Origin of the sequence: Neorhizobium sp. T6_25 (assembly GCF_002968555.1) — a bacterium.
GTDB lineage: Bacteria > Pseudomonadota > Alphaproteobacteria > Rhizobiales > Rhizobiaceae > Neorhizobium.
In genome coordinates this window covers 1-42,090 of record NZ_PVBL01000040.1, presented here as the reverse complement: position 1 = coordinate 42,090, position 42,090 = coordinate 1, and the positions used below count along the sequence as shown (strand labels likewise).

Below are 42,090 nucleotides of genomic sequence, written 5' to 3'. Positions count from 1 at the left end.
TACGCGTTGTCGAAGATCATCGCTCAATGCTTGCGCCATCACCCACCTCATCGCTGTAGATGTTGAATCAGCTTCGGCTCGCCGCGTCACCTCACAATCGATTCATCGATCACAGGATCTGCTCTAGACGAAGTCCTGGATGGCGGCGACGACCTCGCGAGGAGCCGAGAGATTTGGGCAGTGACCAGTCGCGTCAAGGACGACCAGCGTGCTTCCCGGGATATGGTCGCGTACATACTCGCCGATCGCTTCCGATGCGATGATGTCATCCTTGCACTGGAGTATGAGCGTTCTCGCCGTCACCCGCGGCAGGTCGGCGCGATTGTCGGAAGTGAAGGTCACCCGTGCGAATGCCTTCGCGATCGCGGGATCGGTCCTGCAGAAGCTGTCGGCAAGCTCCTGCCCGAGTTCCGGGCGGTCCGAGTTTCCCATGATCGCTGGAGCCATTGCCATCGACCAACCCATGTGATTGTCCGCGAGCGAAGCGAGCAATTCCTCAATATCTGCCGGGCTGAAGCCTCCTTTATAGCCAATGTCGTCGATATAGCGGGGCGACGGGCCGACCATCACAAGCGCCTCGAACATGTCAGGAGCTTTGAGGGATGCCAAAGCGCCGATCATCGCGCTCACCGAGTGCCCCACGAATATAGCATCTTTCAGGCCAAGCGCCTCGCCGATTTCCACGAGGTCTTCGGCATAGCCGTGAAGGTCGCCGTACTTTTCAGGATCGTATGCACCGAGATCTGATTTGCCAGCACCGACGTGGTCAAACAGTACGGTCTGGAAACGGGTTTCGAATTCTGGAGCAACGAACCGCCACATGTTCTGGTCGCACCCGAAACCGTGCGAGAAGACGATTGCCTTTTCTCCATGTCCGGAGACCACAACGTTGTTACGCCGAATGACCGACATTCCACCCCCTGAGCATCGCGGCACAGTAGCATGTCCGCGCAAGAATGCACCTGCGATGTGGGGCATTGCAGGCATCAGCGGTCTGCTGCTACGGCTTTGTTGAGACGCATCGTTCTCGCAGTACGTCGTGTACCAGGTGGAACGTAAAGGGCTTCCGGATGAACGTCGCGTTGATTTAGAGACCTCGGACCTCCAAAGTACGGTTCACATGACCGCAGGACTGGTTCTCGACCATCCCCCTGCCCATGACTACTCCGATGCCCGACTTAATTCTCGGCAAGTCGCGCCGAATTGGTTTCTGTCTACGTCATCGGAAGCCCATCTGAGTCAGACTTCTTCTCCCAGACGACACTGAGGCTGTCATCAAACATGGGCGAAGCTCATGTATCGCCGCGTCGACGGCGAGTTCGTGGGTGGCGCTGATGTCGGAAGTAAAGCCATAGCGTGAAACCTTGCCCGATGTCCGGTTTGGGGCCGTTTGCAGAATGTCGGGTTGCGGGCGACGAAAGACATATAGCTGCCATTCAATCTAATAGTCAGCGATAGCAGCTTGCGACCAAAGCCCGCCTTTGTTCAGGTGGGAATTGAGGGATGAGCTATGGGGTTAAAGCATCAAGACGCGTACTTGTTAATCTCATCGAAATAAAGTCGTTCGCTGTCGTCTTTGAAGGAAGATTTACTCTCGGCGAGCGAGGATAGTTTCTGGTAAATGTGAGTGTAAACGATTCGATGGACTTCATTACGCAGATTTCCTTCGTCAGGGGCATCCATTTGGACATCACCCTCAAGAAATAAATCCAGCAGAGAAAGTAACCCATCTTTGTCAATCTCGTCAATTTTGCGCCACTCTTCGGAGCTTTGCACCCAAAAATGTCCGCACCCCTCTTCAATCTTTAAGATTTTCATAGGTAGAACTCCGTTCTTCATAGGTTTTCACCCCTGCTTCCAGGTTTCCAAGAAGTATGTCTCTTGTATTCACCTCAAATCCATCTGTAGAGACAAGCCCCTTGCTTGTTGGTGACCCGGAAAAAACTCGCCATTTGATTGTTGCATCCTCTATTTTTTTCTGAGTGTAGAGGAGGTAATCCGGGCGGATCGAGACACCGACAGTGTTATTGTGCGTGACTACGACAACGGGCATCTTCCTAGACATTTCTTTTATAATTTCATTAACTTCAGACTTCAGGAAATGGTTGTCAAATGACGATTCTGGTTCATCTATGAGGAGAATATCTGCGGAATTCGCTCCCTCAATCTGGTCTAGCAAGAAAAACTCCGACCGCTCACCTCCAGATGCAACGAGCCCATCTCTATTCAGAATCTTATATTCAACCTTGACTAGGTATCTGCTGAAATCAGCAGCTTCAACTGGAGACCCAATATTTCGGAGTTCTTGTAGGAATTCATAGGGCCTATCATACTTTTTGAAGGCGGAACTGAAGGCTTTTTGCGATCTGGAAAGCTCTTTTAGTTCGCCGCTGCCGGAAAATGGGCCGACCTGCGCAACAATGTCAAAACTACCTTTCTTCTTACGAAGCGGTATCTTTGGTTTTCGAGCGGCTTTCACCAGTTCTTCGAATTTGGCTACAGCTCTTTTGTTAGTTGCGACTCGCAGAAGATCAACGTTCGTCACACTTGTCGTAGATGACTTTCTCTGAAGCTTCGTTTTGATGTCATTAACGACACTGTTTACCCAATCCCTTTTTAGATTACCCTCAGTCTGAGTTCCGTATGAAATCATCAGCTCAATATACAACGCTCGGAGTGCGTCCAGCGGAATGTGCTTATCAATTAATGATCTATACTCAACATTGCTGACGAGGCGTTTTGTGGACTGTATCAGCGTTTCCAAGCCAGTTAGGTTTTTTTGTTGAAATGGCTCCTCGTTGTAAATGGTAGCTTTCGAGAACGCGTCGTGGCGACTTGTGTCTCGCGCATAAGTCAGCAAAGAGGAGACGTACTTCTCCACGGAGTCCAGGTCCGATTTTAGGTCGATTTCGAGCATATGGCCAACCGCATCTTGCAGGTCTGCCAAATATTCTCTGGAGAAAAGGCTTGTTTTCGAACTAAGAAAATCTTTGAATTTTCTTTCATCTTCCACCTCATCGCGAGCAACAAGATCGAATTGCCGTATATATCTAGTGTTCTCCGCGCCGAACCACTCGCATATTCTTTGAAGCGTATAAGATTTTCCAGAAGACCGATCGCCCAGTACCACATTCAATCCAGTTGAAAGCTTCTGTCCGTCGGGAAATATTTGGAAGTGGCTGTACCCGCCAGCACTCGACAAAGACACCTTATCTCTGTCCTTTAAAACCTGCCTCAGGGTACCGAACGTTAGCTCCTCACAGTCAACATATGTCTGTTTGGTAGGGAGATCGGTAAGTCTGTCACTGATTCGGCAGTCGCTAAAAAACACTGGGACGAGCATTTCGGGGTCTTTGTGGCAAGCCATGAATTTTTTAGGGCTACTGACTTCGCCGCAGTGAATAAGACCTTCGAATTTCTCCAAGGTTTCAGGACTTATACCTGGTTCCTTCAGATAATGTGGAATGATGATGTAATGACGGAGGTCGCCCAAAATAGACTTGAAGTCTTCATACCGCAGCGGCGACCCGCTCTCTCGCCATCTTTGCTCGACCAAATTGCATACACCAGCGAATCCATCTAGGTCTCGTCCGTCGGCCAAGACCAAGATGTGACATTTTTCAACATCGATCTCTATTCCCGGAAGAACAAGAATATCCAGAATTGACGTGATTTTCTCGAATTGCGCCCTATCAAATAGATTATGGTTTGTAATCGCAATGCAATCTAGTTCAGCATCCCGCACATAGCGCTTGAGATTGTCTTCGCTGAACAGAAAATCTTTATCCTGAGAGCTAGTCTTTGTGTGGATGTGTAAATCTATTTTTTTCAAGCAAACACCCCTCCATCCCGCAACAATCTAATATCGGATTTGGAAGGAGGAAACCATACGATGAATGTTAGTTGTACTTTTTTCTGCGAGGCAACCTAGTGCTCCGCTATCACGAATATCCGTTTCTGTCCGACGGTAACCTACAACCTGTCGGTGACGAGAGGGTCCTAATTGGGCAGGACCTGTCGTAGAGCGAATGTCCGTTCTTTGCGCACACGCGCCATGACGACGCTTCAGAGGTATGGCCGCTTTTGGGCATCTCACCAGCTTGCCTTTACGTCCTACTTGAAGGCGCACTCCTGTCGCAAGATTCGTCGCTTCGTGGCCGAAACAACAGCTTTCAAGCTAAGCTGAAAGCCTTCACGCCATCTCAGCGCCGATACCGAAACGAGTTCGCTGGAAACGCCCGTCCTACTAGTGAAAGTTCCGGCTCTTCACCTTCAGCGTATCGATGTGGAGGTCCTGGATATAGATGTCCCTCGCCTGCACTGCGGGCTTCGGGTGGTCCCGTGGATCGGGACCGCCGCCATGCTTGACCTGATCTCCGCGGCCATGTGGTAGCGGGAAGTCCCCGTCGCGCTCACTCAGGCTCGACAGGTCGGCCGAAAAATCGAAAAGCTTTTGGGCTACCAGATGAACCACCTCGCCTTCACGCTGGATACGGCCATGGATACCCATCATGGACGCCGTCATAAGTACCCGCCGCTGGCGTTCGAAGAGGCTCGGCCACACGACGGCGTTGACAATCCCGGTCTCGTCTTCCAGCGTCAGGAACATCACGCCCTTGGCCGATCCGGGCCGCTGCCTCACGAGAACCAGCCCCGCCGTCCAGAGCCACCTTCCGTCACGCTCTCCCATCGCCTCGGCGCAGGTGACTATCTTTTTCGCCTCGAGGTCCTTGCGAAGGAACGACATCGGGTGGGCGCGCAGGGTCAGTCCGGTATTCGTATAGTCCTCGACGACCTCCCTGCCTTCGGTCATCGATCTTAGGACGACTTCGGGCTCCTGCATCTCGGCGACGGTCGCGGCCTCGCGCTCGGCCGCGGCTGCCCATAACTCCAGCGGCTCGTCGCGCATCGCCTTGATGTCCCACAGTGCCTGACGGCGTTCGAGACCTAGAGACGGAAGGAAGGCATCCGCGTGGGCGAGCTTAACCAGGGACGCCGTCGGAATCCCCGACCGCCGCCACATGTCGTCGGCGCTTTCGAACGGCTGGTCGGCGCGGGCCAAGATGATGCGCGCGGCGTCGATCTCGGAAAGCCCTTTGACAACCCGCATTCCCAACCGGACGGCGAACCGATCAGATTTGCCGATCCGTTCCATGGTGCAGTCCCAGCGTGATGCGTTCACGCAAACGGGCCTGACTTCGACGCCATGCTGACGGGCGTCGGTGACGATCTGCGCGACGCTATAGAAACCCATCGGCTGGCTGTTGATCAGGGCGGCGCAGAAAACGTCAGGGTGATGGCACTTTACCCACGAGCTCGCATAGGCGATGAGGGCGAAGGAAGCGGCATGGCTCTCCGGGAAGCCGTAGCTTCCGAAGCCTTCCAGCTGCGTGAATGTCTTCTCGGCGAACTCGCGGGTGTAACCGTTCTTCACCATGCCATCGACGAGCTTGTCCTTGAACTTGCTGACCCCGCCCGTGAACTTGAACGTGGCCATGGCCCGTCTCAGCTGGTCGGCCTCTCCCGCCGAAAAGCCCGCGCAGACCATCGCGACCTTCATGGCGCTCTCCTGGAACAGCGGAACGCCGAGGGTTTTGCCAAGGACGGCTTCGAGTTCCGGCGTCGGGTATTCGACCTTTTCCTTGCCTTCCCGGCGGCGAAGATAGGGATGAACCATGTCGCCCTGGATCGGTCCCGGCCGGACGATCGCCACCTGGACGACCAGGTCGTAGAACGTCCTTGGCTTCAGGCGCGGCAGCATTGCCATCTGGGCACGGCTCTCGATCTGGAATGTCCCGAGCGTGTCGGCCTTACGGATCATGGCGTAGGTCTTCGAATCCTCCTGCGGGACGTCGGCAAGGCTCATCGGCTCGTTCTTGTGTTCGGCCAGGAGTTCGAACGAGCGAGCCATGCACGACAGCATTCCCAGGGCCAGAACGTCCACCTTCATGAATTTCAGGGCTTCGATGTCGTCCTTGTCCCACTCGACGACCTGGCGGTCCTTCATGCTGGCCGGCTCGATCGGCACGAGGTCGTCCAACCTGTCCTGTGTCAGGACAAACCCGCCCGGATGCTGGCCGAGATGCCGGGGCGCGCCCATCAGCTGGGACGCGAGGTCCAGCGCCAGCTTCAGGCGGTAGTCCGCCGTGTTCATGTTGTTCTCTTTGAGCTGTTTCTCCCCGACGCCTTCCGACCAGCCCCAGACCCCGGACGACAATTGCGTTATAAGGTCCTCAGGCAGTCCGAGCGCTTTCCCGACGTCGCGCAGCGCGCCCTTTGCCCGATAGCGGGTGACCGTGGAGCAGAGAGCCGAGCGCGAACGCCCGTAGGTCTCGTAAATCCACTGGATGACCTCCTCGCGGCGGGAGTGCTCGAAATCGACGTCGATATCCGGCGGCTCGTTGCGCTCCATCGACACGAAGCGCTCGAACAACAGGTCGGATGTCTCGGGATTGATGCTGGTGATCCCAAGACAGTAGCAGACGGCCGAATTGGCGGCGGACCCGCGTCCCTGGCAGAGGATGTCCTTCGAGCGGGCGAAGCGAACGATCGAGTAGACGGTCAGAAAATAGGGCGCATACGACATCTTCCTGATGAGATCGAGTTCGTGAAGGATCGCCTTTCGGACTTTCTCCGGGATGCCTTCGGGATAACGCTCTGCTGCACCTTCCCAGGCGAACTTCGTCAGCGACTGCTGGGCATCGAGACCGGGAACTAGCGCCTCCTCCGGATACTGGTACTGGAGTTCGGATAGGTCGAACTTGCAGCGATCGACGATCTCGCGGGTGCGGGCAAGCGCCTCCGGGTACTCGGAAAACAGACGATGCATCTCCTCGGGAGCCTTCAGAAACCTGTCGGCATGCCTTTCCCTGTCGAAGCCCACGCTGTCGATCGTGGTGCGGCTGCGGATGCAGGTCACGATATCCTGGAGCTGGCGGCGAGAGGGATCATGAAACAGCACGTCGTTAGTGACGACCGTTTTGACCTTGTGGCGAAACGCGATGTTAGACAGGTTGTGCAGGCGCAGCCTGTCGTTCGGACGACGGCGAAGGCATAGGCTGACATAGGCGCGGTCACCAAAGATGGCAGAGACCTTGCGGAGCTGTCCCGCATAGACATCATCGGCTTCGTCCGGGATCAGGACGGCGATCAGGTGGTCGCTGTAGGCTTCCACGTCGTTGAGATTAAGGATGCACTTTCCCTTGCCGCCCCTGCTCTTCCCCAACGACAGCAGGCGGGTGAGCCTGGAGTAGGCAGGACGGTCGGTCGGGTAGACAAGGAGCGACATGCCGTCGGCGAGATCGAGACGGCAGCCGACAACCAAGCGAACGCCCCTCGTCTTCGCCGCCTCCCAAGAGCGGACTATGCCAGCAAGGCTATTGCGATCCACGACAGCAAGCGCGTCGATTCCCATCGCAGCCGCGGTGGCGAAGAGTTCGTCGGCGGAACTCGCTCCCCGCAAGAAGCTGAAATGCGTCGTGACCTGGAGCTCGGCGTATTTCATGCGAAGACCCCGTGGAGGAACCACTTGTGAGAGCCTGTCGCCGTATCGACGCCGTCACCCGCCCGGTAGACCCAGAGGCGTTCGCCGTTCTCGTCCTCGACGACGAAGTAGTCGCGGACAGCTTCCATTTCGCGCGGACGCAACCACCACTCGCCGAATATGCGCTCGGGGCCGTCGGCCCGGACGATGCGCCGTCGTTTGCCACGCCAGTTGATGACGACAGGCGGCTGGTCCGGCAGGACGGCGATGGTCTCGATCTGCTCCGGACGGGCCAGCAGTCGCGACGGACGAGGCCACTTCACGGCCCAGTCTGCCCCCGTTTCGTCCGCGGTCGAAGCTATCCTCATGACCGACCGCTCGGGGACATCGGAAGCTACCGGCGTCACTCGATACAGGCGCTGACCTCGATTTCCGAGGATATCGATGAGCGGGGTCACATCGACGACCTGTTCCTCGATCAGCGATGACGCGATCTGCCGCTCTTCCAGCGGCTCGGTCATCACCGCGACGAGGACCATCTTGTCGATACCGAAGCCGGGATCGATCTTTTCGATCTGGTCACAGATAAGCTTCGACAGCCGAGCGGGATCGCGGACAGGCTTCTGGAGACCAGCCCGGACAGATTGCCTCGTGTTGTCGACGCGATGGACGACAAGGTCGGAACGACGAACGCCGAGGCCGCGCTTCTCGAGCCTGGCTGTAAGCTCGGCTACCAATTTTCGGATGTATTTCGCGATCGTCTCTGCCGCGCCGATGGGTTCCTGAAAATTCCGGGAAACTTCGACAAGTTCAGGTGTTCGCAAAGGCTCGATGGGTTCGGCCACCCGACCAAAAAGCTGATCGAGCCGCCGTGCGACTTCCGCCCCGAAACGCAGGGTCAACGGAGCGCGGGGCATCGCCGACAGTTCGCCGACCGTCTCTACGCCGAGGGTCCGAAGGCCCTGGATGGTGTCGGACGGCAGTCGTAGGCAGTGGATGGACAGCTCGACCACGGCCTTGCTGACGCCTCCGACGGGAACAACCGTGGTCTCTGCAGTCGTCATGCGGGTGATCGCATGGGCAGCACCCCATGTGTCCGCAACGGCGGCTCTCGCCGTCAGGCCGCGGCTGCGGAGCAGATTGACGAGGCCCGAGATCAACATCTCTTCCCCGCCGCGCAGGTGGTCGGCACCCTCGATGTCGAGTACGAGACCATCCACGCCATCGACGGCGACGACGGGGCTGTATTGCCGGAGTGCCCACAGCGCCAACCGCTCGAGCGCGGCAGCGTCCGCAGCCGGGTCGGCGTCGATCATCGTCAGGTTCGCGATGACGGCCTGAGCTTTACTGGCGGCCATGCCGACGCGAAGGCCGACCTTGCGGGCAGCAGTGTCGGCGGCCGACACCCAGCGCTTCGAGCCACTCCGCGAGATCACGACAAGTGGCTGGTCAGCTGGCACGGCTCCCTTGCCATGACGACGTATCCGATCTGTCGCGAGATACGGGAAGTAAACTGAGACGACCCTTGGCATCGCATGCTCCTAACTCAAACTCGGCACACTCGCCCGCCTTGACACGCATTAGTTCCGCCAGCCATCTGGCCCGCCCAACGCCCGCAGTTGGCAACGGCTCGGAAGGAAGTACGCTGACACGCCACCTCGTCGTCGAAGCCGTGGGGTTTCCGAAGTCCGCGGCCTCGGTCTGCCGCCTCCACCTCCTGACGACCAGCCCCATCGTTCCCGTCTTCTCGGCGGCCAACTGAAGGCGGCGGGAGGCCGTCATCGGCAACCGCACCAGTTCACCTACGACGGCCGCAAGACCGCCAAAGGCCAGACCCTCCTCCATTGACGCCAGAACGTCCTCCTCCTTGTCGGATTCGCAGAATATGACCCGGTCGGGATGGAGGCCCGCCTGCGAAAGCGCCGGGGCGAAGAGATCGGGGCGGGTCAGACACCATAGGACCTTGCCCTTTGATCGCGCAGCAATCCCAGCCGTGAACAGGGCCGCTGCTGCGCCGTCCACCGTTCCGGAACCGCCGCCTGCGACCTCATGAAGCGCGCCGTATGCCAGGCCGCCTCCCGGGAGTCGCTCATCGACCTCGGGGACACCGAATGGCAGCACCACCGCCTTCCGGGATGCGCAACCTTCCAGGTGCGCGATGCGCTCTCGGAGCTCTTCGACGACCCGAGAGTTGCGGGCATGCGACATCGTTCACGACCCTCCTCAGGTTCGCGTTGCACAGGACTTCATGTCCCTCAAAACGGCTGATGTTCTTCTTCTGTTCCGCCCAAAAGGAAGAGTCAAGCTGGTCCGAATTGGTTTTTTAGCCGACGCTAACAATCAATTTTTGGAATCGTGAAATGAATCAGCACTCTAAGCCCATTCCGCTAAATGACCGGCTCGATTGATTTTTCGGGACGGCGGCGGTTGAGCCTTGCCCGATGGGTGGGCTGGGTACATGGTGCGGGCTTACTGGAGATGGAGGAGCGAGATGGCAAAGCCCGTAAAGCGAAGCATCAGGGTCAAGACCTTGAAGAACGTCTCCCTCGGTTCCTGTCTTGACGAGGCCGGATTCAAGCCGCTTGAACGGCGCATCAAGATCAAAGCAGGCATCGATCAGCCTCCATTGAACAAGCCAAAATCAACGCCTGCGACGGAAAAACCGGCCGACTAGCCAGGCTTCACCGTCTGGGACCGTACGGAGTCCTGAGATACCTTGGCAGCGCCCGCTCTTGCGATATCTTGGGGGCCCTGATGGCGCGGAGCCATCGAGTGTGACAGTGGCCTTGTACAGGAGTGGAAGATGACGAATTCCGTCAAAGTCATCCCCGAAGACGAGCAGTTCACCGTCCGCGTTGTTGAAGACGGTGAAGTCTCCGAGAAACATTTCTCATTCGAGAAGTTCGCCCGTTCGTGGGCTGATGGGCAGAAGGTAAGACTTGATCAAGCCAACGGAACCGACGACGCTCGTCGAGCGCATGGCTGACTTGCTTAGCCGACTAAACGTCCTTGGCTTCCCAATTGCCTGCCGCAACTTTCCGCCGCCAGAAAAACTTGTAATCAAGGTCTCTGATGCGGATCGAGATCATATAGCGCCCCTTCGCTTCGGCTTCAGCATCGACTACGCCGAAACGTCGCTGACCTGACAAAGGCTACCAGTCACCCGCGATCAGGTCGGCCAGTTCCTCATCCATTGGCGGCTCGTTATCGTTGGCCGCGCCCTCCCGCAACTTCAGAAAGTTTGGCTCTGGGAGCACAGCCACGCAATCGGTGGCGACTCAACGCACATTGAATTGGTCGAAGCTGGAAATAAGTTGACGTCCCTCTCCGACTTCGGGCAGGTCGCCACCCGCCGTGTCGTGGGTAACAAGCATCGAGAAATCCAGACCGCTCCGCTTTCCGATATCCTTGACTGACGAGCGGAATTCTTGAACGTTGACCCTTGCGTCCTCGTCAGGTCGAGGCGTGCTCTTTGGGCGCTTGATCGGCAGCAAGCGCGTCTGATCCGCGACAAGGCCAACTACCTTGAGGCCACCCTATCCATTCCAGACTACGATCTTCCAGAATGCGTTCGGGATGAGCACGTCTTCCGCGTATTGAGGCTGGGGCGCGTCGAACAAAGGTCCTTGAAGAACCGTCAATTGTTTGTCCAGGCCTGTCGCCCAGAGTCCTTGCTCGAGGACGTACCGCTCTATGCCTTGCCAGAACTGTATTGTCTGATTGAACTTCCAGTGTTGGGGAGAGCAGTTGGTAAAATGGAAGGTATCGTAGTTCGCGCGACGTGCGTTCGGCCCCCACGTCGGATCGTTTCGCCTTGTCAGGTGTCCCCGATCGAAATAGTGGCTCCACTCCCCATAAAAATCATTCGTGAGCGTGTATTCCTCGGCGATCCGGGTGTCCTTGTACCAGCTGTCGCCCTCCCGCTCCGGCTGATTTTCGGCAGGCAGTCCCGTCTTCCGGTCGATGGCGACGTAGGTCTCACCGTCGATATTCGTGGCGGTGATCATCGCAATTTTGCGCTCGCGGTGCATCACCACGCTGAAGTTTTCGTACGGCAGCTCTCCGGTCGCGCGGCCCTCGCGCTGTTCGATTAACGGGGCGATGCTGGCCTTGACCGGCTCAACTACCACGCGGAGGTCTATCTCGAGGCCGGGCACGAATTCGGGATTAAAGCCGCGGCGGCTGGAATAGTCGCGATCGATCCTGGCCGCTTCCGCCTTCGAGATGGGAGCAGTGGTAAGGTCGCGCAGAGCGGGCGACGAATCCTGCCCAGGCGTTCCGAGACGGACGATGATTTCAAGCGGAACGACTATTTTGGCTTCCGTGCCAGAACTGCTCATGACGCTGTCTTCCCGCTTGTTGCTGGTTTCATAGTGAACCGACAAGGTCTCGGCCTTTTGTGGATGTTCTTCGTCATCGGTATCGGGATGCGTCGGTGTCGGAGTAAGTTCCCTCTCGGCGGGAGCTTCATCCTTCCAGAGTACAAGTGCACCACCGAGCAGCTCTCTCTGCCGACCTGACAGCCCTTCCATCCGCGCACTCAGGTCGTCGTAGATGGCACTAATCCGAATACCCTCGTTGACCAGACGCGGCTTCGAGCTGTCGCCAACTGCTGCCTCGTTGTCCACCTCGCCATAGTGATGGAGAGCGATGACATCCCAAAAGTCGTTGAACACTCCCGCCCCAGACGATCCCTTAAGCGTGTCTGTTTCGTAAAGCAGGAGACCGTCAACCTCGTCGCGATCGACAATCAGGTTGTTCCGCAGGACCACGCTCTTCCACTGGCCCTCGGGGTGCTGAATGATGTTCGCGTTGATGCCCTTCTGGTGGCGATCGGGTGTTCGGCTCAAAGCGGCGAAGCCGTAGTCAGCGAGTCTTCCCGAACCTTGAATCCGCTCGCCAACAGCGATAAGCGCGTAGTCGAACTTCGCCTCGTCCGACGAGAGGAAAAATGTCCGAGGATCGAGGCGGAAAGTGGTCCTGGGCCGAGGTCGACCGTTCTCATCCAACTCGTCGTCGAAAATGATCTGCGTAAGCTCGGCGTCTGCCTCGTTATTGATAACGTGCTGGTTGGTCAGGAAAAGTTGGGGACTGACCAGAAAGCCTGTTCCCGTCCGGGATTCCCAACGGCTCTCGAGAGCGACTCGGGCTATGGCCTTCATCGCACGTGCGCCGGCAGTCAGAAACGCCGCCTGCTGGAAATCGTTTGTTCCGACCTGCGCCTCGGCATGACCAGCCTTCCGGTCGATCCTCTGCGTATAGGCCACAGCCCTTGTCACATCGGGTTCCGCCAAGCGCCAATTACCTTCAGCAACGAGCAGTCGGGTATTCGTCCGATTGGTCTCGGTTGCCGCGATTCGCCGTTTTATCGCAGCGATTGTGTCAGGCCGAAGCCCTGCTTTTCTCTCGGTCATTCCGCCTCCCCCAAAGCATCAAACGAGCAGATGGGCCCCAAGAAGGGACACGAATTCGCACTTCACGCGGTTCATACGGCATCCCCTCCCTCTACAGCCGGGGATTGGTGTGACACATTAGGCTCTACCGCATTACAGCACAATGACGGGTTGACGACATAACCGGATTTTCCGTGTATCGGCGGTTTGAACAAGTCCTCGCAGTCACTCGCCGCGTTCGCGACTCAGGACATCCAGCCGCGGAATCTCGCCAGCGAGCAGGAGTTGCCGACGCTGACGGTAATGTCCATGGCGTCGTCTCTGCCTGCGATTTCCGCGACGGTCGGCGTGTCCGCCATGGAATGCAATCCCAGATTGGCAAGCAGCGAAACAATATACGCGCGTTACTTTACATCGCCCAAAGCCTCTGCGTGCTAGATGACCTGGTTGAACGAACCCGCCCCCGCGTCAGAAAAAAGACGATATCAACATCGTAGAGTTTGCTAAGGTTTGCGGAGTCCCTGGGGTATAACCGCTAGCTTCAGTCCGCGCAATTTACGGGCGTAGAGCGACCTGAGCGCACGGAGCGGAGAAGCCGTGACGGCAACATCGGTTGTGGGCAAACGTTCTGGAGTGACATTCGGCAGACTTTGAGGAACCCCTCCCCTGAGCAGCCGCGGCGTAGCGCCAGCGTCGATCGGGTTGAACCGCGATTTAAGTGCCTTCCGAGACATCACCCGGTTTCACGCCAGACTCTATCGGAAGAGAGTGACAATACTATCTGCAGCCGCGTTGGCGATTGAGAGGGATTGGGTGGCCAGCTGCCGCTGTGTCTGCAGTGCCTTCAGTCGAGTGGACGCTTCGTTCATGTCCGCGTCGACGAGACGTCCTACACCGCGATCAATAGTATCGGTAAGGCGCGACACATACTCCTGCTGCAGTTCGATACGCATGGAAACCGATCCCAGCTTTGCAGCGGCATTCACCATTTTCTCCAATTGGCGATCTACGAAGGGTACCAATGAAGCAATAACTTGATCGTCACTTGCATAGGTTCCAAGGCGCAGCGCTGTCTTGTTCTCCTGCATTTTCGTTATATCGAGCGTCAATACCGAAATTTCGTTAGCGTAGTGGGTCGCTCCGATTGCAGCTTCAGTACTCGTCTCAACGACGGGACTCCGCTCCATTCGCGGGAAGGTCGGCCATGCACGAACGTAAGCCCCCTCAAACAAGATGTAAGGGAGAGAAGGGAACATCGGGTCAAAGTAGACCTCGGGGTTCGTCTCGTCCCTGATCCAGGTGGGACCTAACTCGAACGTCCTGACATAAAGGTCCTGCGCCGGGCTTGCCCAAAAGCTTTGAATACCGGAATTCCTCGCGCCAACGAGAATGCCTTGGTCCAAGATGCCGCCGTGATTGCCCGTAAGGTCAATTAAGACGTTCGTCTCGTCCAACTCCACGTCGATTGTTCTGACGGCAACGTTGCCTGAAGTATCCCGGTTGAAGGCTCCTACAATCTGCTTCTGCTGCGCATCCCCAGCCACATATCCACGACTGGCGGCGTCGAATTTTCCGCTGATGTCAGCCTGGAGCCAATTCTCGCCAGAGAACGAGGCAGAGGAGGCGATGCTCTTCAACTGGCTTTGTAACTGGCTGATTTCTTCCTGAATCTTACCACGATCAACGCCTGACTCGGACGCTGCGACGAGCTTGTTTTTGATCTCCGCGACAACATCGATCGACGACTCCATTGCGGCGTATGCCGTATCCACCTTCGCAGCACCAAGACCGATGGCGTCCTTGACTGCGGAAAGCGCTCCATTGTCCGACCGCATGGTCGTAGCGATCGACCAGTAAGCAGCATTGTCCGAGGCAGACGCCACACGCAGCCCCGTAGAGACCTGCCTTTGCGTCTCCACCATATTCCCTGCGATGTGTCGCAGCGTTTGGAGCGCAGAAATCGCGCTAGCATTCGTGAGAAGGCTCGTCATAACAGGCTCATGTGATTGGGATTGTTGGACGCTTCATGCGCGCTAGGTAGACGGTGGCATCAAATGCGGAGATGGTTAATGATTGGTAAAAAATGAATGTCACATCTAGCAGCAGGCCGCTCCGGCTTCCCGGTGAGCTGAGACCAAGCCGTCCTCCGGCAATTTCGGAGAGTCTTGGGTCAAATGCCGCGCCGACCTCTGCTGTGACTTTCAATTTGGGGGCGTCCTATTGAGGCAGCCACGCCTCCTAAAGTCACCAACTTGGTAAGGCTTCCATTGAAAGTCGGTTGCACCAGTATATTTGTCGCGCGGCGGCTTTAACATTGGCGACGACACAGGGAACGGCAGACGTTTTGATGCGGAAACGGGAATTTCTGGCGGGCGCGGCCGCAGTCATGCTTGCAGGCATTCATGGAGGGCAGGTGATGGCGGCATTGAACGACAACGTGGATGTCGCAGCGCTCGCAATCCTGCGGCCCGGTATGCCGATGGCGAAGGTCGAGGCAGCAATGGGTTCCGCCTGGAAGCCACCTGCCCCACACAAGGGTGGCAAGATTGACCTGCTCGAAAACAGCCATGGGTTCGTCGCGTGGATCGATCAGGACGGCTTGATCGGCATGCTCAACTACAATCATCGCTTCCTGCACCCGGTCGACGGGATCGCGATGGAGATGAAGATCGAGCAGGTGCGCGCCGCCATGGCCTCTCTCGAGATCGGCGACGACCTGCCGATGATGCGAGGGGTGCGCATGGGTGTGCGGCGGTTTCCCGAGGGCTATACTCTACGTGTCCGCCTCACCCTCGAAACGGTCAACGAAATCGTCTTTTCCAACCCGGAGGCCGAGTATCCGGAACCGACTGAACCACCCTACCCGGCGGCCGCAGGCATTGCCGGTGCGCCTTTCGCGGACCCAAACCTCAAGCTCGTAGTCCTGTCTTCGCTTCTCGACGCGAAGCAGATCGATCTCGGCTCCCCTGAACAGCTCGCCACGCACGTCCTCCGTCGAGCGGTCGATCTCGAGCACGAGGGATACGAGATCATCTCCGAGGCCCGGGACTACCTGGAGCGGTATCCGCTGACCGACGAGCTTCTCGCCGCCGTGGAGGAGATCGAGTTCGACGGCGGTGGAACGGTCTATGAATACACCTGGTATTTCTGGGATGGCGAAGATAACGCCTTCGACGTCAAGGACCTGTCGGGGATCGAGCTCTGCCGGAACCTCAAGAGCTTTTCCGCGATCTCGATGATCGGAGAGGTCGATGTACGCACCCTTCTGCCGTTCCGCAAACTGGAATCCCTGAACCTCAGCACCGGGATGAACCGTATCGAGGCTCTGCTCGACTTGCCTGCCCTGAAAGAAGTGCGGGTTCTCAACGACGAGTTTTACAATGAGGTCACGACCGCCGGCACGCCGACCAGACGCATCTTCGAGGCGCTGAAGGATCGCGGGGTCCGCGTGTGGGTCCACTGGGTGTCTGCCACGGAGCCTACCCCACCTGCGTTCGAATGAGTTGTGTCGAAACTCGGCGACGCCGACCTCAGAATAGACGGTCGGCAAACCGATCCGTCTCCCAGGTCTTGAGGAACGTAGCTTCCCGAGCGACCCAGCCGACAGCGTTGGTACCCCATTCTTGCGATCGGCTGGCGTACTCCCCCATCAGCCAGAAGTGGCGGACGATGACAAAACGCTGTGCTGCCTCGAAGTCGTAGGGGGCAATCGGCCGCACCGCTCGATATCCCTCGATGAACGCGTCCCACATTGGTGTCAGCTTCCGGCCGAAAGACACCTTCGCCCACAGGAACACGGACAGGTCGTACGCGAGGTATCCGGGGCCTCCGTCATCGAAATCGAAGAAGACCGCGTCGCCCGCGTCGTTGATCCTGGCATTGAAGCCATGACAGTCTCCGTGACAATACGTCCACGTCAGATTGCGGAGCGCGTCGATCGCCTTGGCGGTGCGCGAGGCGATATCTTCAAGGTCGCTAAGGACTTTGGCGTCTTCCACGATTCCGCTATCGCGTATCCGTGTGAGCGGCCGGTGCAGCAAGTGTTCGAGGTCGAGCCAATACAATGCTCCGTCAGACGAAAATGTCTCGGCTGCATTGTGCATCAGAGCGAGGGTCTTCCCGTTGGCCCGCGCATCGGCAGCATCGGTCGCGTTAGGCTCTCGGCCAGCGACCGCCTGAAAAAGCACGCCTTCACGCACCCCTTCTGGAGCGCGTCCTTTGGTGTAGAGGGCACCATCACGCGTCGGGATGGGTGCAGCGACCGGCACGTCTCGCCGCGAAAGATGGTCGAGGAAAGCCGTCTCGGTTTCGACATCGGCTCGACCGCGGGCCCGGACGTGGGAAAGTCGGAAAACGAAACGCTGACCGCTGTTGTCGGTGACGAGATAGACGTCGTTCAAACCACGATGAAGCATCCGGCAGCGAACCGACCCTGCAATTGCATAGTGCTGTTCTATGAACCGTTCGATCGACGCAGCCTGAGGGGTCGAATATAACGGATCGAAGTCCAGCATCTCAGGCGTCCATGTAGCAGCGTTGGGAAGGTCGCAGAATAGGGTATTCTTTGACAGCCGCAATGACTGAAGGTCGGCTCGACGCGGAGTTTAATTCAGCTGAATCGATCCGGAGATTCGAGACCTCTATTGAAACACCCCCGCTACCGGTTGATCGCTGATCGTGTTTGCCAGGCGGCAGTCCCCACCCAGAAGATCAAGAACAATGCCATCGGCAGCAATGACCGCAGGGCTAGCCATGCATCTGTCTCCAACAGTGGTGCCGTGACGCTGACAATCACCAGGCTGATGAGACTGCATAGGCACAGCCCGACGTAGGTCTGCCGCCACTGTGCGTTGGATAGCAACGAATGCTCCTCGAAGATAACGCCTGGCGGTGACTTCGCAGCCAATGCCGCAAAGATGAAGATCGCGGGTAGAAGCGATACGGACAATCGGGTCTTGACGAGAGATACAGACTGCGGGTGCACCATCGCGGAAAGCCCGTAAGTGATGATGGCGTTGATGATGAAGACCAGAACCGATCGCCAAAAGATGCTCCAAAATATGCGAATAAAACGGATCGTCGTCGCCATTTTCGCCACTATATCTCGGGAACGGAATATGCGCCTGTTCAATGCGATGTCAGTTTAAGGTATCGTATGAGCAGGGCAATGCCCTTTGCAAGGTCGCAGAATAGGCAGTTCTGCAAGGCCCGGATTACTTCTTCTGACCCACTCCGGAGTGGGCACCTTGCTGGCGGTCCTAAAGCGGTCTCTAAGCCGATCACTATCCATCATTCGAACCCAAATCGCCCTGACGGAAGACGCCTGTCGTCGGGGCCGTCACCGATCGGCAGCAGCAGAACGGTCGCGCCTGTCCACCGCTTGCAAACCGCAGGTGATGCCCTAATTTCTCCACACGCTGCGGCTGAACGTGACTAAGTGTCGGGCCGAGACCTTTGACGGGGGCCAAGAGGGTATTCATGAACGACCAGCCTTTAGGTAGCGATTTTATCCAGGCATCGAGAGTGATCAAAATCTCCTCGCCGCTGGGCGAGAACGTCCTGCTTCCGGAGAGAGCCCGCGTCACCGAGGGTGTCAACAAGCTTTTTGAAATCCAGGTTTCGGTACGGTCCAAACACGACATCGCGCCGGCCGACCTGATCGGCAAACTCGTCGATGTCGAGCTGGAAGTTCTGCAGGGAGAAGACGCAGAAGCGCCAGTCCATCGCTGCTGGAATGGATTGGTCACAGAACTGCATGAAGGTCCTTCGGTGACGAGAGGACTCCGCTCCTATCAACTCGTGCTGCGGCCCTCCCTGTGGCTCCTGTCTCAGACGCGCGACTCGCGCATCTGGATGGATCAGACGGCTATCGATGTTCTCGACACGCTGATGCAAGAACATGGGCTGAAGCATGCCGACACGAGCGGCGTCCTCAGCCCAAAACCGCTCCACTATTCGTGCCAGTTCAACGAAAGCGATCTTCGTTATCTCTTCCGGCGGTTCGAGGAGGACGGATATTTCTGGTGGTTTACGCATCGCAAGGGCGCGCATACGCTGCATTTGGTCAACCACACCTCCGGCTGGCTTGACCCCTCCGACGCCGCCCAGGGTGAAGGCAGGGTCAGGCTCGCGCGCGGCAGCTCGAACCAGAACCACATCCGCGAGTGGATGCGCCGCTTTTCCTATGTGCCAGGAAGCCGCACAGGAGCGGACTGGAACTACAAGACCTTCGGCACCATCCCACAAAACACCACGCCGTCGCTGGTCGATTTGCCCGGCAATGACAGGCGGGAGGTGTTCGAATGGCCGGCACGGGCAATGATGCACGACGAGGCAGAACAGGTGGAGAAGCTTCGCTCGCAGGCAAGCGAAGCGGATCACGAGCGGGTGACGGGGGCGTCCACGGTTCGCGTCCTTGAACCGGGTCGTCGCTTCACGCCATACGACGTGGCCAATCCGGACGCGCTCTATGAGGAGCATGTCATTGTTTCTGCCGAGCACGTTATCATCGACCGTTCCTACGAAACGGATTCCAGCACGGAACCGGAATATCGCAACACGTTCGAGGCGATCCCGTCACGGGTTCCTCTGACCCCGCATCGCACCACGCCCAAGCCGAAAATAGAGGGCTTGCAGGTCGCGGTTGTCGTCGGGCCTGAGGGTGAGGAAATCCACTGCGATCCGGACGGCTGCGTAAAGCTGTGGTTCCCGTGGCAGCGCCATCGCGCCAGGAAGGACGGGTCCGACACCAAGTGGGTCAGGGTCGCCACCAACTGGGCCGGCCAGGGCTGGGGCGGCCAGGTAATCCCACGGATCGGAATGGAAGTACTCACGGCATTCCTGGACAGTGATCCCGATCGGCCGATCGTCGTTGGCTTGGTGCCCAATCCGAAGAACAGGGTTCCATACCAACTTCCGGCCAACAAGACCAAGAGCGTGTTCCGGACCAACACGCACAAGGGGACCGGGTTCAACGAACTGACCTTCGAAGACGAGAGAAACCGTGAGGAAATCTACCTTCATGCCCAGAAGGACTTTACGGCCAAGGTCGAAAATCATGCGACCGAGCGCGTAGATGCCAACAAGATCGTCTCCGTGGGCGGCATGTCCCTGACCGAAGTCGAGAGGTCGAGCACGCAAAACATCGCTCAGAACCTGTCCATCAATGTCGGCACGGGCTCATTTGGCAATCTCATCAGCGGCGAGGCCCGCCGTGATCCCTTTGGTATGCGTCCCGCCGGCTATTTCCTGAGCCATTCTCTCGACCAGGCCGTTGGGCGGGGCAATCTCAGTATCGACGCGGCCAACTCCATCCGGATAAATACCACATCAGCGTACAGCATCGAGGTGTCAGGGGTGTATCTCACGACTGTAGGTGCCGCCTATACGGTCAATGTCGGCGGAGCCGCGTTCATTTCCACGGGGCAGGATTCGAGAGAGGTGGTCGCAAAGAAGAAGATGATCGACGCCCATGGCGAGATACATTTCCGATGCGGCAAATCGGAAATCTTGATGCAGCCAGACGGCACGATCACGATGAAGGGCGTCAAGCTAATCGTCCAGGAAGAGGAGCATATCGATATGAAGGCCGCCCGCATTGACCTTAATTCCTAGAGGACGACGGGATGCGAAATCTACGGTACCCAATGGCGATTTTGTTGCCCATTTTATTGGCAGGCAGCAGCTACTCGTACGCAGTCGCGGAGGATAAAAAGAAGATGCTTTCAGACGTAACGATTTACCTCAAGCCACCAATCCTTGGTCGGGGTGGAACGGTAATTGTCTTGCCAAAGCAGGTGTCGACCGAAGACTGGAGGCAATCGACAGGCTTCGAAAATCCGGCCCTAAATGATCAACGAGTTAGTAGCGCCAAGCCAATCGGCGACGCCGACCGTCGACTCGGCGCGGTGGCGTCAGATGTCGTGAGCATTGTTCAGTTCGACTATCCAGAAGACGGCACATTTCGCTTCCGTTTCGCGCCGTTCCCCGGAGCCGACTATCCAATGGAGAAGCTCGGGACCAAGCAAGTGAGCATTGGAGGGGTCGGGCAGGACATGCATCCGGTAAGCCAAGAGATTGTAAATGTCGGCCCGCTTCAAGTTATGCATATACTGGGAACCGACCATTCCGAAGAAGAAAGTCGGATAGCGGGCAGTGCGAAACGAATAGGGTTTCTAACCGAACGATATAGTTGCGTGAAATTCGACCACGTACTTTCCTGCTCGGCATCGAAGGATAGGTTTCATGACTGAAATCGCTCTTCATACACGTTCCTTTCATCCTCAGGAGAACTTTGGGGCTGGAGGATTGTTCTACGAGGGGGACAATAGAGGATTTTCGACCAGCCTTGGGGCAACGTCCAGAATTAAGCATGAGGTCGTGATCAATCTGGAAGCTGCAAAACTAATCGCCAGACCAGCAATATCGGACGTCAGCCGGAATGCGATTTTCGGCTTGGATCAGGACTACAGTGATCCTCGAAAGCAGCCCAAGGCAGAGGTGCACGGCCAGGTGGACCCGTATCGCAAAGATGGCGATCAGCACGCGCAAGTCTTTCTCTCCTACCGCGGCCAAAATTTCGCCATGCCCAATTCCGACGCTTGGCACGACTTTTACAAAGGCGTGGTTCCTGAGCTCGATGTGTCCAATTCGCTCGACATCCACATTGACCGGACGAGCAAAAAGATGACATTCGCCTGCCGTATGGTGGGCGACGGCTTTCCGAACGCTGAAAGCTTTCTCCTCGACAGTTCCAATCAGCCACTTTTTCTGGTGACACATCGACGGATCGGGTCAGCGACCGGGCAGCTCCATGGCAATCGGAGGATCGCCATGGCAGCCGCATCGGGGAAGGTCGATTTCCCAAGCGATCTGCTCGGCTCCGGCTTGGAAGCCTACTTCGCGCTTGACTATGCCACGCATGTGGGCGGTCCCATCGATTTGTTCGAGGAAAACGGAGGGAAACCTTCAAGCCGTGGCGCTTGGAACCAGATGCATGCAAGGCGAGACGCACGCGGCGACTGGATCCGCCGTTGGATATCGGACAACGATGTCCAATGGGTTAGAGGCCGTGCGGGCAGTTCCATGCCGTGAGCGAGTTTTTGGTGTTTTGAAGGGGCCACTCATGAAGCGATCGGCTGTTGCTATGCCTGCAACTTTCGCTGACGGGAATGAAGAGCGGGGCTTCGTATGGCAATTCATAGAGACGCATCCGTGTTTGGAGCGCGAGACATCGGGAAAAACATGCAAACGTCCGTAGGAATGACGAGAATGCCAGGGTTTTGACAATGGACTTGAGAGGTTAAGGCCATGCCACCAGCACATCGACGAGAAGACATCGGCTCGGGTCATGCATGCCATTTTCCTCCGAGCAATGCGACGGGTGGCAGCCCCAATGTCTATGTCAACAGCAAGCCACTCATGCGAGTGGGCGACGCCTACGAACCGCATGGCTGCTCCTCATGTCCCGAGCCCGCATATGGACGTTCTTTGACCGTAGGGTCGGGTTCCGTCTTCATCAATGGCAAGCCAGCCGGGCGGGTGGGCGACGCGATCGACTGCGGCGGGCATGCCCAGTCGGGATCGGAGAATGTCGAGATTGGCGGCTGAGAACGCAATGACGCAGTACTCCGGCACATATTGACACGGACCCGTCTCACCTCCCCGGTCGCGCATATCTCAACCTGCGAGAAGTCGTCGCATGATCTGTTCGACGATGCAAACGAGACCGCAGGTCCACCCTAGCCCGTCGCCGTGGTGCGGATGTCCTCGTCACCCCCCGATTTTGAGAGTTCCCCAGCGCCCATGTGCGGCTATACCTATGAGGGTGTTTGTCCGAGGAAGATGGAATGGAATTGGTTGTATTTGGGTATCAGATCGTGCCGGGCAGTGACGATTCTTTGGGCTTCGAGGCTTCCCTGGAGGATTGCCAGCGTGAAGCATTGTCCGAGCGTGAAGAACTTCGGCGGCATGACCCGGATCTGGAGCCCCTTGGAGCAATGGCCATATATCGGTTCACCATGGCTTGGCCGGACATCGACGGGCTACTTGCCGTGCTGAACGAGAAGACCTCGCTGCTGAATGCCCTTATCGTCGAGCGCAAGCTTGTAGGTGTTGTGGCGGACTAAACCCTGGTTCCTGCAACGGCATCGAGCCACCGCTTCGCTCCAGGACGCATGCCTGCCTGTCCGCTTCCGTACGCAAGCCCCCTCCTTACTTAAAAGTGGTGGAAGGCTCGCCTCGCATTCCCTATAGTTGCCTCTCCCATCAAGGCGGGTCTTCAACTTCGACTTTTTCCCTCAACTGGACATCCCAGGGCGGGCCGGCGGCCGGAGCGCGCTTCAGTGCAGCTCCGGCCGCACTTTCCATCGGAACCAATTGCCCAGCGGGGCGTTTGAGGTGGGTCGCGAGGGTACTTCCCCCGTCCCCGGAAAAGATCGTTCGCACCCCCAACGAACATCCCCTCGCGACCCTTCCGCCCACTTCAGGGAACCGTTCCACAAATTTCGACATCGCATTCGGGACCGAACGTGTTCAGCCTCCCTACGTCGTTCGCACAGCCGTCACAAAGGCCTCAACAAAATCTGGCAAGGCTTTGTGAATGCCCCCCTTGGAGGCTTGGATGCGCGAGAAGAAGCTTCGGGAGATCGAGAAGATCGCGAATACGATCAGAGAACTCGCTATCCCCGGAATGAAGCCCAAGGCGCTGGTGGATGCGGTTAAGGCACGGCATCCCCAGGCGACGAGAAAGGAAATCGCCCGAGCGGCATTTCTCGGCGTGATACTTTCTGCTGAGTACGCTCCCGAGGACACGCTAGCCCTTCACGACATCGCCGTGGAAACCCGTGACGACACTACGGACTAGGCGCGGTTGTCCGATAGCGGGCCACCGTCGTCCGCTACAAGTGGAGCCGGATCGATGGATTGATGCCGTGGATTTTTCGGCCCCACATAGCTTTAGCCTGCCGCAACGGTTCCCTTGGACCAACCTCCCTTAGGGCGTCGGGTTGGTTGGTAGGCATGGCACATTCGCACTATTGCGAGATCGAAACCTGAAGGCCTTTTCCACCCGGTGAATTTCTATTCTTGGTGCTTTGTCTTCCTCCAAGATTATGACCCCCGGGGCATCGTCACTCCCTGAACACGCTCTTCGAAAGGCCGTCATCACGGGGCCATAAACAAACTGGTAGCGACCAAGGTCGATGCAGTTGGGTTCTCCCGTAGTCGTCGGATTTCCGTTGGCATCACACCTCTCTGTATAGGAGAAATTGCTTGCCGCCGCTGATAGTCGGCTGAGAGCGGCGCTCGAACCGTAAGTTTCCCAAAAGAAGAACAGGACGAAAGCGAAACATCCGAAGAGAACGCCGATTCTGAAAAGACCGCGAGCTAGGCTAGGGCCGTTGTCGTCATCCTGCAATTTCATGCTTCTCTCATGGGAATTCTGACCTTCTACCTGCTGTGCAAAATTGCGGATGAAGTGCAGCGCGTCGGCCGTCGCGGGACGTAGATGCCCAACTCGCAACTGACGAGCGGTTGACGCCCCCAGCGTAGCTTTAGTTCTCAGCAGTTGCAATGTGACCAGCGTCCATGGAACTTCTGATTGCGCCCTTTTAGAATTTCTTGGGGAGAAGTCTGATAAGCATCTCCCCTATTGAAAGTGGCGGCGTCCGGGTCATGAAGGGTGAAGAGCAGGTGCGTAGACATTTCCCGATCTCGCTCGTTGGCCTGGTCGTGACCGGGTGCGTCTTCGCCCTTCAAGCCATACCGTTCACGGGCATTTTCCTGATGTTCGCGATGGCGATGGTTTGGTCGGTCGTGCTCGTGAATGGCAGCATGATTGGGGTCGCCATCGAGGCGATCATGGGGCGGGTTTCGCGCCTGTGGCTTCTGCTGCCACTGATCTTTTACGGAGGGTACTGGACGGTTGCAGCACTGGAACATTCCGCGTTGCGTGAGCTCAGCAGCCTCACCGACGCAGCTAACATGCAGGTCATGACGGGATTTGATCCTGCTCACCACGCCCTCGTCTTCGAGAGAGACGAAAACGGGAATAGCGCCTGGCTCACCAATAACTTCGCGCTAGCGGTCGCTTACACCGTCAAAGGCAATGTTCCAGAGGGTTATCTGTCCAAGCGGATGATCGAACGACCACTATGCGTCAAGCTCCGCGAGACCCGCGAGCTACAGTCTACAAATGTGCAGACTTCGGAGTTTCGTGATGGTGAAGCCTTCGCCTACGGACCCTTGGAAACACGTTTCTGCAATCTGTCGATGCCGGAAAGGCCAGAACTACCGATCGTTACGGTGAGCCGGAAGGAGACGACGGATTCCGAGAAAAGCCTGCCAGTGACACGGATAACGACGACCATCACCATGCCGGACGGCCGCAGTTTCCAGCTCCTCGGGGGCGTCGCCGCACCTCTCGGATGGATACCGATGCCGATCATCGGCTGCGGTCTTGATTCTGGAGCGGCGAGATGGGAATGCGGTGCCTGGCTCTCCCGAAACAGTCATACGCCCATTGTCCCGGGCGGCACCCCATACAGGCAAGCTTCAAATGTCCTCGCACGGGCTCTCGGACTTGTGCCTATCGCGATCGAAGATCGAGCCGGAAGCGATAGCGCTATGGTGCTGGCGAATATCGCCAGGATACAGGAGGCAACCCTGGCACGCCAGCTTTCCAACGTCGACGCGATGATCGCAGACCCGACAGCGAAGGTCACCGAATGGCAGATCGATGTCCTGGTCAGTCGCGCCGATGCCCTTGCCTCCCACGCCGGCGCGGTCATGACGGGCATCGAACGAGCAGCGCGCTTGCATTTAAAGGCGCGCGAGAGCGGCCGTATCCTTGCTCGACTTGCGGCCGCTCTGCCCCCAGGTGAATTCGCCGAACTCAAATCCCGTCTTCTGTCGATCTACGCGGATGCTGGCAACGATCACTGGCTTTGGGAGGCGGAGCCGCTACTCCGGCGGCTGGGTGACCTCGGCCCCGATGCCTTGCCCTACCTGATCAATCCACGCGCTTCGTTACCCTCCGTCGATGGAGCAGCCATAGAAGGCCTATGTCGTGTCGGCTCTTCGGCGCGCGTGGTCGCCGAACCTGTCCTGCTGGCCCTGTGGGCTAAGCCCAATCTTTCATATGACCTCCTTAATGATCTGTTTGTGGCGATGCGCCGAATGGGGATTTCTCCCCCGCCTCTGGTCGACGATAAGCGTAATCTCTTCGTCAAACTTCAAGCCGACTGGGAGAATGTCTCACCGTCGTCACCGTCCCGGGTTTGTGCGGCCAGAGAGGAACGCATCGCACGGGAGCAGGAAAGGATTGGCGGCGTCCGTCGACATAACCTGTACTGAAACGCTGCTCGATAGTTGGGAGCTTCGCACCCTGAAACGCGGAAGCGAATGAACCGCTTTCGGCACCTACTCGCCTCCAAGCATCGATCTGTCGCGCTGCTGACCCCCTATTTCATCTGGTTGGCTGGGACCGCGCGGTGAGTTTATTTCCGTCAGGATCGCGAAGATAGGCGACGAATGAGCCGTTCGGGCGTTCCCGTGGCGGGCTCTCGATCGCTGTGCCACCATGCGCGATACCAGAGGCATGCCACGCTAGAACATGGTCGGCGCTCGCGGCGGCGATACCGATCGTCCCGCCGTTGGCTGCAGTCGCCGGGTTGCCGTCGATAGGCTTGGTGATCATCAGCCGACCGCCCTCGTGGGTATAGATCAGCCTGCCTCTCGCATCCATCTCGCCGGGCCTGCCTCCCAATGCAGCGAACGTGGCGTCGTAGAAGTTTCGGGCCCGCTCCAAGTCGTTGCTTCCAATCATAACGTGGGTGAACATGCTTCATCTCCAGAAAGCTACCAAATAGTCCCCATCTTGCGTAACCTGACCTGGCTGTTTGGTGTCACAAAACCCCGGTCAAAGCGGCACCAGTTTTCGTGACTTTTGCGCCGACCCGCAATATGCAGTCATGCAAGAGGTGCAATGACCGATATGGCCCTTCTCCTCCATGACGCGTTACGGCCCATCCAGTCATTGGCGTCGAAAAATCCGCCGCGGAACTCCAGCTTTTGCGAACGAGTTCCGTGACGAGAATCCTCAAACCCCTTGAGAGAAAGCCGATACGTTGCGAAAGTTAGTATTTTGCGACGGCCTTGGGTCGGCCATCGCTCATCAGTTCGATGAGTCTATGCAGACGAGTCACCACGTCATTGGTTTCCAAGAGTTGCTGCTTGTGTTCGATAGGGGTGGATAGCAACGGGGCGACTGTGTCGGCTAAGAGGCTCGGATTTCCGATCGAAGGTAGGCCGAACCTAGCCTTTGATCCCGGCGGTAGTGCAGAAAAATCGACCTCGGCGTACGTCTGGTAGGCATCGAGAACCGCACTCGACAAAGCGGCGGCCTCCGCCGACTGGCCGCGTTCGTCGTCGATTGGTGCAATCTCCGCCGCCAGAAACACGTCATCGGTGAGCCGGACCATGCCTGTTCGCTGAAGCCCGCAGACGGTAACCTTGAGAGTCCCGTCCACCTGTGTCTGGCGATCGACTACGTTTGCTATGACTCCCACTGGATAGAAGGCTTCAAGAGTGCCGGGATGATCGTCGCCGCCATGCCTTTGGGCGACGACGAGAACGCGCCGGTCGCTGGCAAGAGCGTGTTCCACGGCCTGTCGGGTTTTCTCGCGCGCCACGAAAATCCGCGAGATCATGTGCGGAAACATGACCAAGTCCCGCATAGGAACGAGGGGGATCTCCGCCCCCGCTGGAATAGACGTTTCGCTACTCACCGATTTAGCTGGCGGCTGCGTCGCTTGGATCATTGCGGCCAATACGTTCCAGTCTCGAAAGCCAAGAATTCGAGCAACGAGCTCCTGGCTCTCACTGTTGGTGAAGGCGAAAGATTTGGCGTGAAGCGCTTCACGTAGGGTTTTTGCCATAGCTTTGGCATCGCGGAAATCGCGCATGGGATGATCCTTTGCATAAACGAACGGAAAGCGTCAGGGGCTTGCGTTGCTGACCCGTTCGTTCGGGCAAAGAGAGCCATAAGCGGCTCGATACATTCACCGTACCCCAAGGGGGCGCAAGCAGCAGGTCGTATCCACCGAGGACTAATTGTTCGCAGAAGGTTTGTTGCCTGTCAATCTTAGGCTTGGCGAGAGCCCGTTCTGGGGAAGGTGTTGGCGCGAAGCGGCCGCAGTCTACAAAGTGGCCTCAGACGCATACATTTGCGCTATCTATGTCGGACGGACTAACACAAGGAGTCACAATGTCCGCTGAAGCCAAAGTACACGTTTTCACCGCGATGTTCGAAGCCAACGAAGATGCGTCCGCATTCGGACATCCTCATTGGGAACCTGAACCCAATGGCGACGCGTCTGACGACGAGTACGCCGCGTGGGAGGACCGCAATCCTATATGGCCACTGAAATCGGAACTAGGTCACCGCCTCGACAGCGATTCATTGAAGTCATATGGAAAAGCGGCCAAGAGCCGGATTGGGACTATTTGCGGTCTCGGCTACACGACACGGATGTTACCGAAATCGAGAAAAGCGGGACACCCGCGAATACCTTTGTCCTTGTGGACCAGACGGCGTTCGGTGACGATGAGGTTGAGCTTCGGTCCACCCCGAACCTAACCTATCACGGAAGTTATCCGTCTCTCCGGTAGCAATATCCCATACCCACGACGGTTGATCACTGGATTAGTGGCGTGGCGTTCGACTGATTCTTCACGATGAAAGGACCTGAGGCATGGACACCGTCCGCATCGCCGCCGTGCAGACGCCAGAATTCAGGGGAGACGTTGAAGCTTCCCTATCCTACGCCGCGGGGGTCATCACCGAGGCATCGGCTCGTGGTGCCCGATTGCTTTGTTTCCCGGAATGCTTCTTGCAGGGATATCTGCTTGACGAGGCCGAGGCCCGGCGATCTGCACTAGACCTCGCTTCGCCAGAATTTCAATCCATCGTCGCTCGACTGCCGTTGACGGACATGGTCATCGCCCTGGGCATGATCGAGGCAAGTTCAGGTAGTCTCTTCAACACCGCAGCGGTCATCCAGAGTGGAGCGATCAAAGGGTTTTACCGAAAAACACATCTCCTCAAGTCGGAGGGTTTCTTCGCTCCAGGTGCGGAAACCCCTGTGTTCTCGGTCGAAGGACTGACGTTTGGTATCAACATCTGCTACGACACGAACTTCCCGGCCATGGCGAAGGTGATCGCCGATCAAGGTGGCACATTGATCGTCTGTCTCGCGAACAACATGATGCCTCGCCAACGAGCAGCAGAGTACCGTGATGTGCACAACATGGTGCGTGCCGAGAGATGCAAGGAGCATAGTCTCTGGCTCGTTTCATCGGACATTTTCGGAGAGCGAGATGGACGGGTGTCGTGGGGACCTACCACCGTGATCGACCCGTACGGCCGGGTCGTGGCGCAACTCGAATTGGAAAAGGCTGGGCTGCTGGTCTTCGACATCCCGATACTGCGGCAATGACTCCCGTTGGCCGCAATGCCGTCGCCGGATGTTCCTGTATGATACGACCCGCCGCTCCACTGAGACTGCTCAGACTGCCCGAACTTCGGCAAGCCGCTTGACCGCGTAGTCGTCGTTCCAGCAGACGGCTACCTCCCATGCGGCTGACGCTTGCGCTACGATGTCATGCGCGCCATCGCCGAGATCGGCGGCATTCTCGGGTCCCCGCCACTTGCAATTATCAAGAATGCTGGCGTGGCTCGACAACCAGCTGGGCGTTATCGCATCGAGGATGCCGTCTTAAACCGTTCAGTGTCGTTGACGTCTCATTCGTTGATCCCCCGCAGACAGCTCCTGCGAGAGCTTCTCGCTTATCCTCAATATGGCTGCCACAAATTTGATATTCGCGCTTGAGCGTGGAGAACATCGAGATCCAAGTCGGCGTATATGTCGTTACCTCCGGACCTCAGCAGGCTCCTTCAGCTGTATACCAGAAACAGTGTGACCAGGGAGTCAAACATCAGACAGAAACACGTGATACTAAACCCCCGATGCCTGCTTATCCCGAAGGAATTCGTCACGGCCTGAGACACAGCCATCAACATGTAGAAAAGAGGCCATATGAACAACGCCCCGCCGATGGTGTATTTCAGTCCCTTGTATCCATAGCGCATCAAATCGAGATAAATGATATCGGCAAGATAACATCCTGACATGAACAAAGTTATGTATACATACCTTATTTTCGTTCTGTATCTCGTTCGAATTACAAACGAGAAAATGCAAAATAGGAGAACGGATAGGGAGAAGTAGATATTTAGAATAAGTATCGGTGTCATCGTTATTGTGTGCGTCGACATCTCAACCTTCCGCTTTACCAACCGTGCTGGAACGAGTGATAAACGATTGCACCACTGCCTTCTCGCTCCCCACCGAGACTGATCGAACCGCACGAACTTCGGCAAGACACTTGACCGCGTAGTCATCCTTCCAGCAGACGGCGGCCTCCCATGCGGCTGACGCTCGTGCGGCGATGTCATGCGCGTCGTCATCGAGATCGGCGGCGTTGTCGGGCAGCACAAGGTCAAGGTCGGGGATGTCGACGTGGGACTCATCCCAGTCGATCAGCGCGACCCGGTCTGCGGTCATGCGGACGTTGCCCGGGTTATTTGGGTTGCCGTGGACAACGCATGTCCGACGCCCGATGAGCCGTGCCCACGCTGCTCGACATCGAAGAACACCCTCGGGCGGCATCGCGGTGAGGTTGATCCTCGTTCCGGTCTCGGCCTGCAGGAGGTCGATCGATGACCGCCAACCTGGGCGCTGCGGCCAGCCCAGTGTCAATCGATGCAGTTCCCGGAGCGCGTCGGCGACGCGACGCCAGTCGGACTTCGTCTCGGGCGGTCCGCCCTCCATGTATTTCATCACCACCAGACCGTCCGCGAACAGGCGGCCGTCCGTCGTCGGGATCGGTACTGGAACGGTCATGCCTTCACGGTCGAGGTATCGGAGCAGGTCTGTTTCCCATGCGAGGTCAGCGTCGCTCCTGGAGCCGAGACGCCCGACGGCGATCCGGCCGTGGATGCGAACGCTCCACACGTCGTTGGCCGATCCACCAGCCAGCGGTTCGATGCGAACCGCGTCTTCTCCCCATCGCCCGAGTGCATCCCATCCCATTGGCTAACCTTCGTGGTCGAGATCAAATTGACGGGAAATAGAGGGAATTTCAGACGCCACAATGTCCCCTGAGTGCCGCCAGTCAGACATCCGCCTATCGGGCGCAATAGGCCCTGTTCGCAAGCCCCGAAAGCTCGGTTCCTTCCACGCTGCCCGTCATCGCGGTCAACTCGATCACTTCTCCGCATCCCGTATCGAATTCGAACTCGATGTAGTGGGCCGTTGGGGGATCGAATGACATCCGGGGGCCGAGGATACGGATGTTGCGGATTTGTCGGTCGAGATCAACAACCCTGATTTTGTCGGGAGAGGAACGCGCCTCCTGCTTGATCAGGAACTCCAGCATGGGGCGGGCTGCTTCCTCGGTGTCGATCGGGTGGTACTCTCGGGAACCATGAAGATACAGGGCGAGGACGGCGAGAAGCAGGCACGCCACTGATCCCGTAAGCGCACCGCGTCGCCAATGGCGGCCCCTGCCAAGGACAAGCGTCAAGCCAGCAGCAAAACATGAAGCTAAGGCAAGCCAGATTGATCCCAAAAAGATCAGCCAATCGTTTGGAGTTTCACCGTTGCCAACAGAACGGGCGATGAGCCAAGTCAATAGCGCTAGCGCCGACATCGCGAGGATGACGACAACAACGACACCAAGAGTCGCCACATACTTGGTCACCGACGTCATTCGCCTCTTCATGGCTTGTCCAAGCGCGGGGGGTCGCCCACCTTACGTTTCATCATCTGTGATCAACGGGACGCGCGACAGACCCGGGCTGAAAAAGCCATCGTTCCATTCCATCATAGATGACGCAGTTTCAAGGAGAACGCGACGTGAGCGAGCCTCCCAGCGACAGGACCTACTCGTGGCTATTGTTACCATCCCGTCATTCTCAACTGGGGCGCTGGTGTCCGGCCTACCGCCGCCCGATCCCGAGAATGATGATCAGGAACATAAAAACTGGCATTCCGGTCAAAAGGCTTACCCACCCGAACATAAGGAGCGCTCTCAGGGTCGGCACGCAGCGGAATATCCAGAAAGCGCTGGCTGAGGGGCAATAGGTGGCATGGGTCCCGCCGTGTAGGACGATCATAGTGAGAGTAGAGGCTGCTATCGCTCCGGCGATTGCGCTCATGACAAGCGCATAAATCAGCCGGCGGGAGATCCTTATCGGTTTCATTGCCGCCCCCTATCACGTCGATGGAAAGCGCACCGCATTGGCTACAGGCGGGCCGCGGAGGTTCCGAGCGGTTGTCGCTGTCACGTTTCCCCGAACTGTACTGCCGATAGGAAGACTGCTTGACTTCATATTCGTAAAAGGAAGAGATCCGAGGCTCAAAATTGCCGGCCACCAACAATGCAAGGTATGGGGCAACAGTGATGTCTTGGTTGAGCGCGCAATTCAACGCCGTAAAAGGGTTGATGGTTGACGAGATAGTTTCAGAAATTGCGATTGAGTCATCAGTAGGAAAAGCACTTTGCTGGTGCCAGTTGAGGCGACGCAAGTCGTCGGCGGAAACGTACGTGGTGATCAAATCCAAGGGTGGAGATGCCACGGTATGGGTTCCGATTGAATTGAGTGAGGCGCGCAAGCTAGCGGCATACCTCGAACAAATTACGGCTAACGTTGAACCCCTTACAAAACCTCCGTCCTCTTTGTGACCGTATAAGTAAGCTTCACCCTTCAAGCCCCACACGAATTTAGGGTGCGGGTGTCGTCATCACCGCGAATCGACCCAGGCACTTCGGCCAAGGAGGCGGCTGGCCGACTCACGAATCAACGAGCTGTGCCTCGATTGCGGCCTTATCAACCACCGACCATACCGAACTGATCTTCGATCCCGTGAACTCGTAGAAGACGTTCTCCGTGAAGGACACGCGACGTCCGTTGACGCTCAGGCCCAGAAACTCGCCCTTCGGGGAGCAATCGAATGAAAGGGGCGCGGCAAGGCGCGGCGGCTCGCAGACAAGCAGTTGAATGTTGAAGTGCAAATCCGGGATATCTGCGAAATCCTTCACCAGCATTTCCCGGTAGCCCGTAACCTTAGCAGCCGACCGTTATGCTGTACGTTATCGTCAACGAAGCGGCCAAGCTCGTCCCAGGCCTGCCGATTGAGGCAATCCAGGTAGGCACGATATGTATCAGCGAGTTTTCCGATCATTGGCTGTCTCCCTCCGCCGAAGGCCCAAATGCCGAGCAGTCCTTAAAAGGTGGAGATATGGCGCACCCTCCCCTTCCTCCAAGTCGGCGACTGGCGTCTTCATTGGCAGGTAGCGCGAAAGCTGCCTTGACGACGCGATCTCCTGTCACACTTAGAAAGACCGGGGATCACAGCCCATAACATGACAGGAGGCCACACTGAGCAGTGACAACATTATGCCGTTCCGACCGTCGGACAGTCTTTCGAAATTCGTGGCATCGCCCCTGGTCATCAGGCGTTACGGCGGTGCGAACGCGGAGGGCTTGGCCGCATACGAGCGCGACTACGGTGTCCGTTTCTCCGATGCATATCGGCGTTTCCTGATGCGGGAAAACGGGCTGGACTACGCTCTTCCTCATGATGGCATTGATGCACTGCCTACTGATCAGCGTCGTGACGCGTTCATCCTATCGGATATCAACACCCTGTTCGGCATAGGCAACGGCCATCCTTATTTCGATCTCGAAGCCCTCGCACCAGAGATGGGCTTTCACGACTACAACCTCACACCGTTTGCGCATGTTGTCGGTCTCGGCGGCGATTTCTCCACCCTCGTCGAGATCACCGAAGGCGAGCATGCGGGCAGGATCATTTATACCGACGGCGAGTTGTTCCACGGCCTTACCCACGACGACCTGGACGGCAAGTCCGCAGACGCAGCCGTCGAATATCTGTCGGAGATCGGCTACTACGCTCCCATTGCGAAAGATTTCGACGACCTGCTCGACAAGTTCGCCCGCCTCAGCTGAGAACTCTCAGGGTGTCAGCAGGGCATTGCTACCTCGACCAATCGCGTCCAGTAGGCGACACCGTATGATATCGCGGCATCGTTGAAGTCATAGGCGGGATCATGCAGGCCTGCCGAGCTGCCGTTGCCAAGGAGCGCGATGTTGCCGGGCCGTTGTTCCAGCATGAACGCGAAATCCTCAGGCCCCATGAGCTGCGGGTGGTCGGGTCAACGGCATCGAACCCCATGACGGCACGGGTGCCCCCCGCACGGTTCGTGCTCCCGAACGGCGACGTAGCCAGCCCGGACAATCTCACCTAAGCCGCTTAGGTTTTCGGGTATTTGCAGGGTTGATTTACCCCAAGCCCAATATCCAAGACCTCACGGCCGTGATTGGAAAGCCGTAAACCTCTTCGAAAGAGGAACATCGCACTCCTCTACCGGTTGATGGTGTCGAGGAAACACGATGAACGCGACCTGTGTCAGCCACCAGCATCCCTCGGTCGCATTTTACCGGGACTCGGAGACGGTGATTAGCCTCCCAGTGAACACCCTTTCGCGGGCTGATCTGGCCGCTGCCACGGCGGTCCTGATGTGAACGAAACAGTCGAAACGGCGCTTTTGGTCACGGTCGTCCTCGCCATGCTCGCTTACGGCGCATGGTGGCGATAAGAGCCGCCACCGCCAGCTTTGACATTCACTAGGTTCATCCTTTTGTCGCCAGCGTATTAATGATTTTCAGGCTTCCGGCTGGCCAGGAAACTGATTTGGGCATATACAGGCACATCTCCCAGGAGATGTGGCGGACCCAAGGCCCGGCATCGATTAGCCGGGCTTCTTTCGCGTTACCCCCCGTCATAAGCAGGCGGAACAAGCAGCGCACGTACACAGCATATCCACAGAACATACCCTCTTTTCCATCACAGCCTGTGAATAATGCAGTCCATTCACCGGGGACGCTGGCTCAGTGAATAAGGTAGATCGGTCTAGGCCGACCCTCCCGTCCCATTCCAACGCCACTGTCTTCGACATCGTTGCTTTATCTGCCGGAACCTCTGTCGATGATCGCAGTTCTTCATCTCCCCAAATGATGGAGTTTCCATGGACATCTCTAGCACCCGCAGTATCTTATCGGACAGACCCGAGCAGACCGCCGGGAGCCTCCTCAGCGCCCGACTGTCTAAAGGTTACAGCGTGAGCGAACTCGCTATCGCGACCGGCCTGACCGAGACCGAGATCAAGCTCGCGGAAGACGGGCGAATGCAGAAGCCCGACTACATCCGCCGTATCAAATCGGCGCTCGCGTAGAGCGCGGAGTATCGATGGACGACTTTCGCTCGGAATTTTTCGATACGATCCAGGACCTCTGCGACATCGCGGAAGGACCTACGCTATTTGACCAAGCCGTCTGGAAAGCGGAATACCTGACCCGATCCGGCCACTGGTACCACTACTACGGGGTCGTCAAAGGCGGGAAGGCAGCGTCGATCGGGCACGACTACGATTGTCGTACGGGCATTTCGCATGACGTCGACGCTCACACATTCTTATTCACGCTCCTCGACTTCGCGACCAATGACGCGATCGCCTCGTATTGCGGCGGACGTTATACCGCGACGGACATTGTGGAGGAGGTTGAGACCTCGGGACTGCAATCGTCGGAGGTTCTTCGGATCGGCGTCGAGGTGCGCGAGCGGCTGGCATGTGGTCGCTCCGTGACGACGGTGACCGATTTCGCGTTCGTCGGTCTGCTCCAGAATAGACGGGAAGATGTCAAACTGCGGTGCCTTTCATCGCGGGAACAGGTTTCGCCGAAATGGTGCCGGGGGCGGCGCTTCATCGGAAGCGCTCCTCAGTTCGTCGGCAATGGCTGAACCGGTAGTTCTAGTCGTGAACCTCCGCCCAGTGGGGATATGTCACGTAGGCCGTGAGCGCTCCCTCCCCCTCCGTCGTAATCGTCACCGCCTCCCCCTTGGGCATGTAGACGATCTCGCCCGGACCCGCCGTGACGGTGCCAGCTCCCGTCGAGACCGCTAGCCGCCCTTCCAGAACGATCATGACGTCATCGACTGCTATGGTTTCTGTGAGGGTCTGACCCGGAGCATACCGGCCGTAGCCGATGGTGATCGGCCCGCCGTTCTTCTCGTCGACCAGGTTTCCGACGAAGATATCGGCATCCTGTCCTGGAGACCTGACCATATTCGCGTCCGCGACATTGAATTTCTGGACTTTCATCGCTTTCTCCCGTTTTGAGGGAGGTAGAGCGGCTGCCAAGGATGCCAAGACCGACAAACGGCACGGCGACACGCATGTCGCCGAACGGGTGCCTTGTTCCAACACCTGCCAGAGACGTTTCATGGGGATCGGGGTAACGAGGACCATCCACGGCCTCTACAAGATGATCGACGACGTCATGTAACCCTCGAGCGAGATGGTTTCTGGTTCATCAGGATGCCTCATGCGGAACCACAGCCAAGATCGCTCGTTTATCGCCGAGATCAAGGAGACCAGACATGGCCAGCGGACCACTCAAAGCGCTTCTCGCCGTCCTCGCAGTCGCAGGATTTCAGAACCGCGATCGGATCGCCGAAATCCTAAAGGGCGTAACCGAGCGCCAACGGACGTCACCGGGTGGAGCGACACAGGGAAGCGCGGCGAATGCAGCCCCGGGATCGGATGGCGGTATCGACGACATTCTTAACAGGTTGCGGACAGGCGGACTTGGAAGCTTGGTCAGCGGCGGCAGCATCGGGTCGATACTCAACGGCGGCTTGAGCGACCTCCTCGACCAATTCCGACAGGCCGGGCAGGAGAAAAAAGGCGAGTCATGGGTCAAGCCCGGGGCGAACGATCCGATCAATGGTAGCGAGCTCGCGTCAGCGCTGGGACCAGATGTCCTGCGAGACATAGCCACGCGAACCGGCATGTCGGAAGAGGAAATCTTAAAGCGCCTCTCCGAGAACCTGCCCAATGCAGTCGACGGCCTTACACCGGACGGAACGGTTCCGCCCGCGTCCGCTACTTGACCCTGACGTAGGTTCAGCCAAACAGTCCTCGTCAGCGACTTCCTCAAGAGGCAGCAGCGAGAACAGGTTATCGATCGGCAGCTGCCGTCAGCCGCGTGGCGACCCACAACGCGAGCGCACAGAAGCTGAAGGTTCCTCCCAGCAAGCAGACTCCCGGCCAGCCGAACCATCCGTAGGCGGACGTTCCCGCGATCGCCCCGATGGCGCTGCCCATTGAGTAGAAAATCATGTAGCCGCCGATCAGCTGACCGCTGCGTAGTGGATTCAGAGCCACGACGACGCTGAGATTGGTGACGTGGACGGCTTGGACTCCCAGGTCGAGCAACAGCACGCCTGCCAACATCAGCGGAATGGAAGACTGAAGGAGAGCGATTAGCCCCCAGGATACCAACAAGAGCACCAGAGAGACCCCCGTCGTCCATTTGCCATCGCCGCGATCAGCAAGTCTTCCGGCATAGGTCGCCGCAATTGCTCCGGCCAGTCCGGCAAGGCCGAATAGACCAATCCTGGTATGCGAATACAAAAACGGCGATGCACTGAGCGGCAGGACCAAGGCTGTCCAGAACGTGCTGAAGGACGCAAAGATGAGGAGCGCGAGGGGCCCTCTGAGAAGCAGGACCGGTTCGCGCAGGAACGTGCGCGGGATAGAGATCAGCGCATCGACATAAGTTCCGGAACCTGGCCCTGCGGAACGCTTGGGCAGCACAGAATTCAGAACGCCGACCATGACGACCATGGATAGCGCAGAGGCCATATACACCGCCCGCCATCCGCCGAAATCAGCAACCACACCGGCTACCAAACGCGCAGCAAGGATACCGGTGACGACGCCGCTGGTGACCATGCCGACGACCCTGCCCCGTTGGGCCGCCGTAGCCAAGGCCGCCGCATGGGCGACAAGTATCTGCACCAAGACCGCCAGCAGCCCCACAACGGCCATGCCGAGGAGAAGGATCATTTTCGACCCTGCAGTCGCCACGACCACGAGAGCGATAGACGCCAGCAGTCCTTGGACCTTGATGAGACTTCGCCGATCCACAAGGTCGCTGATCGGCACGATGAAGATCAAGCCCAACCCGTAGCCGACCTGGGTCAGCGTCACGATGAGACCGATGGCGACTGGCGAAATTGCAAGGTCCTTCGCCATGAGGTCAAGCAATGGCTGGGCATAATACACGTTGGCCACGCTGAGGCCCGCCGCCGCCGCCATGATGAGCGAATGCATTCCTGACAAGCCGTCTCCTTGCGTCCCGTGAGTAAAACGGGTTGACCTGGCATCCATTGGGTTCCTCGTGTTCTCGTTCCAATTCCTTGTTGAGACCACTTGGCTTGGTTTGATTCTAGTTCTAAGTTAGAACCAGTTTAACCCGAGGGAGATCACCGATGGTGAAACGTGTCAGCCAATGGAATGCTGGATGCCCCGTAGCCCGCTCCCTCGATGTAATCGGCGACTGGTGGTCCCTGCTGATCATCCGCGACGCCTTCGACGGCTCGCGCCGGTTCGGCGAGTTTCAGTCAGGACTGGGCATAGGCAAAGCGGTGCTGGCGACCCGATTGCGCGACCTGGTGGAACGGGGGATATTCGAAACCGCGCCAGCCTCCGATGGGACCGCCTATCGGGAATACGTTCTCACGGCGAAGGGGCGCGGCTTGTTCCCGGTGATCGTGGCGCTCCGTCAGTGGGGCGAGGATTATTTGTTCGCTCCTGACGAAAAGCGGTCTCTACTCGTGGACAGGGAGAAAGGCGCACCGATCGCACAGCTTGACGTTCGATCGAAGGATGGTCGCTCTCTTGCTTGGTTTGATACCCAGGTGCTCTACGCGGAGATTTGATCTAGCCTCAGGTTCGGTCCGCGTGGGAGGACGACTACGGCTTCAGCTGCGGGATTTCACGACCTCTTGAAACACTCGCAGCACATTCGAAATCGAATACAACCTATCTCTCAATTTCCACTTTCTCATTGCGCACGGCCGATCTAAGAGGGTTTGAGGAGAGTTTCTACGCATGGATACACATCTACAGGGCCGCCTTAGAAACTTCACCCTTCCTCGGAGGAGTGGGCTCATACCGCTTTTCGAGGCGGTTGTGAACTCGATCCATGCAATCGAAGAGCGTTTCGGTACCCCGGAGGCTGTCGGCAATAGCGGGACTATCGACATTCACATTCGTCGCGAGCCGGAACAACTCGCTCTGAATCTGCCCGGCGGGCGACGGCAGCGGACTATCACCGGGTTCGAAATCGTCGACAACGGTGTCGGCTTCACCCAGCAGAATTGGGATTCATTTAATCAGCTTGATTTCACTCTTAAGGCGGACAAGGGGTGCAAAGGCGTGGGTCGCCTGACTTGGCTCAAGGCCTTCGACGACGTCGCAATCGAGAGCTGGTATATCGAAGACCAGGTCCTGAATCACCGATCATTCGATTTCTCGAAAAGCAGAGAGGTCTCCGGTGGTGAAGCCAAGGCCTCTAAAATGGAACACACCATCGGCTCGCGCGTGTTTCTGAGGGGGTTCCGTAAAAGCTACGCTGCCTCCGTCGAGAAAACCGCCGAGGCGATAGCCGCACGCTTGCTAGAACACACCATCTGGTACTTCGTCCGAAAAGCGGGAGTCCCCAAGATCGTGATCCACGACGAACAGCTCGATGCCCCGATCGATCTCGACGATCTCTTCGACGAACACATGCATGCGGAATCGAAGCACGAGGAATTCACGATCAAAGGTGTGCTGTTCGACATCACGCACGTAAAATTCCGCCTCAAGCAAGACCGCAAACACGTGCTGGCTTACTGCGCGGGGCAACGCCTCGTCCTTGAGGAGCAAATCGACTTGCCCGGGTTAACGTCGAGCGTGCAAGATCATGATGGCCCATACAGGTACGCCGGCTATATCGTGAGCGACTTTCTCGATGAACGGGTGGTCGCCGAGAGGACGGGCTTTGACATCGAGGACGAAGCCGAAGGACTGTTGGCTGAGACGGAAATTTCCCTTGGAGATATCCGGGAAGCCGCCGCCCCGCTCATTCAGATGTTTCTCGGACAGTCACTCCTGGACAACATCGAGGCTGGCCAGAAACGCCTCCAAACCTTCATCCAAACTAAGGCTCCCCACTACCTGCCAATCGTCAGGCACATGGACGGCGACGAACTTTTCGTCGATCCGTCGACCACTGACGCGATGCTCGACCGCGCGCTCCATACGCGAAAGTACCAGGTGGAGCAGTCGCTGTTGGAGGAAGGCAGCCGCCTCCTCCGTCCTGATCTGACTGACACAGTCGAAAGCTACTCGGAGCGCGTCGCGTCCTACATGGAGAAGCTCCAGACCGTTAAGCAGTCCGACCTAGCGGCCTACGTCACCCATCGGCGCGTCGTCCTTGATCTGCTCGGCAGCGCACTTCCCATAAAGGACGACGGGTCTTTCGAAAGGGAGGAAGTCGTCCATAATCTCCTGATGCCGATGGGGGTGACGAGCGAGGACCTCGACCACCTTCGTGGGAGCAATTTGTGGCTTCTCAACGAGAGACTCGCTTTTCATCAACACTACCTCGGCTCAGACAAATCACTCAGCGCCCTCCCCTTCACTGGCGCGACCGGGGGCAAAGAACCGGATATTGTGAGCCTGAACATCTATGATAACCCGCACCTCTTCGGAGAAGTCGAAGGAGCGAACCAACCATCGATCACAATCGTCGAAATCAAGCGGCCGATGCGTAAAAATTACGGATTAGGCGAAGAAAAAGATCCTATCGATCAGGCATACAACTATGTTCGCCGCATCCGAGCGGGCGGCGTGCTTAGATCTGGTCGCCGCATTGCGAACGCCAGCGAGATTCCGGCGTACATATACGTGCTTGCTGATTTGACGCCGAAAATGCAGGAGCGGTGCGAGTATGCAGCGCTTAACGCCTCACCGGACGGCCTGAGCTATTTCGGTTGGAACAACAATCCGAGTATCAAGGCCTATATTGAAGTGATCGATTTCGAAGGTCTTCTAGGAGCCGCTGCCCAACGCAACGCCGCGTTCTTCGAGCAACTCGGCCTTGGATCAACCCCCACAGCCTCCATCCGCCGAAGGTAGCTCATCGTCTGCTCAAACGGCACGCGTACCCCCTCGGAGGCGCAACAGCGAAACGATCTTAGCTACATTCAGCTAAAACCCGGCGACGCCGTCCTGCCGATCCCTAGAAGGCGGTCGCAAAGTTGGGTTTTGGAACGTGATCAACGGCACCATGGACGCGGTGTCGGCGGACATCCGTTTGCGCCACAGACGAAAGGAACGGCAAGGCCCTCAGAAATCAAGGTCTGCCCAACATCGCGGCCGTTCACCTTAAGCGTCCCGCAACTCCTACCATGATTGCACTTCTTGGTGCCCTCGGTCCCAGGCGCACATGCGCAGGCAACAAGCTTCAGATCGGTTGAGGTTGCCGTCGCCACCAGTTCCCTGAGACGCTCGGACGCTCTGTTTCCAAGCGCGGCCTCACGGGAACATCGCGGTTCGAACTTCTCTGGTGTGTTAAAGCCCACCAAACGAACTCGAGTCCCGTTATCCAAACGTATCGTGTCCCCGTCGGCAATGGAGAAGCTTGAAGCACCCCGCTTCGCCGAAGCTCCGGCCTGCGGCGCGACGGAAGAACTCTTGAGAGTAACGTCCTCGGTGCTCGCATCAGGGGTCAAAAAGATTCCGAAAAAACCAACGATCATCACCATTGCCAACGACGCGAGCGTGAGCCCACGTCCAAGAGCAAACACTGAGCGGAACGCACGCGGGGGCCGCAAGGGATAACGGGGACGGAATGGATTGCCGACACGGAAGGGGTTGAGGCGCAGAGGATTTCGCCCGCGTGGGCGCTGAACTCTTGATGGGTCACGCGGCGACGGTGGATGGGGCTCAGGTCGGGGATTGTCAGCAACAACCCCAAGGTCCCGCCATTCCGTTGGCGTCCCCGTAAGGCGCTTCAACATGGAAAGTTGTTTTTCACTGAGCTTGGTGATCGTGTCCCATGGAGTGGTGTAGCTGGATTTCATAGCCATCGGTGATTTCCGTTAGGGTCGGGTTGCTTAGAGCCAACCTGAAGGACACCACCGATGACCGACGACATGATGAACCTGCGCTCAC

The 42,090-nt window shown here is 57.5% G+C and carries 35 protein-coding genes and 3 pseudogenes; 17 read left to right on the top strand and 21 right to left on the bottom strand.

What is annotated here, in order from left to right:
* Positions 1-123: 123 nt before the first annotated feature.
* From C5L10_RS31720 to C5L10_RS31695, 6 genes are all read right to left on the bottom strand, one after another.
* On the bottom strand, positions 124-912 hold the full coding sequence (locus C5L10_RS31720; RefSeq protein ID WP_105432944.1) for an alpha/beta fold hydrolase: 789 nt from the start codon (positions 910-912) through the stop codon (positions 124-126).
* A gap of 612 nt (positions 913-1,524) precedes the next feature.
* Positions 1,525-1,818, bottom strand: coding sequence for a hypothetical protein (locus C5L10_RS31715; RefSeq protein ID WP_105432943.1), 294 nt, complete (start codon positions 1,816-1,818; stop codon positions 1,525-1,527).
* Complete coding sequence (locus C5L10_RS31710; protein ID WP_105432942.1) at positions 1,799-3,832, bottom strand: PHP domain-containing protein; 2,034 nt, start codon at positions 3,830-3,832, stop codon at positions 1,799-1,801. The genes C5L10_RS31715 and C5L10_RS31710 overlap by 20 nt, the downstream gene beginning before the upstream one ends.
* A 414-nt stretch (positions 3,833-4,246) precedes the next feature.
* Complete coding sequence (locus C5L10_RS31705) at positions 4,247-7,504, bottom strand: error-prone DNA polymerase (protein ID WP_105432941.1); 3,258 nt, start codon at positions 7,502-7,504, stop codon at positions 4,247-4,249.
* Positions 7,501-9,015: a DNA polymerase Y family protein gene (locus C5L10_RS31700; RefSeq protein ID WP_205837114.1), complete on the bottom strand. Its 1,515-nt coding sequence runs from the start codon at positions 9,013-9,015 to the stop codon at positions 7,501-7,503. The genes C5L10_RS31705 and C5L10_RS31700 overlap by 4 nt, the downstream gene beginning before the upstream one ends.
* Positions 8,933-9,691, bottom strand: coding sequence for an ImuA family protein (locus C5L10_RS31695; RefSeq protein WP_105432939.1), 759 nt, complete (start codon positions 9,689-9,691; stop codon positions 8,933-8,935). The genes C5L10_RS31700 and C5L10_RS31695 overlap by 83 nt, the downstream gene beginning before the upstream one ends.
* 322 nt (positions 9,692-10,013) lie before the next feature.
* Between C5L10_RS31695 and C5L10_RS31690 the strand changes: the two genes are divergently transcribed.
* From C5L10_RS31690 to C5L10_RS34035, 3 genes are all read left to right on the top strand, one after another.
* On the top strand, positions 10,014-10,157 hold the full coding sequence (locus C5L10_RS31690; RefSeq protein WP_172717284.1) for a hypothetical protein: 144 nt from the start codon (positions 10,014-10,016) through the stop codon (positions 10,155-10,157).
* 129 nt (positions 10,158-10,286) lie between these two features.
* A complete protein-coding gene (locus C5L10_RS31685; protein ID WP_105432937.1) occupies positions 10,287-10,469 on the top strand; it encodes a hypothetical protein in 183 nt (60 codons plus the stop codon).
* On the top strand, positions 10,423-10,629 hold the full coding sequence (locus C5L10_RS34035; RefSeq protein ID WP_172717283.1) for a hypothetical protein: 207 nt from the start codon (positions 10,423-10,425) through the stop codon (positions 10,627-10,629). Before C5L10_RS31685 ends, C5L10_RS34035 begins: the two co-directional genes overlap by 47 nt.
* Before the next feature lie 132 nt (positions 10,630-10,761).
* On the opposite strand, the gene C5L10_RS31680 is transcribed toward C5L10_RS34035, so the two are convergent.
* The 3 genes from C5L10_RS31680 to C5L10_RS31670 all read right to left on the bottom strand — a co-directional run bounded on the left by C5L10_RS31680 (position 10,762) and on the right by C5L10_RS31670 (position 14,867).
* Positions 10,762-10,977, bottom strand: coding sequence for a hypothetical protein (locus C5L10_RS31680; RefSeq protein WP_105432936.1), 216 nt, complete (start codon positions 10,975-10,977; stop codon positions 10,762-10,764).
* 42 nt (positions 10,978-11,019) lie between these two features.
* Entirely contained in the window at positions 11,020-12,897 is a 1,878-nt protein-coding gene (locus tag C5L10_RS31675) for a DNA/RNA non-specific endonuclease (protein WP_105432935.1), read from the bottom strand.
* 734 nt (positions 12,898-13,631) lie between these two features.
* Positions 13,632-14,867, bottom strand: a complete 1,236-nt coding sequence (locus tag C5L10_RS31670) for a flagellin (RefSeq protein WP_105432934.1) — start codon at positions 14,865-14,867, stop codon at positions 13,632-13,634.
* A gap of 356 nt (positions 14,868-15,223) precedes the next feature.
* On the opposite strand from C5L10_RS31670, the gene C5L10_RS31665 reads away from it, so the two are divergent.
* Positions 15,224-16,378 carry a hypothetical protein gene (locus C5L10_RS31665; RefSeq protein ID WP_245448326.1) on the top strand — a complete coding sequence of 385 codons (1,155 nt, stop codon included), beginning with the start codon at positions 15,224-15,226 and terminating at the stop codon, positions 16,376-16,378.
* 28 nt (positions 16,379-16,406) lie between these two features.
* On the opposite strand, the gene C5L10_RS31660 is transcribed toward C5L10_RS31665, so the two are convergent.
* A complete protein-coding gene (locus tag C5L10_RS31660) occupies positions 16,407-17,390 on the bottom strand; it encodes a phosphotransferase enzyme family protein (protein ID WP_105432933.1) in 984 nt (327 codons plus the stop codon).
* Between the two features lie 143 nt (positions 17,391-17,533).
* The gene (locus tag C5L10_RS31655; RefSeq protein ID WP_105432932.1) at positions 17,534-17,965 is read right to left on the bottom strand and encodes a hypothetical protein; all 432 of its coding nucleotides are present in this window, start codon (positions 17,963-17,965) and stop codon (positions 17,534-17,536) included.
* A gap of 389 nt (positions 17,966-18,354) precedes the next feature.
* Here C5L10_RS31655 and C5L10_RS31650 point away from each other — a divergent pair, with 389 nt between their 5' ends.
* The 7 genes from C5L10_RS31650 (at position 18,355) to C5L10_RS31615 (ending at position 26,229) form a co-directional block, all read left to right on the top strand.
* A complete protein-coding gene (locus tag C5L10_RS31650) occupies positions 18,355-20,490 on the top strand; it encodes a type VI secretion system Vgr family protein (RefSeq protein ID WP_105432931.1) in 2,136 nt (711 codons plus the stop codon).
* A 32-nt stretch (positions 20,491-20,522) separates the two neighbouring features.
* On the top strand, positions 20,523-21,128 hold the full coding sequence (locus tag C5L10_RS31645) for a hypothetical protein (RefSeq protein ID WP_105432930.1): 606 nt from the start codon (positions 20,523-20,525) through the stop codon (positions 21,126-21,128).
* Positions 21,121-21,969, top strand: coding sequence for a hypothetical protein (locus C5L10_RS31640; RefSeq protein WP_105432929.1), 849 nt, complete (start codon positions 21,121-21,123; stop codon positions 21,967-21,969). The genes C5L10_RS31645 and C5L10_RS31640 overlap by 8 nt, the downstream gene beginning before the upstream one ends.
* A gap of 216 nt (positions 21,970-22,185) precedes the next feature.
* Positions 22,186-22,485: a PAAR domain-containing protein gene (locus tag C5L10_RS34790; protein WP_105432928.1), complete on the top strand. Its 300-nt coding sequence runs from the start codon at positions 22,186-22,188 to the stop codon at positions 22,483-22,485.
* 239 nt (positions 22,486-22,724) lie between these two features.
* Positions 22,725-23,003 (top strand): hypothetical protein, encoded by a 279-nt coding sequence (locus tag C5L10_RS31630; protein WP_105432927.1) that lies wholly within the window; start codon positions 22,725-22,727, stop codon positions 23,001-23,003.
* A gap of 494 nt (positions 23,004-23,497) precedes the next feature.
* The gene (locus C5L10_RS31625; RefSeq protein WP_105416456.1) at positions 23,498-23,740 is read left to right on the top strand and encodes a hypothetical protein; all 243 of its coding nucleotides are present in this window, start codon (positions 23,498-23,500) and stop codon (positions 23,738-23,740) included.
* Between the two features lie 809 nt (positions 23,741-24,549).
* Entirely contained in the window at positions 24,550-26,229 is a 1,680-nt protein-coding gene (locus tag C5L10_RS31615) for a hypothetical protein (protein ID WP_245448324.1), read from the top strand.
* 112 nt (positions 26,230-26,341) lie between these two features.
* On the opposite strand, the gene C5L10_RS31610 is transcribed toward C5L10_RS31615, so the two are convergent.
* Together C5L10_RS31610 and C5L10_RS31605 are read right to left on the bottom strand one after the other, a co-directional pair.
* Positions 26,342-26,716 carry a VOC family protein gene (locus C5L10_RS31610; RefSeq protein ID WP_046625492.1) on the bottom strand — a complete coding sequence of 125 codons (375 nt, stop codon included), beginning with the start codon at positions 26,714-26,716 and terminating at the stop codon, positions 26,342-26,344.
* A 295-nt stretch (positions 26,717-27,011) separates the two neighbouring features.
* Positions 27,012-27,839, bottom strand: a complete 828-nt coding sequence (locus C5L10_RS31605; RefSeq protein ID WP_105432926.1) for an LON peptidase substrate-binding domain-containing protein — start codon at positions 27,837-27,839, stop codon at positions 27,012-27,014.
* 789 nt (positions 27,840-28,628) lie between these two features.
* Between C5L10_RS31605 and C5L10_RS31595 the strand changes: the two genes are divergently transcribed.
* Positions 28,629-29,372, top strand: a complete 744-nt coding sequence (locus C5L10_RS31595) for a carbon-nitrogen hydrolase family protein (RefSeq protein WP_105425036.1) — start codon at positions 28,629-28,631, stop codon at positions 29,370-29,372.
* 69 nt (positions 29,373-29,441) lie between these two features.
* Here C5L10_RS31595 and C5L10_RS31590 read toward each other — a convergent pair.
* From C5L10_RS31590 to C5L10_RS31565, 5 genes and pseudogenes are all read right to left on the bottom strand, one after another.
* Positions 29,442-29,573, bottom strand: a pseudogene (locus C5L10_RS31590) (aminoglycoside phosphotransferase); the annotation flags it as partial.
* 723 nt (positions 29,574-30,296) lie between these two features.
* Positions 30,297-31,028: pseudogene (locus C5L10_RS31580) on the bottom strand (phosphotransferase enzyme family protein); the annotation flags it as partial.
* Positions 31,029-31,122: 94 nt separating this feature from the next.
* A complete protein-coding gene (locus tag C5L10_RS31575; RefSeq protein ID WP_105432922.1) occupies positions 31,123-31,707 on the bottom strand; it encodes a hypothetical protein in 585 nt (194 codons plus the stop codon).
* 188 nt (positions 31,708-31,895) lie between these two features.
* Positions 31,896-32,561 (bottom strand): hypothetical protein, encoded by a 666-nt coding sequence (locus tag C5L10_RS34030; protein WP_172717282.1) that lies wholly within the window; start codon positions 32,559-32,561, stop codon positions 31,896-31,898.
* 229 nt (positions 32,562-32,790) lie between these two features.
* A pseudogene (locus C5L10_RS31565) lies at positions 32,791-33,182 on the bottom strand (ester cyclase).
* A 215-nt stretch (positions 33,183-33,397) separates the two neighbouring features.
* Here C5L10_RS31565 and C5L10_RS31560 point away from each other — a divergent pair.
* Positions 33,398-33,970, top strand: coding sequence for an SMI1/KNR4 family protein (locus C5L10_RS31560; protein WP_046625477.1), 573 nt, complete (start codon positions 33,398-33,400; stop codon positions 33,968-33,970).
* A gap of 14 nt (positions 33,971-33,984) precedes the next feature.
* On the opposite strand, the gene C5L10_RS31555 is transcribed toward C5L10_RS31560, so the two are convergent.
* Entirely contained in the window at positions 33,985-34,134 is a 150-nt protein-coding gene (locus tag C5L10_RS31555; protein ID WP_371412014.1) for a hypothetical protein, read from the bottom strand.
* 1,136 nt (positions 34,135-35,270) lie between these two features.
* Between C5L10_RS31555 and C5L10_RS31540 the strand changes: the two genes are divergently transcribed.
* The gene (locus C5L10_RS31540) at positions 35,271-35,822 is read left to right on the top strand and encodes a hypothetical protein (protein WP_105432919.1); all 552 of its coding nucleotides are present in this window, start codon (positions 35,271-35,273) and stop codon (positions 35,820-35,822) included.
* Between the two features lie 10 nt (positions 35,823-35,832).
* Here C5L10_RS31540 and C5L10_RS31535 read toward each other — a convergent pair whose 3' ends face one another.
* On the bottom strand, positions 35,833-36,183 hold the full coding sequence (locus tag C5L10_RS31535; RefSeq protein ID WP_046625469.1) for an ethanolamine utilization protein: 351 nt from the start codon (positions 36,181-36,183) through the stop codon (positions 35,833-35,835).
* Positions 36,184-36,461: 278 nt separating this feature from the next.
* Between C5L10_RS31535 and C5L10_RS31530 the strand changes: the two genes are divergently transcribed.
* The gene (locus C5L10_RS31530) at positions 36,462-36,974 is read left to right on the top strand and encodes a YidB family protein (RefSeq protein WP_105432918.1); all 513 of its coding nucleotides are present in this window, start codon (positions 36,462-36,464) and stop codon (positions 36,972-36,974) included.
* A 67-nt stretch (positions 36,975-37,041) separates the two neighbouring features.
* Here C5L10_RS31530 and C5L10_RS31525 read toward each other — a convergent pair whose 3' ends face one another.
* Entirely contained in the window at positions 37,042-38,199 is a 1,158-nt protein-coding gene (locus C5L10_RS31525; protein WP_245448322.1) for an MFS transporter, read from the bottom strand.
* A gap of 158 nt (positions 38,200-38,357) precedes the next feature.
* Here C5L10_RS31525 and C5L10_RS31520 point away from each other — a divergent pair, with 158 nt between their 5' ends.
* Both C5L10_RS31520 and C5L10_RS31515 read left to right on the top strand, forming a co-directional pair.
* Entirely contained in the window at positions 38,358-38,807 is a 450-nt protein-coding gene (locus C5L10_RS31520) for a helix-turn-helix domain-containing protein (RefSeq protein ID WP_105432916.1), read from the top strand.
* Between the two features lie 172 nt (positions 38,808-38,979).
* Entirely contained in the window at positions 38,980-41,052 is a 2,073-nt protein-coding gene (locus C5L10_RS31515) for an ATP-binding protein (RefSeq protein WP_105432915.1), read from the top strand.
* Positions 41,053-42,090 lie beyond the last annotated feature (1,038 nt).

Coding starts and splice junctions, on each gene's coding strand:
- C5L10_RS31685 (WP_105432937.1), top strand. CDS start 10,287: ATGACGAATTCCGTCAAAGTCATCCCCGAAGACGAGCAGTTCACCGTC.
- C5L10_RS31720 (WP_105432944.1), bottom strand. CDS start 912: ATGTCGGTCATTCGGCGTAACAACGTTGTGGTCTCCGGACATGGAGAA.
- C5L10_RS34790 (WP_105432928.1), top strand. CDS start 22,186: ATGCCACCAGCACATCGACGAGAAGACATCGGCTCGGGTCATGCATGC.
- C5L10_RS31660 (WP_105432933.1), bottom strand. CDS start 17,390: ATGCTGGACTTCGATCCGTTATATTCGACCCCTCAGGCTGCGTCGATC.
- C5L10_RS31515 (WP_105432915.1), top strand. CDS start 38,980: ATGGATACACATCTACAGGGCCGCCTTAGAAACTTCACCCTTCCTCGG.
- C5L10_RS31700 (WP_205837114.1), bottom strand. CDS start 9,015: ATGCCAAGGGTCGTCTCAGTTTACTTCCCGTATCTCGCGACAGATCGG.
- C5L10_RS31630 (WP_105432927.1), top strand. CDS start 22,725: ATGGAATTGGTTGTATTTGGGTATCAGATCGTGCCGGGCAGTGACGAT.
- C5L10_RS31605 (WP_105432926.1), bottom strand. CDS start 27,839: ATGCGCGATTTCCGCGATGCCAAAGCTATGGCAAAAACCCTACGTGAA.
- C5L10_RS31555 (WP_371412014.1), bottom strand. CDS start 34,134: ATGCTGGAACAACGGCCCGGCAACATCGCGCTCCTTGGCAACGGCAGC.
- C5L10_RS31650 (WP_105432931.1), top strand. CDS start 18,355: ATGAACGACCAGCCTTTAGGTAGCGATTTTATCCAGGCATCGAGAGTG.
- C5L10_RS31595 (WP_105425036.1), top strand. CDS start 28,629: ATGGACACCGTCCGCATCGCCGCCGTGCAGACGCCAGAATTCAGGGGA.
- C5L10_RS31525 (WP_245448322.1), bottom strand. CDS start 38,199: ATGCATTCGCTCATCATGGCGGCGGCGGCGGGCCTCAGCGTGGCCAAC.
- C5L10_RS31665 (WP_245448326.1), top strand. CDS start 15,224: ATGCGGAAACGGGAATTTCTGGCGGGCGCGGCCGCAGTCATGCTTGCA.
- C5L10_RS31640 (WP_105432929.1), top strand. CDS start 21,121: ATGACTGAAATCGCTCTTCATACACGTTCCTTTCATCCTCAGGAGAAC.
- C5L10_RS31575 (WP_105432922.1), bottom strand. CDS start 31,707: ATGACGTCGGTGACCAAGTATGTGGCGACTCTTGGTGTCGTTGTTGTC.
- C5L10_RS31540 (WP_105432919.1), top strand. CDS start 35,271: ATGGACGACTTTCGCTCGGAATTTTTCGATACGATCCAGGACCTCTGC.
- C5L10_RS31675 (WP_105432935.1), bottom strand. CDS start 12,897: ATGACCGAGAGAAAAGCAGGGCTTCGGCCTGACACAATCGCTGCGATA.
- C5L10_RS31520 (WP_105432916.1), top strand. CDS start 38,358: ATGGTGAAACGTGTCAGCCAATGGAATGCTGGATGCCCCGTAGCCCGC.
- C5L10_RS31615 (WP_245448324.1), top strand. CDS start 24,550: ATGAAGGGTGAAGAGCAGGTGCGTAGACATTTCCCGATCTCGCTCGTT.
- C5L10_RS31695 (WP_105432939.1), bottom strand. CDS start 9,691: ATGTCGCATGCCCGCAACTCTCGGGTCGTCGAAGAGCTCCGAGAGCGC.
- C5L10_RS31610 (WP_046625492.1), bottom strand. CDS start 26,716: ATGTTCACCCACGTTATGATTGGAAGCAACGACTTGGAGCGGGCCCGA.
- C5L10_RS31535 (WP_046625469.1), bottom strand. CDS start 36,183: ATGAAAGTCCAGAAATTCAATGTCGCGGACGCGAATATGGTCAGGTCT.
- C5L10_RS31625 (WP_105416456.1), top strand. CDS start 23,498: ATGCGCGAGAAGAAGCTTCGGGAGATCGAGAAGATCGCGAATACGATC.
- C5L10_RS31655 (WP_105432932.1), bottom strand. CDS start 17,965: ATGGCGACGACGATCCGTTTTATTCGCATATTTTGGAGCATCTTTTGG.
- C5L10_RS31715 (WP_105432943.1), bottom strand. CDS start 1,818: ATGAAAATCTTAAAGATTGAAGAGGGGTGCGGACATTTTTGGGTGCAA.
- C5L10_RS31670 (WP_105432934.1), bottom strand. CDS start 14,867: ATGACGAGCCTTCTCACGAATGCTAGCGCGATTTCTGCGCTCCAAACG.
- C5L10_RS31560 (WP_046625477.1), top strand. CDS start 33,398: ATGCCGTTCCGACCGTCGGACAGTCTTTCGAAATTCGTGGCATCGCCC.
- C5L10_RS31705 (WP_105432941.1), bottom strand. CDS start 7,504: ATGAAATACGCCGAGCTCCAGGTCACGACGCATTTCAGCTTCTTGCGG.
- C5L10_RS31530 (WP_105432918.1), top strand. CDS start 36,462: ATGGCCAGCGGACCACTCAAAGCGCTTCTCGCCGTCCTCGCAGTCGCA.
- C5L10_RS31645 (WP_105432930.1), top strand. CDS start 20,523: ATGGCGATTTTGTTGCCCATTTTATTGGCAGGCAGCAGCTACTCGTAC.